This window comes from Pseudoalteromonas sp. 2CM36K (assembly GCF_023161865.1).
Classification (GTDB): Bacteria; Pseudomonadota; Gammaproteobacteria; order Enterobacterales; family Alteromonadaceae; genus Pseudoalteromonas; species Pseudoalteromonas tetraodonis.
This window is the reverse complement of the sequence record NZ_JALNTK010000006.1, coordinates 1-57671: the sequence shown is the minus strand read 5'-3', so window position 1 is coordinate 57671 and position 57671 is coordinate 1. Positions and strand designations below refer to the sequence as shown.

The following is a 57671-nucleotide window of genomic DNA, read 5'->3' as shown; positions in this document are numbered from 1 at the left end:
CTGATTCTTTACCATCGATTTGGCGGTGATCGTACGATAACGCTAAGTACATCATAGGTAAGATTTCAACTTTACCGTTCACAGCCATTGGACGATCTTGGATTTTGTGCATACCCAAAATTGAAGACTGCGGTAAGTTAATAATTGGAGTAGATAGTAACGAACCGAATACACCACCGTTAGTAATAGTGAAGTTACCGCCGGTCATATCGTCAAGCGTTAGCTTACCATCACGACCTTTAAGCGCTAGCTCACGAATCCCCTTTTCGATTTCTGCAACAGATAGCTTGTCACAGTCTTTAAGTACAGGTGTTACTAAGCCACGAGGTGTAGAAACAGCAATGCTGATGTCAAAATAGTTGTGGTAAACAATATCATCGCCATCAATTGATGCATTTACATCTGGGAAACGCTTTAACGCTTCAGTCACTGCTTTCACGTAGAAAGACATGAAACCTAAACGGATACCGTGGCGCTTTTCAAATACTTCTTGGTACTGCTTACGAAGATCCATGATTGGCTTCATGTTAACTTCGTTAAATGTAGTTAACATTGCAGTAGAGTTTTTCGCTTCAAGAAGGCGATTCGCAATGGTTTTACGTAAACGTGTCATAGGCACACGTTTTTGCGTGCGGTCACCCATAGGTGCTGCTGGCGCTGCTTCAGCTTTTGCTGCTGGCGCAGGTGATTTTAAGAATTGATCAACATCTTCTTTAGTCACACGACCATTTTTGCCTGAACCTTTGATTTTTGATGCATCAAGGCCTTTCTCAGCAATTAAACGACGAACAGATGGCGTTAACACATCTGAACTGTCGCTTGAGCTTTCTTCTTTGGCAGCTTTAGCATCTGCTTTAACGTCAGATTTAGCGGGTGCAGCGCCAGCTTTTACTTTACCAATTACTTGCTCACCAAGAACAGTGTCGCCTTCGTCATGAATGATTTCACCCATAACACCGTCTTCTTGGGCAACCACTTCAAGTACAACTTTGTCTGTTTCGATATCTACCAAGTTTTGATCGCGTGTTACCGCGTCACCTGGTTGAACATGCCAAGTAGCAATTGTTGCGTCTGCAACTGATTCTGGAAGTACAGGTACTTTAATATCCACTTCTTTACCTTCTGATGCTGGTGCTGATTGCGCCGCCGGCGCGTCTTCTGATTTTTCTGATGCTGAGCTATCTTCTTTTGGCTCTTTATTAGGTGATGCTTCTTGCGCATCACCAATTAAACCGATCACTTGGTCACCAAGTACCGTAGCACCTTCTTCTTGAGAAATTTCAGTGATCACACCGTCATTTTGTGCAACCACTTCTAAAACCACTTTGTCTGTTTCAATATCTACTAAGTTTTGGTCACGGCTTACTTTGTCGCCAACACTTACATGCCATGTAGCAACGGAAGCATCTGCAACCGACTCAGGAAGAACAGGAACTTTAATTTCTGTGCTCATTGCTTATCCTTTCTTTTCTATAGTAAGCGCGTCGGCAACGAGCGCTTGTTGTTCTTTAGTATGTACTGACATATATCCACATGCAGGAGATGCTGACGCCTTACGACCTGCATATTTCAATTTTGCACCTTGAGGAATTGCATCAACAAAGTGATGTTGTGAGCAGTACCAAGCGCCTTGGTTTTGCGGCTCTTCCTGACACCACACAAAATCAGTAACGTGCTGGTAACGTTCAATAATTGCTTTCATTTCGTCATGTGGGAACGGATAAAGCTGTTCAACACGAACAATTGCAATATTGTCTTGCTCAAGTTTACGACGCTCTTGTAATAGTTCGTAATAAACTTTGCCGCTACAAAATACAACACGTTCTACTTTCTTAGCATCAATCTCATCAATTTCATCAATGATATTGTGGAACACACCTTGAGATAACTCTTCAAGTGTCGATGTTGCTAATGGATGACGTAATAACGATTTCGGTGTCATTACAATCAGTGGACGACGCAGTGGTCTAACTGATTGACGACGTAACATTGCGTACACTTGCGCCGGTGTTGATGGCACACATACTTGCATGTTGTGATCAGCACAAAGCTGTAAAAAGCGTTCTAGACGAGCCGAGCTGTGCTCTGGACCCTGACCTTCATAGCCATGAGGTAACAAACAGGTTAAGCCACATAAGCGACCCCACTTTTGCTCACCTGAACTTAAGAACTGGTCAAATACCACCTGTGCACCATTAGCGAAATCACCAAATTGTGCTTCCCACAATACTAATGAAGTCGGCTCTGCAGTTGCATAACCATATTCAAATGCTAATACCGCTTCTTCAGACAGTACCGAATCAAAAACTTCAAACGTACCTTGGTCTTCATTAAGGTTCTGTAATGGTAAATACGTTGCACCATCTTTTTGACTATGAACAACCGCATGACGGTGGAAGAAGGTACCACGGCCTGAATCTTGTCCAGTTAGACGAATATCAGTGCCTTCAGCTGCAATAGTTGCATACGCTAAAGTTTCTGCCATACCCCAATCAAGTGGTTTTTCGCCAGCAGCCATTGCTTTACGATCATCGTATATTTTTTTAACACGAGATTGTGCTTTGTACTCTTCTGGGTAACTTGCAACTATGTTACCAAGCTCTTTCAGTTTTTCAACTGGCACGCTAGCATCGTAATCAACACTCCATTCATGGCCTACATACTTAGCCCAATCTGAAGAGTGTGATGTTTCTGGCTGTATTTCTTCAACAACACAGTTGCCATCGTCTAAACCGTTACGGTAATCATCTGCAAGCGCTTTCACTTCATCTTCTGTGAAAGAACCTTCAGAAATCAGCTGATCCGCGTATATTAAGCGAGGTACTGGGTGTTTTTTAATTTTTTGGTACATAATTGGCTGTGTAGCGTTAGGCTCATCAGCTTCGTTATGACCATGGCGACGGTAACAAACAAGGTCAATCACAACGTCACGTTTAAACTGATTTCTAAAATCAAGCGCGAGTTGCGTTACAAAAGCAACCGCTTCAGGATCGTCAGAGTTTACGTGGAAAATTGGTGATTGAACCATTTTCGCGATATCAGTACAGTAATCAGTTGAGCGTACGTCGTCTTTTTTGCTTGTTGTAAAACCAACTTGGTTATTAACAACAATACGGATACTACCGCCACAACTAAATGCATTAGTTTGCGATAAGTTAAACGTTTCTTGAACAACACCCTGACCTGCAATTGCTGAGTCGCCGTGGATAGTGATTGGAAGTGCTTTGCTACCTGTTTTGTCATTAAGACGATCAAGACGTGCACGCACAGAGCCCATAACCACAGGGTTTACGATTTCTAAATGCGACGGGTTAAACGCAAGTGCCATGTGCACGTTGCCACCTTTAGTCGCAAAATCTGATGAATAACCCATGTGGTATTTAACATCACCTGAGCCTAACGTTTCTTTGTGCTTGCCAGCAAACTCATCAAAAAGTTCTGATGGATTTTTGCCTAGCACATTAACAAGAACATTTAAGCGACCGCGGTGAGCCATACCAATAACGGCTTCTTTTTGGCCACTTTCACCGGCACGGTGAATAAGCTCTTTTAACATAGGCACTAACGCATCGCCACCTTCAAGTGAGAAACGCTTAGCACCCGGGAACTTAGCCCCTAAATATTTTTCAAGACCATCAGCCGCTGTTAATCCCTTGAGGATTCGTAGCTTTTCATTTTTATCAAATTTTGGCCTAGACTGAACAGACTCTAAACGCTGTTGTAACCAACGCTTTTCTTCTGTTGATGTGATGTGCATATACTCGGCGCCAATAGAACCACAATAAGTGGTTTTTAGTGCCTGGTATAACTCACCTAAAGGCATAGTATCGCGGCCAACGGCAAACGATCCTACGTTAAATTCGCGGTCAAAGTCAGCATCCGATAAGTCGTGGTACTCTAGCTCTAAATCTCGTACACGTTCTCGTTGCCAAATACCTAGTGGATCTAGGTTTGCATTTTGGTGTCCACGAAAACGGAAAGCATTAATAAGTTGCAGTACTTTAACCTGTTTAAGGTCGCCACCACTGCCCTCTGCTACCACTACTTCTCTATGCTTGTTTTTAGCAAGCGCCGCAAATTGTGAACGAACTTCTGAATGTTTTACTTCAACATCCACACCATCTACTTTTGGTAACTGTTCGAACACTTCTCGCCATTCTTCTGGCACCGAAGTCGCATCGTCTAAATACGCTTCATAAAGCTCTTCAACATAAGCAACGTTACCGCCGTTTAAATGTGAAGATTCTAGCCATGCCTTCATCACACCTTCGTGCATTTATAAGCCCTTTTTTTTAGCGCAGAAATTAATAGTTATATAACAAGATGGCTAATAAATTATTAGCCATCTTTCGTCTACTAGAAATTAAACCGAGCGGTTTAATAACATAGATTTTATTTGTCCAATTGCTTTGGTCGGATTAAGACCCTTAGGACAAACGCTAACACAGTTCATGATACTGTGGCAACGGAACACACTGAATGCATCGTCTAAGTCAGCTAAACGCTCTTCTGTTGCTGTGTCTCGGCTATCAGCTAAGAAACGGTAAGCATGAAGAAGGCCTGCTGGACCTATAAACTTATCTGGATTCCACCAGAAAGAAGGACACGATGTAGAACAACATGCACATAAAATACACTCGTAAAGCCCATCTAATTTATCACGTTCTTCGATAGATTGAAGACGTTCACCTGCAGCAGGCTCATCATTAATTAGATACGGTTTTACTTTTTCGTATTGAGTGTAGAACTGACTCATGTCAATAACAAGGTCACGAACAACAGGAAGTCCAGGTAATGGACGCACTACGATTTTACCTTTGCCATTTTTTTGCAGCGTAGATAAAGGAGTAATACATGCTAAACCGTTCTTACCATTCATGTTTACGCCGTCTGAACCACACACGCCTTCACGGCATGAACGACGAAACGATAGTGTAGGATCTTGCTCTTTTAATAGTAAAAGTGCATCCAATACCATCATGTCTTGGCCTTCCTCAGTTTGCAAAGTATAATCTTGCATACGAGGTGCATTATCAACATCCGGATTGTAACGATAAACTGAAAATTGTACTTGTGCCATCGTCTCGCTCCTAGTAGGTACGTGCTTTAGGTGGGAAAGCTTCACGTGTTTTAGGCTCGTAGTTTACTTTACGCTTGCTCATTTCATCCGTTACCGGATTAAATATTGAGTGACATAACCAGTTTTCGTCATCACGATCTGGGAAGTCAAAGCGAGAGTGTGCGCCACGGCTTTCAGTACGGAAGTTTGCAGCTACTGCAGTTGAGTAAGCTGTTTCCATTAAGTTGTCTAGTTCTAAACATTCAATACGCATGGTGTTAAAATCTGATGATTTGTCATCAAGACGCGCGTGCTGTAAACGTTCACGGATTTCTTTAAGTTCAGTAAGACCTGTAGCCATTGAATCACCTTCACGGAATACCGAGAAGTTAAGCTGCATACATTGTTGTAGGTCTTTCTTGATTTGAACTGGGTCTTCGCCTTGACCAGTTGTTGAGTTTTCCCAACGGTTAAAGCGCGCAAGAGACGCTTCTAGGTCAGACTCTGAAGCCGCTTTAGAAATTTCAACATCATTTAGATATTTACCTAAGAAGTTACCTGCTGCACGGCCAAATACAACTAAATCGAGTAATGAGTTACCACCTAAGCGGTTAGCACCATGTACAGATACACAGGCAATCTCACCAACAGCAAATAAACCTTGTACAACTTTTTCGTTGCCTGCAGCATCGATATTAAGTACTTGACCATTTACGTTTGTTGGCACACCACCCATCATGTAGTGACATGTTGGGATAACTGGAATCGGTTCTTTTGCAGGATCAACGTGAGCAAATGTTTTAGCAAGATCACATACACCTGGAAGACGTAAGTTAAGCGTTTCTTCGCCTAAGTGGTCAAGTTTCAACTTAAGGTGAGGACCCCAAGGACCATCACAACCACGACCTTCACGAATTTCTGTCATCATTGAACGAGCAACAACGTCACGAGACGCTAAATCTTTAGCATTTGGTGCGTAACGTTCCATGAAGCGTTCGCCATCTTTATTTAAAAGATAACCACCTTCACCACGACAACCTTCAGTTACTAGCGTACCAGCACCTGCAATACCTGTCGGATGGAATTGCCACATTTCCATGTCTTGCATAGAAATACCAGCACGAGTCGCCATACCAACACCGTCACCAGTGTTAATGTGAGCATTAGTTGTTGATGCGAAGATACGACCTGCACCACCAGTAGCTAACACAACTGCTTTTGATTTGAAGAAAGTGATTTCACCTGTTTCAATTTCAATCGCTGTACAACCTACTACATCGCCATTATCGTTTTTAACTAAATCAAGTGCATACCATTCAGAAAATACATTTGTTTTATTTTTAACGTTTTGTTGATAAAGAAGGTGTAATAATGCGTGACCAGTACGGTCAGCAGCTGCTGCGGTACGTGCAGCTTGTTCACCACCAAAGTTTTTCGATTGACCACCGAAAGGACGTTGGTAAACACGGCCATTTTCAAAACGAGAAAATGGTAAGCCCATGTTTTCTAATTCAGTAATAGCTTCTGGGCCTGTATTACACATGTATTCGATAGCGTCTTGGTCACCGATAAAATCGGAACCTTTAACGGTATCATACATATGCCATTCCCAGTTATCTTCATGCGAATTACCTAGCGCTACTGTAATACCACCTTGAGCAGATACAGTGTGTGAGCGTGTCGGAAAAACTTTAGAGATTAGTGCACATGTTTTGCCAGATTCAGTAATAGCAAGAGCAGCGCGCATACCTGCACCACCAGCACCAATTACTACGGCGTCAAATTCACGAACAGAATATTTCACTTAAACACCCCATAAAACGATTAAACCTACAGCTACGTAAGCGACAGCCATTAGGTTTAGTACAAAGCCTAAGAAAGCACGCAATTTAGCATCCTTTACATAGTCGGTTAGAACCTGCCAAAGGCCGATACGGGTGTGAACCATAATGCAAACTAGGGTGATTAATGTCGCCCCTTTCATTGCTAGGTTAGAGAATAGGCCTGTCCAGGCGTCATATGTGACTTCTGGCATTGCTAAAAAATAGCCAATAATAAAAATTGCATATGCACTGATTATTAATGCCGTTGTGCGTAGAGATACAAAATCTTGTACGCCATCACGTTTAAGAGTTGCTTGATTTAAGACCATATCCACACCCCTGCCAATACAGCAAACACAACGCCAAGTGCCATCGCAATTTTAGCGCTAGTGTTGCCTGATTCAAGTTCTTCCCAATGCCCCATATCCATAATGATGTGACGGATACCACCGATAAGGTGATAACCCAATACAGAAAGGGTGCCCCAAGCTATAAATTTGGCAATGAATCCGTTAAACAGACCCTTGACGAATTCAAAACCTTCAGCTGAAGAAAGAGACTCTGACCAAGCCCAAATGACAAACGTTAAAGCAAAAAATAATGCAACACCGGTGACGCGGTGAAAAATTGAAGCTTTAGCCGTTGCCGGCATAGATATAGTTGTTAGATCTAGATTTACAGGTCTTTGCTTTTTCACAGTTACTTGCCCATCTTGCCCGCAGTGGGGCTCATCTACTTGTTTTTCTAAAACCCACCAAATGTTTCTGGTGGAACTATCAAAATAAACGTATTAATACTAATAAAGTTCACTTTTTATGAAAAATATTATGTAAAAAAAAGTTTACCCAAATACAAATCGGTTAAAAACCTCCGTTAGTATATATAGCCGGAGACTCTTTTACAATTCTTGTTTACTTTGAGTCGTTTGCGAATTAGCCAATGGTATAATATTCAATCTATACCGAATATTTATTATACATATGTGCATAATACTTATAAAAATTGACTTTATACCCCTCTTTCACGTTAAAATGTAAAGATGTGCTTAGAATAGATTTTAGAATATAAAAATCAGAATAGTTATCTTAATAGGAGATACATAGATGGCAGATAAGAAAGCCACAGTCCATATTGATGGGCTAGATCCAATCGAACTTCCAATTTATCAAGGTACTGCTGGCCAAGATGTAATTGATGTACGTACACTCGGCTCACATGGTCACTTTACTTATGACCCAGGTTTCATGTCGACTGGTTCTTGTGAATCTACCATCACTTACATCGATGGTGGTAAAGGTGTTTTATTACACCGTGGTTACCCGATCGAGCAGTTAGCAGAGAGCTCTAACTACGTTGAGTTATGTTACTTACTATTAAACGGTGAGTTACCAACTAAAGAGCAATACGATGATTTCGCTACAAAAATCACTCGTAGCACAATGCTAGATGAAAAAATCGCAAATTTCTTCCAAGGTTTCCGTTTTGATGCACACCCAATGGCAATGCTATGTGGTGTGGTTGGTGCATTATCTTCTTTTTACCATGAAGATCTTGATATCACTGATGCAGTTCAACGTAAGACAAGCGCTATTAAATTAGTTGCTAAATTACCAACAATTGCGGCAATGGCATACAAAACAAACATCGGTCAACCGTTTGTATATCCACGCAATGATTTAAGCTATGCAGAAAACTTCTTACACATGATGTTCTCTGTACCTGCTGAAGAATACAAAGTGAACCCAGTAACAGCTAAAGCAATGGATAAAATCTTTATGCTTCATGCTGACCACGAACAGAATGCTTCAACGTCAACTGTTCGTTTAGCTGGTTCTTCTGGTGCTAACCCTTATGCATGTATTGCTGCGGGTATTGCATCACTTTGGGGCCCTGCTCACGGCGGCGCTAACGAAGCATGTTTAAACATGTTAGAAGAAATTGGTTCAGTTGATCGCATCGACGAATATGTAGCAAAAGCAAAAGATAAAGCGGACCCTTTCCGTCTTATGGGCTTTGGTCACCGTGTTTACAAAAACTTCGACCCACGCGCAACAGTAATGCGTCAAACATGTCATGAAGTTTTAGCAGAGCTTAATATTCAAGATCCATTGCTTGATATTGCAATGAAACTTGAGCAAATTGCACTTGAAGACCCGTACTTTGTTGAGAAGAAACTTTACCCTAACGTAGATTTCTACTCAGGTATTATCTTAAAAGCGATTGGTATTCCTACAAGTATGTTCACTGTAATTTTTGCAATGGCACGTACTGTAGGTTGGATCTCACACTGGGACGAGATGCTTTCTCAACCTGGCCACAAGATCAGCCGTCCACGTCAGCTTTACACAGGTGAAACACACCGTGATTATAAAGCAACTGACAAGCGCTAAGCATTAAGTTAGTTTAAAAGGCCGCCTCTGCGGCCTTTTTTATTACCTGCTACTTGAGAATTATCTTAAACAGATTACAATTCCTGCCCGAATTGATTAACTTTATGAGCCTATGTCTGTGTCCTCGTTTGATCCTAAAAAAATCCGTAATGATTTCCCTACTCTAAATCAGACAATCAATGGCAATCCTTTGGTTTATTTAGACTCGGCTGCAACAACACAAAAGCCACAATGTGTGATTGACGCCACCACACAGTTTTACACTTCACAGAATGCAAATGTTCACCGTGGTCGTCATACGCTGAGTGAGCAAGCTACAGCGGCTTATGAGCAAGTACGTCAACGCGTTGCTGATTACTTTCAGGTAAGCGGTAATGAAATTGTCTGGACAAAAGGCGCTACTGAGGCGATTAACTTAATTGCACATGGCCTAAGAAATACACTAACAACTGACGACACCATTTTAATTAGCCCAATCGAACACCACGCGAATATTGTGCCATGGCAAGAACTCGCGGCATACACTGGTGCAACGTTAAAAGTGCTGCCACTCAATGACGATGCCACCTTTGATATTAGCCAGTGCTGTGACGTGATTAAACTCACAAAGCCTGCGCTGCTAGCTATTACACAAGCCTCTAATGCGCTGGGCAATATTACCGATTTAACTCCGCTGATAACCGCTGCGAAGGCAGTAGATGCGTTAACTTTAGTCGACGGCGCACAAGGCGCCCTTCATTTAAGACCTAATTTAATCAAGCTTAATTGTGATTTCTACGTGTTTTCAGCTCACAAAATGCTGGGGCCAACTGGATTAGGCGGTTTATATGGCCGCTACAGCGCACTTAATGCATTATCGCCTTACCAAACAGGCGGTGAAATGATTGAAAAAGTGACCCTAACGCAAAGCACTTATCGTGACGCTCCCGCTAAATTTGAAGCAGGAACCCCAAATATAGCCGGTGTTTTAGGCTTTGGTGCGGCACTTGAGTATTTAATGGTGCTCAATCAGCAAGAATTAAAAGAGTATGAACAGCAGGTGTTTATTTATGCAGCAAACGCACTGATGGAAATAGATGGTATTTGCATCTATAGCGACCTAAAATCGAACATTGGTACATTATGCTTTAATTATAAAAATGAACATCCGTATGATCTGGCAACTTTACTTGACGGTTATGGTATTGCAGTACGAAGTGGTCATCATTGTGCGCAGCCATTAATGACTCATTTGCAACTAAATGGCTCACTAAGAGCAAGTTTTGCATTTTATAATACGACCAAAGATGTAGACCATTTTATTACTGCGCTCAAAGAATGCATCGCTTTATTAGACTAAATTGGATAAATAATGACACTCACATACCAACTGGTAAGTAAAAAAATTGAACACAGTACAAGCTGGCAACAGAAGTATCGTGAAATTATGTTACTTGGCAAAACACTACCGCCGTTAGCCGATATACTAAAAACAGATGATGCGCTAGTCCAAGGCTGTGAAAGTAAAGTATGGATGTTTGTTGAGTTTGATTTGACAGAAAATGCATTGGTTGTGATTGGTGATTCTGATACGCGAATAGTAAAAGGATTATTAGCGTTAATTTTAGCGCTGTATAACGGTTTGACACCTGAAGAGGTGTTAAACATTAATGCCTATGAAGAATTTGAAAAGCTTGGCTTAATTAGCCACTTAAGCGCTTCTCGCGGCAATGGGATAAACGCCATGGTGGAAAAAATACAAACTTTAGCTAAACAAAAAGCGCGTTAAGCGCTTTTTTTAACAATATGATGTGTAATCTGTAATTAAATGTTCAAGCGTGTTCGCTTATCTAAATATTTTCTTACTGCTTTAGCGGCAACAAAAAAACCAAAACTACCGGTGATCATCGTCACCGAACCAAAGCCATTATTACAATCCATATTCATACTGCCATCTGCATTTTGTTTCGCATGGCACACACTGCCATCACTGCCAGGATAAACAAGCTGCTCCGTTGAATACACACAGTCAATATTAAATTTACGTTTTGGATTAGAGCTGAAATTATACTGCTTACGCAAAATATAGCGCACCTTTGCAAGCAATGGATCTTGAGTCGTTTTTGCCACATCTCCAAATGTAATTTGACTTGGATCAGTTTGCCCACCTGCACCGCCCGTGGTAATTATAGGCATTTTATTACGCTTACAGTGCGCGATTAACGCCGCTTTTTCTTTTACCGCATCAATGCAGTCAACAACATAATCAAAACCTTGAATATGCTCTTGAATATTATCTAGTGTTATAAAATCGTCAATCACATTAACCACACACTCAGGGTTGATAAGCTCGCAGCGTGCCTTCATGGCATCCACTTTTGCTTCCCCAATAGTGCCTGTTAACGCATGAATTTGACGATTAACATTGGTTGCGCATATATCATCTAAATCTATTAGAGTAATTTTGCCCACGCCGGTGCGCGCTAATGCTTCTGCAGTCCAGCTGCCTACGCCACCTATACCAACAACACAGAAATGTGCCTGTTGTAACCATTCAAATTGCTGTTGACCATATAGTCGTTTAATACCACCAAAGCGGATATCAGTTACTTGTTCACTCATTTACCAATCCAATTTCCAAGGCGTTTGCCAAGAATCAAAATCTTGATGTTTTATTAATTGCGCATATTCCACTCCACACTCTGGCAACAGAGTGTGTTGTATTTGTTCCCCAGCCCACTCAAAGTCCAGCGCAAATGCATGCAAATAGGTGCGATCAGCGGCACTCCCAGAATAACTAGCATCGCCTAATATAGCGGCACCTATACTCTTTAATGCCACCCTAAGCTGGTGAGTTTTTCCTGAATATGGTTTCAATAAGTAAGCTCTAAAACCGCTTTTAAAGCTAAACGAATAAAAACGCGTAATAGCGGGGTTACTCTGTGAGTTTAATAATTTATACGTGCCACGGCGAGATTTTGCCATGTCACCTTTAACCCAGCCTTGCTTTTTTTTAGGCTTGGTATCACTAACCGCTAGATAAAATTTATTAATCGCATGCTGAGTAAATAATTGCGTAAATTCTGCTGCTGCCGCTTTGCTTCGCGTGAGTATAATCAAGCCCGAAGTTACCTTATCTAAACGGTGTACCGCAAATAGTTTTTCATTTAACTGCTGTTCAGCACTTACCACAAAACCGGGGCCTTCTTCAGAATGAAAATTAAGCCCTTGCGGTTTATTTATGATGTAAAAATCATCATGCGTATATTGCACTTTTAATATAGGCGTTTGTGGTTTATTCACGCGCTTTTACTTTGAATATGGGCAACCACTTTAGCTAAATCCTCTGGTGTATCTACTCCTGCATGAGGGGTCACTAAAGCTTGTTCTATTTTAATTGCATAACCATGGTATAGCACACGTAACTGCTCTAACGACTCAAGAAGTTCTAATGGCGAAACACTTAATTCAATATATTGCTTTATAAACCCTGCGCGATACGCGTAAATACCCACATGGCGTTGAAAAGGCGCTAAATTAAGTGGTTGCTGCTCAGCCATCATGGCGCTTCTATCAAATGGGATACTCGCTCTTGAAAAGTACAAAGCATTTTTATTGATATCACTGACCACTTTAACCGCATTAGGATTAAACACTTCATCACGCTCTTCAATAGCAACGCTTAAGGTTGCCATTGGTGCCGTTGATTGCGCTAATAATGTTGCCACTTGTGATACGTTATCAGGCGACAGCAAAGGTTCATCACCTTGTACATTTACCACGATAGTATCATCGGCTAAATTAAGTAAATCCACTACTTCGGCTAAGCGCTCTGTGCCTGATTGGTGATCCTCACGCGTCATCAAAACATTACTAGTAAAACGTTTAGCAGCATCAAATACTCTTTGATGGTCGGTAGCAATAACCACCTTGCTGGCTCCTGACAAACAGGCTTTTTCATACACATGCTGTATCATTGGTTTGCCACAAATATCAGCGAGTGGTTTACCTGGCAAACGAGTAGAAGCGTAACGCGCAGGGATAACAACTACGAATTCCACTTTTCTACCTCTTCAAGAGTCAATTCACGGGCTTCATTTTCAAGTAGTACCGGAATATCATCACGTACCGGGTAAGCTAGTTTTGCTGCTGTGCTGATCAGCTCTTGGTTTTCTTTATCAAAGCGCAACTTACCTTTACACACAGGGCAAGCAATAATTTCGAGTAATTTTGTATCAAAGGCCATGGTGGATCCCTTTTTCTTTTAATAATAAATTTAATGTGTTTATTACTGCTGCAGTTGGTTGAGCGTCAACCGGCAAGTAATACCAATTTGGCTTGGCAAAGTCACGACACTTAACCGCATCTTTTTCTGTCATTAATACACAGTCCTCACCAAATTGAGCAAAGTCATTGGCGGTATAAGCATAATGGTCGCGAAAATGATGTGTTGATAACAACGCTATACCTTGTGCTTTTAATGATGCTTCAAAGCGCTGAGGGTTACCGATTGCACTTACAGCATGCGCTGTTTCTATAGCCGTTGTTATCTCAGTATTATCAGCAACACGTTTAATAATTGATGGCTGCAAGCGATAGCTAAATTCATGTTCAGAACCATTTTCAATGACTAAATCAACACTGTTTAAACGAGAAACCGTTTCGCGAAGTGGTCCTGCTGGCATTAAAAAACCATTACCAAATTTTCTTTCGCTATCAACAATACAACATTCAATACTGCGTGCCATTTTGTAGTGTTGCATGCCATCATCAGAAATAATTACATCAAGCTGAAACTGATGATTGAGCATTTCTATATTCTTCTGTCTATTTGGCCCCACAACTAACGGACATTGTAAACGGTTAAATAAAAGTACCGGCTCATCCCCTGCTTCTAAAGTCGTCGTATTGGCAGTTACTAATAATGGGTAATGGGCTGCTTGCCCACCATAGCCGCGACTAATTAAACCAACAGATAAGCCTTGAGTGGTTAAGTAATCATGTAGCCACAATACAAATGGAGTCTTACCATTGCCGCCAACACTTATATTGCCAACAACAATTACTGGAGTATTACTAACAAATGGCTTAAAAACACCCACTTCGTAGCAGTATTTGCGCACTAGAGCAACACAGCCAAAAATAGCGGACAGTGGTAATAACAATAAGGTAATTAAGCTAAAAGGTTTGTACCAGCTTTGCTCTATTTTATTCACCCCTGCTCACCAAACTGCATTTTACAAAGAGCTGAGTAGGTACCATCGTTAGTCAGTAATTCAGTATGCGTACCACTTTCTATCACTTTACCGTTATCAATCACATAGATACGGTCACTATTTTCAATAGTCGATAGCCTATGAGCGATAACAATGGAGGTTTTATCTTTCATTAATATATCAAGAGCATGTTGGATAAGCTTTTCAGACTCAGTATCCAAGGCCGAGGTCGCTTCATCTAAAATTAAAATAGGCGCGTCTTTTAAAATAGCACGGGCAATCGCAATACGTTGACGTTGCCCGCCTGAAAGCATTACCCCATTCTCGCCAACCATAGTGTTAAGTTGCTCAGGTAAGTCTTTTACAAACTCCCACACATGGGCTTGTTTTGCAACGTCATGAAGCTCTTCGATAGAGATTTCGCGTTGTAAACCATAACAAATATTATTGGCAATCGTGTCATTAAAAAGCACCACTTGTTGCGACACTAACGCAAATTGACGGCGAAGATCAGTAAGCTTATATTCATTAAGAGCAATGCCATCGAGTAAAATTTCGCTTGGCGCTTCTAAGTCATAATATCGGGGTAACAAGTTAGAAATAGTCGATTTACCCGAGCCAGAGCGGCCAACAAGGGCAATACTCTCACCGGCTTTTATGTTCAGTGATAAATCGTTAAGCACGGCTTCATCCTTGGTTGGGTATTTAAAGGTCACATTTTTCACCTCAATATGCCCTTTTACCTTATCAACCGAAAAGGTGCCCGTGTCTTTTTCAATTTCTTCATCTAACACTAAAAAAACACTCTGAGCAGCTGAAATACCTCGCTGTAGATCACTGTTTACATTGGCAAGTTGCTTTAATGGGCGCAGTAGCATCATCATCGAGGAGATGAGTACGACAAAATCCCCAGAGCTAATGCTGTCTATCATAGAGGGCATCGACACAACCCATAAAATAACAGCCATAGCACTAGCAGCCAAAATTTGAATAATAGAGACACTCAGCGCTTTAGTCGCATCCATCTTGATACGTTGTTGGCGGTTATGATTATTAATTTTAGAAAATTGATCAATTTCTTGTGTTTGCCCACCAAAGCCATGGATCACTTTGTGACCACTGAGCATTTGCTCTGAACTACGGGTAACTTGTCCCATCGCTGACTGAATATTTTTCGAGATATGACGAAAGCGTTTAGACACCACAGCTACTATGATAGCCACAAGCGGGATAATAACTAAAAAGATTAACGACAACTGCCAACTGGTATAAAACATCACAGCGAGTAAAAACACCACAAAAGCGCCTTCACGCACAACAATAAGCAGTGCTTTGGTGATTGCTTGTTGAACTTGCTCGGTGTCAAAGGTAATTTTAGAAATCAAATCGCCGGTTGAGTTTTTATCGTGAAAGGACACCGGTAAATGTAAAATGTGTTCAAACAATTCTTGGCGCAGCGCCCTCACGACTTGTGAGCCTACATAGCTTAAACAGTAAGATGACATAAAGTTAAATACGCCTCGCCCGATAACCAGCGCAATAACCACAAATGGCGCATAAGTAAGTACCTGGCTGTTACGCTCGTTTAAACCTTCATCGATAAACGGCTTCATCAGTTGAATGAATAATGCATCCATACCTGAATAACCTATCATTCCTATAATCGCGACGATGGCAATCGACTTATAAGCGCCAACGTAAGAAACAAGCCGTTTATATATTTGTGTAGTACTTTGTTCCATAACACTCTCTAAAACCAGTAACAGCCCCTATTGTATCCTTAGCAACAGCAAAACAAAACGTCAATCTTTGATAAACCAATAACTTTCCGCCCCTCTTGCGGTACTCAGCTCTAAGTGTTTAGCATAAAAATCAACCCGAATTTGTCCTACATCACCGGTGCTATATTGTTTGGCGTTTATTTTATTGTAACGCTTAACTACCGCTTTACTTGGAAATTGCCACTGGCCTTGATACGCACTTGAATGAATCACAAGTGTTGGGTTTACGGCCTCGATAAACTCGACACTGGAAGAGCTATCACTGCCGTGATGAGGACTTAACAAAACGGTACTTTGTAAATCATGCCCTTGTTTAATTAATTTAGACTCCCTCGCCTTTGATATATCACCAGTGAGAAGCACACTATGGTTTGCGCTTGAGACTTTAACAACACAGGAATTATCATTACGGTTATTAAACTCATCTTTTGAAAAGGTTTGAATACTCAAGCCTTGAAAGTCTATTTTTGTCGCTATGCAGTCTTTATATACACCACTTGGATGAAAATAATCAAAGCTCCATGCATAACCGGCTTTTTTAAAGTGCGCAACGCCTCCTGCATGGTCGTTATCTTGATGGCTTACAATCGAGTTAGTTACTGTTAGGTTATGAGCATTAATATAGGGTAGTAAAACACTAGTGACACGACTAAAGCGATTAAAATAACTCGGGCCAAAATCATAAATAAACGCATGTTTATCTTTTTCTATCAGTACCATTAAACCGTGGCCTACATCAAATACGTTTAACTGCCAAAGGCTGGTTTGCGTGAAGTAATAGTTAAAAAGCAAAGTCAAAATCGGAATGCAGGCTAGTAAGCGAAGCTCAATAAAATAAAGTAAGGGTACAACACTATAAAGCAGCACCACGGTGGTTATACTTACCTGTCCTACATTAAGCCAACGTATCTGCTGAGGTATTGCCTGCAACATTTGATACAAGTTGGTCAGTGGAAAATCATATAACACAATAAATGCATGCCAATCGGTTAATAACCCCACCAACACGCTTAAAAATAAAGCAGGCATTAATACAAAAGATAAAATGGGAATAGCCACAAGATTTAAAACTAAACCCACTAAACTCACGCCATTGAAAAAGTATAATGACAGGGGTAATAAGCCAATAAATAATCCCAGTTGAATAATAAATAATGTTCGCATATTGGCCAGTAGTGAGTGACCCCGAAGTGGAAACTGCTTTAAAACCATAAAAATAATACATACCGCTAAAAACGAAAAGTAAAGACCTGGATTTAGTACACTAAATGGATTAACCGCTAAAATAATAACCAACGAATATAAAATACTGCGCCATCTCAATGATTGCTTTGCCAAGTAATAAAGCAACAAATAACAACCCAGCATAATTAAAGCGCGAGTTGCGGAGATGATAAAATCACTCAAGTAAACATATATGAATGCCACTACAAAGCCGACAGCGCTATAAACAATAGAAACATTTATGCCTTGATTTAGTTCAGGTTTAACCAACTTAAGACAAAAACGTGTAACAAAATAACAAAAACCAAACACTAAAGAGATATGCAACCCAGAAATGGCTAATAAGTGACTTAACCCAAGACTCTGCATTAACCGCTTTTGCTCGAATGTCATCAATGACTTATCGCCGGTTAAAAGTGTATAATATAGCCATTTAAGCTCAGCATTATTTACCAGCTTTTTTACATAGGCTCTATAAGCTGACACGGTATTATTTTTTTGAGAGCTTTTAATATTAAGCTGCTTATTGAGCACTGTACCTTTAAAGGCTATCTTTTGTGTAAAAGCATAAAGCTGATTATCAAAAACAGTAAAATTTTTAATAGTTCTATAATTATTCAGTCTCACTTGGGCATTAAAAGTATCACCAGATTTAATTGGTTGTGCAAAATTGATACTTAATAAGGCATAAGGTGCCCTAAAGTGACTATATTCACTATCTTCTAAATGGGTTATTTTAGCTTTTATATATTGGGGAGGCGTAGCAGAGATAACCTCTTCGACCACCACACCGACAGAATAAGCATATTTTTTGTGCTGTTCAGGTAACTCAAATGAATAAAACAAGATAAAATGTGCGGCTACACAGCAAATACCGCAAATTAAGCCTAACAATACAGTTAAAAACGGCTTAAAATACGTGCTCACAATAAGGATTGAAATTGTGATAACTGTAAACTCAAGGGTTTGATAATAAAATACGGTAATAACGACACCGATAACAAACCCAAGACTCATCCACACAGACGTAAATGGTTGCTTTAAATGGCTAAAAAAACGATCCAACGGTTTTTACCTGATCCAAATAAAATTAGACATCACAAATCACTAAGGATATTTGGTCGTCTTTTACATGATGCTAACCTTTGGCATTTAAATCGACGCTCAGCACGCGGTGCCTTTGCCGTTGGACTTTTTTTTGCATTCATCCCTGTTCCTTTTCAAATGGTGCTAGCAGCTGCCGCAGCCATAATCTTAAGAGTTAATTTGCCTATTTCTGTTGCTTTGGTGTGGATCACCAACCCACTTACAATGCCACCTATTTTTTACGGCTCATACTTGGTTGGTACATTAGTACTAAATCAACCTGAGCAGCATTTTGCGTTTGAGGCTAGTTGGGCGTGGTTTATAGAAAGCCTTACTACCATTGGCCCTGCTTTTTTAGTGGGTTCGTTTGTGTGCGCATCTATTGCCAGTGTTATTGGCTATTTTGGTATTGATTTAATTTGGCGTCGCTCAGTAAGAAAAGCTTGGATATCTAGAAATAACTAGCGACTACTTCATCAAGTACTTCTGTTAATATTACTATAGACAAAAAAAAACCAACTTAACAAGTTGGTTTTTTTATAAACGAATAACAGTACTTAGAAACGAAAAACGCGTCTTAATCCAACTAAAGGTAGCAGTAATAAACCAAACCATGAGAAGCTGGCTGAGCTACGTTCATAAAACTCTGCATCTGGGGCTTTACAATTTTCAACTTCACCATTAGCAATCGGTGAAAGTTTTACTGCAACAGCAACACTTTCATATTGAATGTTACCATTTATGTCGGTTATGACCTCACCTAGTGAGTCTAATTTTTCAACCGTTTTAGTTGCCACACCAAATACTTCATTATTTTCGTTGATTGATTTCGCCTCTACCATTTTATAACTAAAGCTAGTTTCACCATCACTGTCAAAACATGGTAGTAGATTATTTAGATTAGTGATTTTGTCATCACCAATTTTATAAATAAACGCTTCTGAACGCCTTGTACTCGCTGTATCACCAACATCACCTTCGCCTACAATATAACCTTGATTATTAATATCATTTGCATATGAGCTTGAGCTAATAAAATAATCTTCAGGAAACACCGTCGTGTTTGTATTTATATCGTGGTAAAAGAGTTTGTTTCTTAAAGAGCCTTCAATGCGTTTAGTAGCATAACCTGCAATAATGTCATTATCATTGATTGCAAATGCTTTACCTCCTTCCCAATCATCTTGCTGGTTTATAAAGTCAACTACCTCACCGTCTTTAAAATAAGTTGGCATACTGTAGATTCTATTATCGTTGTCAATATCTCGGGTATCTGAAGACCCTACAGCAATACCATTACTATTCACAGCTAATGCAATACTATTAAATGGAGTTCTGTCTTCATCTTCTTCCGGAGTAAGCGCTAAACCTAGCAACTCTGTTGAAGTCACATTATAAGTGCTGTCTAGAGTCCATTTAACCGCTGTTTTATTAAACACACCTCGCGTATTTCGAGAATTAATTAACTCGATACAAGCCATAACTGGCTCATCAAGGCCATCACAATTGTCTGTAATTGTGGTTTGTCTCTCAGCAGGAATACTGACCGATACATTACCAACAACAATGTAACCAGTGTCAGTGGCAACAATATCAGATGCTTTACTAGTCCCACCGTGTTCAGTAAATTCTGGTAAAAGCGGCACTTCAACACCACCAGCAGAGATTAAAATTCCGCGCTCTATAAACTCACGAGTAAACCACGTTTCTTCATCAGTTTCGCCATCTGGTGTAAAGCTCACTTTATCAAATGCTGCACTTCCCCAACCAACCGTAGTACCGTCTTGCGCTACACCTGTATAAAAGTTACTTACTGATCGAGTTAGCCCATCATAATCAAGTGAAGATTCATCGAAAAGAGACTGCTCAGTTATTAAACCGTTATTATAGCTTGTAGCAATAAGCGAACTGATTTTTTGATATTCAAAATCTTCAGACCGAGAAGATAGAAAGCCAACCATAAAAGTATGTGCGTCAGCATTAGTGTAAACAGCATCATTATTTTCTATATCATCGAGGGTAAAGGTTATTTCTTTATCAATGTTTTCAAACCTTTTAACTTCGGTGTCGTATGCACTCTTTATTATATTATCTGTAAAGTCGATATAACTAATATCAATAGGTAGGTTAAACAATCCGTTAGCTTGACCTATAATATGGCCGTTTTCACTCACATCAGTAACATAAGTATGTTTGGCAGCTTCAAAGTCACCTAATTCGGTTAACTGGTACGTTGCACTTAATGCTGATGTACTCAGTGTGGCTAAAACACTGGCCGCGAGTAATTTATATTTCATTTTATTCCTTACTACTGATTCTTTAATTCTTCAAGTTCTTCCCAACGCTCAAAAGCGGCTTCAAGGTCAGACTCAAGTTGGGCTAAATGGTTCAATTCCTTGGCTGTTATATCACTGTCTTGCTTGAAAAAATCTTCATGACTTACTCGTTCTTGTTGTTTTTCAAGTTCAGCTTCAAGTTGCTCCATTTTATTAGGTAGTTGCTCTAGTTCAAGTTTTAATTTGTAAGAGAGTTTATTTGCTTTGTTATTGCTTTTAACTGGCGTTGGCTCTGTTTTTTCAACTTTTTTGACTGGATGCTTTTGCAACTCTTTGTGCTGCTCCGCCAAATAGTTGGTATACGCTTCATAATCACTGTAGCCACCAACTATATCAGTAACTTTGCCGTTACCTTCAAATGCCCAAACACTCGAACAGGTATTATCAATAAACTCTCGGTCGTGACTTACTATAAGCACAGTACCTTGATATTGGTTAATAATATCTTCAAGTAGCTCTAATGTTTCTATATCTAAGTCATTGGTAGGCTCATCGAGCACTAATATATTTGAAGGTTTCAAAAATAACTTGGCTAATAACAACCTGTTTTTCTCACCACCTGAAAGTGCTTTTACCGGTGTACGAGCACGTGCTGGCGGAAATAAAAAGTCTTGTAAATAGCCTAACACGTGACGTGAGCGTCCGCCCATCATCACTTCTTGCTTACCTTCAGCAACGTTATCTTGAACGGTCGCTTCTTCATCAAGCTTCTCACGGTACTGATCGAAATATGCAAACTCTAAGTTAACACCTTGCTTTATTTCACCACTGTCTGCTTTTAAATCACCAAACAACAATTTTAATAGCGTTGTTTTACCAATACCATTAGGCCCCACCAAACCAATACGATCGCCACGCATCACTAAGGTAGAGAAATCATCAGCTATCACTTTGTCTTTAAATGCATGGTTTAGGTGTTTAGCTTCAAATACTAGTTTACCTGAACGATCCGCTGTTTCGATATTGAAATCAGTTTTACCTACTTGTTCCACACGTTGTTTACGTTCATTACGTAATTGTTTGAGCTCACGAACACGGCCTTCATTACGGGTTCGACGAGCTTTAACACCTTGGCGGATCCATGCTTCTTCTTCCGCTAAGCGTTTATCAAACAATGCATTTTGTGTTTCTTCTACTTTTAAATCATGCGCTTTTTGTTCTAAGTAAGTGGCATAATCACCAGGATAAGAAATTAGTTTACCGCGATCTAAATCTAAAATACGTGTAGCAACAGCTCGAATAAATGCACGGTCATGCGATATAAATACAATACCGCCTTTAAATTCTTTTAGGAATTGCTCTAACCACATTACACTTGTCATATCCAAGTGGTTAGTAGGCTCATCGAGCAGTAATAAATCAGGCTCACTCACTAAAGCACGCGCTAATGCAACTTTACGTAACCAACCACCAGAAAGCGACTCAAGTTTCGCATCAGGAGTTAGCTCTAATTGAGTAAGTACAAGTTGAATTCGGCTATCAAAACGCCAGCCATCTGCCGCCTCTAATTTATTAGATAAACGCTCTAATTTATTTAATAGTTGATCAGTGCAATCTGTTTGCAATTGTGTGCTTACATGATGAAAGTCAATAAGTAAGTTAGCAATTTCGGGCATACCTTGGGCAACATAATCAAATACAGTGCCACTTGCCCCTTTAGGTGGATCTTGCTCTAAACGCGATATTTTTAAACTACCAACTTGGTTTATTTCGCCATCATCAAGTATTACTTGACCGTCGAGTACTTTTAAAAGCGTTGATTTACCTGCACCATTGCGACCTACAATACAAACACGTTCGCCACTTTCGATTACTGCATCTGCATTATCAAGTAATGGGTGTGTACCGTAAGCTAATTGTGCTTTTGAAATTCTAATTAAATCCATAGTTAATCTTTACTCTTATTCTGCTTGCGCTAAAAACTGCTGCGCCTGAGGTGCAGTAAAAGGCCAAAATAATTGTTGGCCTTGTTGATTTTTTAAAACCGGAATGCTTATTTGATACTCTAAAATTAATGCGTCATCGCTCATAATATCAATAAGTTGTAATTCATCGGTTGATGAAAGTAACGGTTTTAACAGCTGCTCTGCTTGCTCGCACAAGTGGCAGCCGTCGGTGTGATATAAAATCCACTTAGCCATGTTTAATTAACCAGCTATTATGAATTTTTTTATTTCGTTTAAAGTCAGGAGATAAGGTTTTTTCAGAAATATTTTCTGCTTTTAACCCTAACCCCATCAAGCCAACTTCATCCATTACAAAACCGCGTTTATTATTAGAGAATATTAGCGTACCCGATGGGCTCAATATTTTTTTAACCCAAGTTAACAGCTTAATGTGGTCGTTTTGCACATCAAACGCGTCTTTCATTCGTTTAGAATTTGAAAAAGTAGGCGGATCTAAAAAGATCAGGTCATACTGCCCTTGTGCATACTCTAGCCATTTTAAACAATCTGCTTGCTCAAAACGATAACGTGTATTGCTAATATCGTTAAGCGCAAAGTTATCTTGACCCCACTTTAAGTAGGTTTTAGATAAATCAACGGTAGTAATCGCTTTTGCGCCACCAATGGCTGCATGAACTGAGGCGGTTCCTGTGTATGCAAACAGGTTCAAAAAGCGCTTATCTTTTGCGTTTTCTTGAATGTAACGACGTGCAAGGCGATGATCTAAAAATAGCCCCGTGTCTAAGTAGTCAAATAAATTAACTTTAAACTTAGCACCAAACTCTTCTACTACCATGGTTCTATTTTGCTTAGCCATGGGTGTATATTGCTCTTCACCTTTTTGCTTTTTACGTACTTTTACAGCAATGTTTTCAGGTGCAATATCAAGTTGTTGTGCTGTCAAGCTAATAACATCTTGTAAACGCTTCTCAGAGGTTTTTTCATCAATCTCTTTCGGTGCTGCGTATTCAAAAATAACCGCTGAATCACCATAAATATCAACCGCAACGTTGTATTCAGGAATATCTGCATCGTAAACACGATACGCATGGACTTGATTTTGCTTAAGCCAATTTTTTAAACCTTGCTTGTTCTTTTTCAGGCGATTAGCAAATGCCATCGAGCCTTCGAAGTTTAAAGCGGGTTTGTCATCAGAGGTAAGGCTGACTTGCTTGTCATCAAGCTGATACAGGTTTAATTCAACATCAAGGGGGCCATTTTTAAATTTATAGCGTTTTTGCTTCACTAATTTAAGTAATTTAAACAGGCTTTCATCCATGCCCAGTAGAGCGAGTTTCCAATGATTAAAGTGCTTTTTAAAACCAACACCTAAGCTACGATGCAAGTTTACAAGTTCAGCCATAGAACCAATACGCTCACCATAAGGTAAGTTAGAAATAACAACACCCGGCAATTTTGCAACGCTCGTCAGTTTTGTCGCATCGCTTTGCTTAAATTTAATCACCGTATCAAGCTCTGCACGCTGCGCATTAGCAATCGCTTTATCAAGTACTTGTGCATCGTAATCATGGCCAATTAACCATAATTTAGGATCAGTAATATTCGCTAATAGTTGCTCTTTAAGTTCTTTGAATTTTGCCACTCTAAAGCTAGGTAAACGCTCAAACGCGAATCCTTCACGGAATAATCCAGGCGCCTCATTACGTGCCATTCCAGCCGCTTCTATTAAAATAGTGCCGGCACCACAACATGGATCGAATAGTGGTTGATTGACATTTTCGAGCCAGCCACTACGTTTTATTATTGCCGCAGCTAAATGCTCTTTTATGGGTGCTTTGCCTTGACCTTGACGGTAACCACGCTCTGATAAACGCGGCCCTGAGTAATCAATATAAAGTGAAACACCATGGCGATTTAAACGTGCAACCACTCGCACATTGGCATCTTGCTTATCTACATTTGGTCGCTGTTCAAATAAATCGTTAAAGTAATCAACAATAGCATCTTTAATTACTAAACCAGAAAACTGGGTATTTTTAAGTGAATCGTTTGTGCCATTAAAATCAACAGCAAAAGTTTGTGTTGGGCCAAACCATTCTTGCCAAGGTTGTAAGCGTGCAAATTTGTACAAGCTGTCTTTGTCATTTACGCCTTCTTTTTCTTCAATAAGCATAAGTACACGCGTAGCAAAGCGTGTAGATAAACACACTTTTTGCGCTAGCAATGAGTCAGCCTCAAAGCGAACAGAACCCACAGTTTGCTTTGACACCGTAGCGCCAAGTTCTGTAAGTTCATCAACCAATAAATTTTCGATTCCGATAGAAGTAAGTGCGATAAATTGCAAAGTAAAAACCCTTAATAGCTAATTGCGCGGGATTATAACATAGGTTTGCGTACAAATACGCCTTAAACAAGCCTCAAAGACTAAATTAGGCTAAGCTGTTTGGCTATCGTACTGTGAGGTAATTAAGGGGTGAACTCGGTTGTTTAAAACGCGGATAACTTCAAACTGGGCAAGTGATAGATTGTCATCTAGTGCAAAGGTTTCACTTAAATTAATGCACACAGAAGCATCTGGACAATGCTCTATAATTAAAAACTCGCCAGTTTGTGATTCTGAGCTTAAATTAATAACCGCTTCAGTACTAGGTGTACTACCAGTATACGGTTTAAAAAACCAACTTTTTGCCAACACTGGTTTTAATTGAAATTTAACTGCCGTTGCATTGAGCGCTATTTGGCATAACTGGGCAGGATTCCATAAATTAAACTGCGCAAGGTAATAATAAACTTGCTCATAAAAGGCTGCATCTTCAAGGCTGAAGTATGGGTTTTCAAAAGCACAATCGGTGAGCTGTCTAAGCTTATAAGGTGTACAAAGTTGCATATCGTCATTTAAATCAAGCAGTAAGCGGTTTTTTTCAGCACACGCTATCCACTGCCATTGCTTTGACGCTTGTAACATTTGCTCCTCCCTACTTAATACTTAAAAAATAAAATAAGACAATAAGCTTAGAGTATAGCTGCTTTTGACCATTTTTAAAACGTCTTTTTAGAACATTTATCGAACGATCAAAAGCTTACATAACTGATCCTTATAAGTCGTTAATGATCGACTTGACCAATTGCGGTCCTTTGTATATAAAACCGGTATAAACTTGAACTAAATCTGCACCCGCATTAAATTTTTCTTTTGCTGATTTAGCATCATCAATACCACCCACACCAATAATAGGTAACTGATTGTTTGTTAAACGCTTGAGTTCAGAAACAACATGGGTGGAACGCTCCCTAACTGGCGCTCCTGATAAACCGCCTGCCTCATCAGCATACTGCTGACCTTGCACTAAGCTACGCTCTAAGGTGGTATTTGTGGCTATAACACCATCAATTTTATTATTTAACAGTGACTCGCTCACTTGTTCAATTTGAATTGGATCTAGGTCTGGCGCAATTTTCACCAACATAGGCACATGCTTATTATGCTTGGCAATTAAATCAAGCTGTTCGTTTTTCAAGCTTTGTAATAAGTCATCTAATGCTGCGCCATATTGCAGGTCTCGTAAGCCAGGGGTATTGGGTGATGAAATGTTTACAGTGATGTATGATGCATGCTCAAACACTTTACGCATACAGTGAATGTAATCATCTTTACCCTGCTCATTTGGTGTATCTTTATTTTTACCAATATTAATACCTAAAATGCCATCATACTTTGCTGCTTTTACGTTATTTACTAGATTATCAACGCCTTTATTATTAAAGCCCATGCGATTAATAATTGCATTCGACTGTGGCAATCTAAACATACGAGGCTTATCGTTACCTGCTTGTGGACGCGGTGTTACTGTGCCTACTTCGACAAAACCAAACCCCATTTGGGCGAATGCATCAATACACTCGGCATTTTTATCAAGACCAGCGGCAAGCCCTACGGGATTTTTAAATTCGAGGCCTAAAAAGTTCACAGGCTTATTTGCCACGCTTTGTGACCACGCGGCACTTAACGGTGTATTAGCAAAGCGACGTAAGTTATTAAGAGCAAAATCATGGGCCCACTCCGCATCACGGGTAAACATAAAACGGCGAGCTAAATCGTAAAACATGAATATAATCCTCTTAAAGTTGTAGACAAAAAAATACCTCAGACAAGGCTGAGGTATTATATAACAAAAAACTGTTTAACGATTAATTTTAATCAGTTGCAGTTTATTACTTTGCAGAGGTATCACAGTTGTGGCTTAGTAACATAAGCTCTCTAAGTGCAACTGAGAATTTTGCAAAGTCATGACTTTGCGATGTTTTAAATTCCGTTAGCATTTGTTTCCAGCGCTGTAACAACAGATCTTGGCTATCCATCCACTGTTCAATTTGACCATCAACATCACTACTATCACCTTCAAAGCTGTTTAACACTACTTCAGATAATGTACGTTGTTGCCAATCTAACTCTTCACGATATGAAGCACGCGCAAGTGCTTGCCAATGGTTTGAAACAGGTTGATTAGTAATTTGGTCTAAGAACCAATGTAGCCCCATTTGCGCACCAAGTTTGAAGTAAGTGTGCGATACCATATCGATTTTACGGTTAGAGTTTTGCGCAATTTGTGTCAAGTCCATTACAGAGAACAAGCTTGATAACGATACAATACGCTGAGCAATCTCAACCGGAACACCGCTTTGCGTTAGCTCTTCACGTGCACTTTCTATACGATCGCTTTCTGCTTTAACAATGTATTTAGTTAAGTTTTCACTTAAATCGGCAAACGTAGGTGCAAATGCTTCAATTGATTGCTCAATTGTTTGTGCTTTCGTACGGTGACGTAAGAACCAACGAGTTGCACGACGAACAGTACGACGTAACTGGTACAACATTTCTGTTTGTACGCTAGACGGTATCTTGTTATCTAAATCACTAATCGATAACCAAGTTTCACGCATTTGGAATATTTCACTTGCGATTGAATAACATAATGCAATCTCAGCTTCGTTTGCACCTGTTTCTTCATTCATACGCACCATAAAGTTTAAGCCCATATCGTTAACAATATTATTTGCTAACTTAGTGGCAATGATCTCTTTGCGTAGTGGGTGATTATTCATAGCATCGTTAAACTTCTCACGTAATGGACGTGGGAATGATTTAACCAATAACTGACGATAGTACGGGTTTTCGGTAATTTCGTCGGTTACTAATGACTCTTTAAGAACCATTTTCGCATAAGAGACCAACACTGAAAGCTCAGGACGTGTTAAATCTCTGCCTGCGGCAGCACGCTCTGCTAACTCCTCATCCGTCGGAATAAACTCAATCGCACGGTCTAACTTGCCCTCTTTTTCAAGCGCATGAATAAAACGAATTTTTTCTTTAAGCGTTGAGGTCCCTTTCGATTGGGTAATCGATAAAGTGTGTGTTTGACGATAACAGTCTTTAAGCACTAACTCAGATACTTCGTCGGTCATTGAGTAAAGTAACTCATCACGTTGCTTACGTGTTAAATCACCTTCGGCAACTAAACCATTAAGTAAGATTTTAATGTTTACTTCGTTATCTGAACACGCAACACCGCCTACGTTATCGATAAAATCAGTATTTACACGGCCACCTTTAGCAGCAAATTCAATACGACCTAACTGGGTTGCTCCTAAGTTACCGCCTTCGCCAAAGACTTTAGCGCCAAGGTCTTTACCATTAATGCGCAGTGCATCGTTTGCACGGTCCCCTACATCCGCATCTGTTTCTTTAGAGTGCTTAATGTATGTACCAATACCGCCATTCCACAATAAATCAAACTCCATCATAAGTGAGGCTTTGATCAATTCATTAGGCGTCATGCTCGCTTTTTTAGTGCCCAACATTTTTTTCATTTCTGGGCTTAGCGTAATCGACTTGGCTGCACGAGAGAACACACCACCGCCGCTTGAAATTAACTCTTTGTTGTAATCTTCCCATGATGAACGTGGCAAATTAAATAAACGCTCGCGCTCTGGGTAAGAAGTAGCTGCATCGGGGTTTGGATCCACAAAAATATGTAAGTGGTTAAACGCCACTTGCAAGCGAATGTGCTTTGATAACAGCATACCGTTACCAAATACGTCACCGGCCATGTCACCAATGGCAACGGCAGTAAAGTCTGTGGTTTGACAGTTAATATCCATTTCACGGAAATGACGCTTAACAGACTCCCATGCACCACGAGCCGTAATACCCATCTTCTTATGGTCATAACCTACTGAACCACCTGATGCAAACGCATCACCTAGCCAGAAGTTATATTCGTTTGCGATGCCGTTGGCAATATCAGAGAAAGTCGCAGTTCCCTTGTCTGCTGCAACCACTAGGTATGCATCGTCTTCATCATGACGAGTAACATCAACAGCAGGTACAACTTCGCCGCGCTCAATATTATCTGTGATGTCTAATAAACCACGAATGAAGATTTTATAACATTCTTGGCCTTCTTTGATAAACGCTTCGCGCTCACTAGGTAGTTGTTTACATACAAAGCCACCTTTTGAGCCAACCGGTACAATTACGGTATTTTTAACCTGCTGCGCTTTTACCAAGCCCAAAACTTCAGTACGGAAGTCTTCACGACGGTCTGACCAACGAAGGCCGCCACGCGCAACTTTACCAAAGCGTAAATGCACACCTTCAACACGCGGCGAGTAAACGAAAATCTCAAACGCAGGAACAGGCAGTGGTACTTCTGGAATTAAACTTGGCTGAATTTTAAGTGAGATGTAAGACTTAAACTTACCTTCAGCATCTTTTTGGAAGTAGTTTGTACGCAGCGTAGCAACAATCATATCAACGTATAAACGGATAATACGGTCATCATCAAGATTCGCTACGTTTTCTAACTCTGCATAAATTTCTAAGCCTAGCTTTTCAAGCGTTTTAGCACTTGCAGGACTTTTAACTGAGAATTTTTTAGCAAATAAATTAACGATTTTAGCCGCGATGTGTGGGTAATTAGCAAAGGTGCTTTCGATGTACGTTTGCGAGAAAGTAACCCCAATTTGGCGCATGTATTTAGCGTACGCACGTAAAATGGATGCTTCGCGACCGGTTAACCCACCCATTAACACTAAACGGTTAAAACCATCGTTTTCTAAACGATTTGCCCACACACTGGTTAGTGCGGCACGAAAACGTGCGGAAATTTTATCAAAATCGGCCATCCCTTTGCTATCAATCAGCATTGAGAAGTCCATGATCCAATTAATGCCACCATCACTGGTTTTAACTGAGTAAGGTGTTTCACCTACAACACGTAAACCAAAGTTTTCCAGCATTGGCATCACATCTGATAAATGAATTGGCTCATCTTTGTGGAATAAGCTTAAACGAACAATATTGCTGCTCGCCTCTTCTTGTGGACGATAAAACAACATCTCAAGTTTGTTGTCATCGTTTAGCATTTCTAGCTTTTCAATATCAACAACAGCGGCACTTGGTAATACTTCTTCTTTGTATGAACGTGCAAAAGCGTTGCAGTATTTACGGTTTAATTCGTTGCCACGGGCTTCACCAGCAGATTCCAGCAAGGCTGATTGGAGTTTATCTTCCCAGGTACGAGCGGCTTCAATTAGATTATTTTCTATGTCTTTCACGTTATATTCAATATTGTTATCGGTCACACGAACGGTGTAATGAGTACGCGCCAGTGTTGACTCTGAGAAATAGGTAGTAAATTCGACTTTAACGTCAGAATTAAATGCATTCGCTAAAATAGCCTGCGTTTCGCGGCGCAGCGCCGTGTTATAACGTTCACGTGGTACATACACCATACAAGATAGGAAGCGACCGTATGCATCTTTGCGAACAAATAAACGACACATATCGCGTTCTTGAATTTGTAACACGCCCATAGCAACTTCAAGTAGCTCATGTTCGCGAGCTTGCACTAATTCGTCACGTGGATAGGTTTCTAAGATATTTAATACCGCTTTGTATGCATGTGTACCCTTAGCAAAATCACACATATCCATAATGCGATTAATCTTGCTTTTAAGAACTGGGACATCAGCAGCGCTGTTGTTATAAAAGTTAGATGAGAATAAACCTATAAAACGGTCTTCACCAATCACATTACCTTTGTCATCAAAACGCTTAACACCCACATAATCAATATAGGCTGGGCGATGAACTCGAGATAATGAATTGGTTTTCGTTAATATTAATAAGTTGCTACTACGTGCTTCTTGACGAGCCACTTCAGGTAACTCAGAAAGCAAACGTGTATGCTCAGCATCCGAGTTTTTCATTAACCCTAAGCTGGTATCCATTTTACCTTTTAACTGATAATCACCTTGAACTGGCGACAGCTCATATTGGCGGTAACCCATTAATGTAAAGTTGTCTTTTACCAGCCAATCTAAAAACTCAACGGTTTCATTTATTTCGTTATCATTTTTATCTTTGTGGCTTTTAGGCAAGCTTTTGCTAACTGCGATTAGTTTTTCGCGAATAGGCTGCCAATCTTCAACTGCAACCGATACATCAACTAATACAGATTCAAGTTCTTTTTTGAAAGACTCAATAACAGTAGCATCTGTTTGACGGTCAATTTCTATGAAGAATACTGTTTTTGTTGATGTTGATTCTTGCTCTGCTTTTAAGCTTGATAACCCTGATATTTTATCGTTTTTATCACGTTGAATTTTCAGTGGGCTATGTAGAAGTAAGTGAGAGGCAATGTTTTCTCGTGTCATGGCCATACGCACAGAGTCAACTAAAAATGGCATATCTTTAGCAATGATCTCTACAATGGTATGCGATGACTGCCAGCCATCTTTTGCCACTTCAGGGTTGAAAACGCGAATAACTGCGTCATCTGATGTATTTTTTTCTAGCGAATTCCAAAGGCTAAGTGCAGCACCATATAAGTCACTGTCGTTGCGATTTGCCAAATCCTCTTTAGACATATTGCTGTACAAGGCTTTGGCGAATTTCTCAACGAGTAACACATTATCAGCGCGAACTTTTTTCTGGATAAGCTTACAGACGTTATCTAAAATAACCGAGGCTTGGCCTTCATTTCGTGTCATTGTATGTTCCTTAATCTATCACTGCTAGTTTAGCAGAGTATTTGTACAGCCATTTATTAGCGTGGAGTCAGTTAAATTCTAACCCTTTTGAAACTAATAAACAGCCTTTTCGATGAAAACATTTTAAGCATTTCAGCTATTTGGTCATCTATTCACAAAATATAGATATAAATGGCCATTACTGGCCATTTTGGAGCAAATTTATTCACCTTATTTTTTCTGGTCAGTCCAGAGCAAGCTGCCAATTGCAGGTAAAAGTAACACTGCGCCCAGCATATTTACTAAAAACATGAAGGTAAGCAGAATTCCCATATCAACTTGGAACTTCAAATCAGAAAAAATCCACGTACTTACACCAATCGCTAATGTAATACCGGTAAATAACACCGCACTACCACGTTCAACTAATGCATTACGATAAGCAATACTCAATGGTACGTTTTGTTTTAACTGCCCCATCATCGATGACAAAATATAAATACCGTAATCAACACCAATACCTACACCCAGAGCAATCACTGGTAACGTTGAAACAGTCAGACCAATCTCAAGCTGCACCATCAGTGCTTGTGCCAATGTTGATACTATGTACAAGGGTAATACCACCGCAATGGTAGCTTTTACACTCTTAAAACTAAGTAAGCATAAAATAATAACCGCACCGTAAACATAGAGCATCATGGGTATTTGCGCTGCTGAAACAGACTCATTCGTTGCAGCCATAACACCAACTGGCCCAGATGCCAATTTAAAGGCAAGTTTATCTGTACCCTCTTCATCGGCAAATTGTTTAACTTTTGCAATCACGTTATCAATTGTTTGTGCTTTGTGATCGTCTAAAAATATAATCACCGGCATTACCGAACAATCACCGTTTAATAACCCTGTACTGGTTTCTACACGTGACGTTGATTGCACTAAGCTGGCAGAATTGCGCGGCAAACTTTGCCACTTTAAATTGCCCTCGTTGTAACCGGCATTAACTGATTGTGCCACTGAACTTAAGCTCACCGCTGACTGCACGCCCGCTAAGTTTTCAACTTTATATTGAAAACGCGATATACGTTCCATTACATCATGCTCTGTACAGGCCGCAGGGTATGCTTCCACAATCACTTTCAAAATGTCAGACGAAATGGTGTATTTGTCCGATATTAAAAAGGTATCTTGGTTGTAACGTGCATCTTGGTGCAACGATGGCGCACCTGCGTGTAAATCACCAATACGCATTTTATCCGCTTGCCAATACCCTAATGCAAATAAAACCAAGGTTAAACCTATGATCACTTTTGCTGTTTTAGGGTCAGTTGCTTTAACTAATAAATCGCGCATTGCATCGAGTATATTAGGTTTGTTGGCATCACCCGATTGAATATGGATGCTGTTTTCAAAACGCATATACGATGCCCATACAGGCAATAAAATAAGGTTAGTAAATATAATAACGGCCACCCCTAAACTTGCTGTAATAGCTAGTTCACGAATGATGCCGATATCTATAGTTAAAAGTGTTAAAAAGCCAACCGTATCTGATAACAACGCAATCCCACCTGGCACCAGCAAAGCTCTAAAGCTAGATTGACAACACACGGCGGTGGTTTTGCCCTCAGTGACTTTTTTACCAATGGCGTTGATCATCTGCACACCGTGGCTTACACCAATTGCAAAGACTAAAAAAGGAACTAAAATTGACATAGGATCAAGGCCAAAGCCTAAACTAGACAATAAGCCTAACTGCCAAATAACGGCAATAATAGAACACACAATTGGTAAAATAGTGAGTTTCAAGCTGCCACAAAACAGCCATACCATGACGAATGTAAACGCAATCGCGATGGCAAAAAATAAAACAACCCCTTTTGCGCCTTCAGCGATATCGCCAGCCATTTTTGCAAAACCGATAATATGAATACTGATATTATAAGTACTTAGAGGTTCACGAATCTCGGTTTCTAATTTTTTTGCAAACGCGAGGGTGTCTAATTTTTCTTGTGTTTGCGGATCAGTCTCTAACAGTTGGGCGGTGACCATGGCACACGAATAATCGCTTGCTATCATACGACCCACTACTTTTGCCTTTTCAATGTTTTCTTTTACAACGCCTAACCCTTGCTTGTCTGCTTTAAAGTTAGCTGGAATGATAGGGCCCCCAGCAAAGCCGTCTTCAACAACTTCAACAAAACGGGCACTGGGTGAAAAGATAGAATTTACTAAAGGACGATTTACCCCAGGAATAAAATAAAGCTGATCGTGCACTGCTTTTAATTGAGTAAAAAATTCAGGATTGAAGATATCTCCGCTTTCGTCACATACGGAAATTAAAATACTATTTGCACCACCAAACTGTTTCTCATGTTTAGTGTATACCTTCATGTATTCATGATTGAGCGGGATATTTTTATTAAATGACGCATCAAGTTGAATCTGTGTTGCTTTAAAAACCAACAAACAGGTAATTAGCACAAAACTTATGAGTACTACTGTGCGGTGCCTAAAAATCGCTTTTTCTAAGAAATCTAAAATTGCTTGCATTAAGGGGTCAACTCCTTCACTTTAATGCCATTTTCTGTCGCCATAATAAGTCTATCTTTAACAATTACACCATCAAGTATTGCTTTACCATCAGCCAATTGCTCGTATGACAGCTCATCATCTTTTAGATGAAAAATAACACCGCTATTAGCCAGTAATAGCCATTGTTTATTGTTGTAGTTGATAATGCTATTAATAGTGGCGGTTTTGTCATTTTCTAAATGCTGCCATTGTCCACTGTCGGTATTATTTACGAAAATATTACCGCGTAGCCCCGCGACGATTTGTTGCGATGAATCAGAAGCAAAACCAAAAAACGAGCCAGGGTAAATTTCATCTATCCGTTGCCAAGTTTGGCCATCGTCATCACTTTTTGCCATTAAGCCCATCTCTCCCACTAGCATTAAACCCGTGCTAGTCGGTTCTATGCGGTTAAAATGTGGCAAAATAGACGAAGTTTCTATTTCATACCCTTCGGGATCGGTTTCTTTTAAATCGTTTAAGTACGCTCTATCTTCACTAAATAACAGTGAATCTAAAAACCGTTTTTGCCAATGTTCGCCGCCATCACTGGTTTGATAAAACATACCGTAGGCGCCCACGGCATAACCATGTAAATCGTCTTTAAAATAAATATCTAAACAGGGTTTATCAAGTGAGGGCTTTGCTTGTTGTAACTGCCAGTTTTCACCACCGTCGGTGGTATTTATAATTGTGGCGTCATGTCCACATGCCCAGCCGTAAGAATCATTAGTAAATTCAACCGCCGTTAGTAATACTTGTGTAGGCACTGATTGTGCTTGTTGCCAATTGTTACCATCAACACTTTTAATAACCGTACCGTGTTTACCCACAGCAATGAGCCCTGCTGAGGTTTGTGTGATATCGGTAAGGAGTGTTTTATCTGCATTAATCGCGCTAATCGCACTTAAAGGTGCGTCTTGTGCAAAACTCGCACCGCTTAGGATCAGGCTGGCATAAACCAAATACTTCATAAATTAAATTCGCCTTGAACTGAGGATTTGTTTGTCTGTTATAAAGAGGAAAACCTGTGCGTTAATAGACAAACGCGATGTGAAAGAAAAAAGGCACCTAGGAAACTAGGTGCCTGCTTTTATACTATCTGCCAGCGCGACGTAAAGCGCTCGATGTGAACTCATTATCATTAAATGACTGAGAAAAATCATACATCTTTTCTTGGTTATCTAAACCAATGGCTAAGTAGCGACGTGAGTTAAGGTCGTGGTAAACCTCAAGCGTACTCCACTGAGTCGGTACTTCGTAGTAGTTAAGGCCATAAGCCATTGCTACACGATACAGTTGGTCGCGATTATCGTATATATCGGTAACATGTACTTGCCAGCTGTCTTCATCAATGTAGAACACACGTTTTTTATAAATATGGCGCGTGTCATCTTTTAAGTTCGCTTCAACAACCCACACACGATGCTTTTCATAACGTGTATGCTCTGGATTGATGTGGCCAGGCTTTAAAATATCATCATAGGTTAGCTTATCGCTGTGAAGCTTGTAGCTATTGTATGGGATGTAAAGCTCTTGCTTGCCTTTTAGCGTCCAGTTATAACGATTTGGTGAGCCGTTAAACATGTCAAAATCATCGGTAGTACGTAAGCTATCTGCTGCTGTCCCCGGAGCATCATACGCTACATTAGGTGCACGACGAACACGACGCTGACCTGAATTATACGTCCACGCTTGACGTGGTGTTAATATTTGATCCATGGTTTCATGTACTAACAACGCCGTACCTGCCAAACGTGCTGGCTCTGTCACTTGCTGTTTAAACTTAAACAAAATATTAGAGTCTTGTAGTTCAGCCGGCGTTGCACTTGGATCAGAATATTTAACTAAGAGTTGCTCATCAAAGCCAACATAGTTGTACGACCCCGATGCTGTTGGCGCTGCTTGACCACCGAAGCGCTCAATTGATTGACCACGATAGCGAAGTAAATGGTTCCAAATTGCTTCTAAACCTGTTTTAGGAATTGGAAATGGAATACCAATTGCTGTGTTCTTAATCCCGTTACCGCCTTCAACTAATTCAGCTGTAGTAGCAAATTTCTTTGTCGCATCGTATACAAACTGTGGGTATGATGCTGAACGACGTGTTTTGTAAATAGGCATTTTAAACGTATCTGGGTACGCTTCAAATAATGCTATTTGCCCTGGGCTTAAATTTTCTTTGTACTTATCAATATTGCTTTTATCTATAGTAAACAATACTTCATCAGTTGCGTAAGGGTCTAAGTGGTGCATACCTGGCTCATAGCCTGCTGGTGCAGCAGTAATACCGCCGTTCCACGCTGGGATTGAACCATCTGCATTAGCTGCTTTTTCTGCCCCAATTGGGCTTAGGTCTTTACCTAGACGCGCAGCTTCTTCTGGACTAATTTTAGCCAGTGCTGTGTGACTTGCAAACAAACTACAAAACGCTGTAGCAATGAGGGTAGGTTTTTTAATCATAATAATGTTACCCCTAGATAGAATATTTTAAGTTAAAAGAAACGTAATCTCGGTCAGAGAAAGTGTTGGTGTCGCCACCACCCCAAAATGAGTTGTAACTTACATCTAAAGACCATGCATTTTGGTAATTAAAGCTCATAGTAGCACCTAGTGACTTACGATCTTCAATAAATAAGAACATTGGATCAGGCGTATTACCATTAACATCATGCGAGAACACAAAACGAGGTGAGAAGTTAATACCATTGTAAATATTAAAGTAATCACCTTTGGCAATTAAGCGATAACCCCAAGACGACGCCGTAGCAAACGATTTTTGCTCAGGACCATTTGATAAAGCCATATGCAATGCAGAATAATCTGAACTACCTGGGCCTTGCATAATACCGCTTCGACCAGTACCAGAAACATTTAAACGTATTTCATCGTATTCAGGCATATTGTTGATTCGAACACCACCAATTTCACCGACAACTGCCCAGCTATCAGCACCTAATGACGGGCCAAATAAATGCGTGGCCGTAAACTGTAGCTGTGAAGTATTACGTTCAATGTAACCTTTAGCTAGCTCGCCTGGACCTACAACACTTGCAGCATCACCTTTACTCATTTGCGAAATACCCGCAAATTCAGGGCGTAAGCCGGCAATCGCTAATTGCTCAGGCATAGCTGCATAAAGTAATTCTACGTCATCGATTTGTAGTGGTTCGTCTTCACGGAAAGTGAATTCACCTGCAAACGCAGTTTCACCCAGCGAGGTATTAAAACTCAAACCATATAGTTTAATATCTTCAGGGTATTCGTTTGTCGCTTTAGCAAATGCTGTTAGGTCAGAGACGTTATCAGAGGTAATTTCAGTGGTGGCAATCATGGCTAAATCTTGTTGCAATGATGCTTGCGTGAAATTAGATACGCGGCCCGAAATAAGTGGACGGCGGCTGTGATAATTTACATGATAAAGTGCCACTTCTGTATCGTTCCACTCTGGCAAAAACATACCTAAGCGCAGACCATATTGACCGCCATCATCTGGCTCTGTTTTTCCATCATAGCCTTTACCTTTAAGGGCAACCTTAGTTGGGTACGCTAAGTACATATTGGCCAGTAATTGTTGTCCAGCTGCACTTGAAGGGTCAATACCTTGGCTCGCAGCCACTTGGCCATAAGTTGCCATCAGGTTATTCAAGTTATCTGTTAAAAACGCTAAGTCAATATCAGGGTTTGAAGTAAAACCAAGCTGTACATTTTGTTGATAACCGTTTTCAGCCGCAAAATCATTGGTAGAAAAATAAGTCCCTGCTGCAGGTAAACGTGTTTCATGCCATTGGTATTGATAAAAGCCCTCTAAGGTCATGTTTTCTGTAAGCCCTAATGAGGCCCACAACATACCAACCGGAATAAACGCTTCTTTTAGTTCAGCACCTGGTGCTTTTAATCGGTCAATATCAACCGGGTTTACGTTAATACCATGAGAGATTAATGTACTTTCCCCCCAGTTAACCACTTGTTGACCAACTCGAATAGAAAGCGGGTTTTTGCCTTCATTTAAATCAAAGTTTGCCCACACATACGCATCAAGTAGACGAATGTCAGCACAGCTTTGCTCTTTAGTATCATCATCATCACACGGATCTACACCCTGACCTGATGTTGGATTAACGTAGGCACGATCGCCGTCCATTAATTCAAAATCATAAAAATACATAAAACGCGTAAATAAGCCGTAGTTATCTTTACTTATTGATAGGTCATGCGTGCCTTTTAATAGCTTTGAAAAAGTTTCGCTGCTATTAAAGTTTAAATCGCCTGCATCCCCATTATTTGAATAAGAGCCCGGTTGAGCCCAGACATCTTGAGATGAATAAATTGTATTGATTGCTGGGTTATAGCCAGTCCAATCGAAAGATGGGTTATTACTTTTACCAATGAGGTTAAAGTCACGGTCTTCTACGCGAATACTTTGCCCATAAGAAAAAGTAGAGTCGAAAGCGATATCAAAACCGCCTACCTCAAATGTTGCAGCCTGTGTCTGTGCTGCTGATAAACCGATAGCCGCAGCTGTTAAGCCGAGTACTATTTTATTTTTAACAAAAAGCGATCTTCTTATCATTTTGGTTCCCCCCTGTCGCGGGTATTTTTTGTGTGATCAAGTTATTGTTTTTAGTGTAATCGTAACGATAGAAGCGAATTAAACAAATTACAAATGGTCGCCTTCAATCAGTTATAAGTTTTTTATTTGTTTAACGTTTACGTATTGGTAAGACGTCATACCAGATAATTTATACACGTAAATTAACAATAGAACAAATCGAAATTAACAAAAAGGCAATATTTATGTATATCTATATCACAAAAAACAACAGCTAGGCTACTCGTTCGAGACGGATGAACTTGTTTTCATTACTTAAAATAAGTCTAAACCGACCACGAATACCTAAACTAGACATGAAGGGCCGAAGATAATGCGCAGCAAAACGAATTGTTTTGCCGCTATCAGCTGTTACTTGAATAGAGCTATACCGGCCATGGTAATAATCCATGCACTCGTTATAGCCCAAATTTATATAAAAATAATGTTCTATCATCATTTATTGTAAGGCTTTTTCAACCTTTTCAAATAAATCATCGCTTAACCCTTCTAAATTCGAAAGGCGCTCTAATTGCGCTTTCATTGCACTGGCACGGGTTTCATCATAGCGGCGCCATGACATAAACGGTGTTAACATACGTGATGCATTTTGCGGGTTAATCGCATTAAGCTTAATTAATAAATCGCCAAGTAATGTATAACCTTGACCATCTAAGCGATGAAATTGTGCGGTATTAAAGTGCGAAAAACTCCCCACTAATGCACGAACTCGATTCGGATTTGAAAAATCAAAACATGGATGTGTATACAAGGCCTTAATTTTCTCAATGGCATCATCAGCGCTGTTCATTGCTTGTAGAGCAAACCATTTATCCATTACTAGCACATCATGGCGCCATTGGCTGTCAAAGTGCGCGAGTAATTTATTTGATAATGGGTGCGCAGCTTTAACCACACTGCTCAGTGCGCCAAGCACATTAGTCATATTTGTTGATGCCGCTGCCTGCTCAATTAAGCTTGCCGCCTCAGTACTGTCTGTTTTAGCTAAATAGTGCAAGCAAAGTTGTTTTAAAGCGCGAATAGCCACCGCTTGGGCACTCACACTACCATCATCGGTGATAGCCTGATAACAACTTAAAAACTCAGTATATAGTTGTTTGGCAATTTGTTGTTCGAATAGCTCAATATTGGCAATAATGTCATCAACCGGAATAACGTCAAACTCCGCAGCTAAAGTATCAAAACTAGGCAGTTTTAACAGCTCAGCAATCAGCGCTAAATCACCCTCTCGTTGCGATATTAGCACCCTAAGTGCATCAATAACGGCATCGCTTAGTGGTGCAATACTAGCTGAAATAACGTTTGCCTTGAGTGCATTAATAAATAATTGTTGTTGTGCATCCCAGCGTGAAAAGTCACTGCGTGCAAAACGCATGATATGTAATAAATCAGCTTCAGTGATCTGTTGATTCAAAATACACGGTGCTGAAAAATCTTCTAGCAACACAGCGGTTGGACTGTGTTCAATATTATCAAAATGAAATGTTTGTTTAGCTTGAGTAACATTTAATACGCTATCAACCTTTTTACCTTGGTATTGCAATGCAATACTTTGGCCTTGCTGATCTAAAAGTTCAATTGCAAAAGGAATATGTAACATCGCATTATCAGGCTGATTCAGTGGCGCAAGTTGCTCTATAGTGAGCGTGAAGATTTGCGCACTTTCATCATACGCTTTGGTGACGTTTAAACGGGGTGTACCACACTGATTATACCAACGCTTAAATTGTGATAAATCAATTGATGATGCATCACTCATTGCCGCAACAAAATCATCGCAGGTAACCGCTTGGCCATCATGACGCTGAAAATACAGTGTCATGCCTTTTTGGAAGTTTTCCTCACCCAACAATGTATGCATCATACGAATAACTTCAGCCCCTTTATCATACACAGTAACGGTGTAAAAATTATTCATTTCGATGACTTTTTCTGGGCGTATTGGGTGTGCCATTGGGCCGGCATCTTCGCTAAATTGATGAGTGCGCATCACTTTTACCGCGTCAATTCTATTTAGCGCACGAGAGCCCAAATCACTGCTAAACTCTTGATCTCTAAATACCGTTAAACCTTCTTTTAAAGACAGCTGAAACCAATCACGACAAGTTACACGATTTCCGGTCCAGTTATGAAAGTACTCGTGGCCAACAATAGACTCAATGGTGTGGTAATCTTTATCAGTTGCCGTTTCTTGATTTGCCAGTACACATTTGCTGTTGAAAATGTTTAACCCTTTATTTTCCATTGCTCCCATATTGAAAAAATCAACGGCTACAATCATATAAATATCAAGGTCATACTCTAAATTAAAACGTGACTCATCCCAAGCCATCGCTTTTTTAAGCGACGTCATAGCATGCTCTGTTTTTGGTAAATTTCCTTTATCGACAAATAACGCTAAGGTGACGTTTTTACCACTGCGAGTTGTATATTTATCGTGTAAAACATCAAAGTCCCCTGCCACTAAAGCAAACAAATAACTTGGCTTTTTGAACGGATCTTGCCATTTTACAAAATGACGCCCATCTTGCGTTTCGCCACTGTCTACTTGGTTACCATTTGAGAGTAAATGCGGGAATGCCGTATCGGCAATAATAGTGACATCAAAAGTTGAAAGTACATCAGGACGATCCATGTAGTAAGTTATTTTTCTAAACCCTTGCGCTTCACATTGAGTACAATAAGCGCCTCCCGATAAGTACAACCCCTCAAGTGATGTGTTTGTTTGCGGTGAAGTTTGCGTCACTATGCTTAGCTGACATTCATCAGGCAGATTATTAATGATTAATTGCTGATTTATAATTTTATAATCTGTGAGCTCTGCACCGTCAATCGATAAAGAGATCAGGGTTAAGTCAATACCATCTAATACCAGAGGCGCATTTGAATCACCCACGCGTTTAAGCGTTAATAAAGCATTTACTTGAGTCGTTAATGGCTGTAAGTCGAAAGTCAGCTCAGTATGCTCGATTGAAAAATCGGGGGCTTTATAGTCTTTTAAATATTCTGCTTGAGGTTTTTGTAGTTCAGTCATGATCACTCCAAAAAAATAGCCCCTTTTAGTGATAAAAGGAGCTACTTAAATTAAGCCGTTTGCTTAGGCTTGATACGCAGTATCTTAATACCTAAGTAAGCATAAATAACGGCTAAGAAAGGATTTATAAGGTTGAAAAATGCATAAAGTGCATAATCAAACGGATTGATTAATAGGACACTTTGCATATACGCACCACAGGTATTCCATGGTATGAGCGGGCTGGTAATTGTGCCACCATCTTCTAGTGTGCGTGACAAATTAACCGGCTTTAACCCGCGCTTTTTATATTCTTCTTTAAACATACGCCCGGGTACAACAATAGCAATATACTGATCTGCTGCGATAATATTGGTACCAATACAAGTAGCAATAGTTGAGGCAATTAATGAACCGGTACTTTTTGCGATTTTAAGAATACTTTTAACAAATATATCAAGTAGACCCGTTTTTTCCATAATCGCACCAAACATAAGTGCCGTCATGATCAACCATGTGGTTGTTAGCATGCCTGACATGCCACCGCCACTGAGCAACGAGTTCATTTTTTCATCACCGGTACTAATAGTAAAACCGTCAAAAAAGGTGGTCCAAACCAGTTTAAAGTAACCAACAAACTCGCCTTGAGTCATATCTATTTGGTTAGCAATTAAATCAGATTGAAATAACAATGCCCATACAGCCCCTATTACAGCGCCAATAGAAATAGCCGGAAACGCTGGCATTTTTCTTATTGCTAAGACTAGTAACACAATTAAAGGCACCAACATTTCTAAACCAATATTAAAGTTTTGTTGAAGAATTGATGTTATTTCATCAATTTGACCCGACTCGCCTGCCGCAGTGGCATTGAAGCCCATAAATACAAAAATGATTAATGCAATCACAAAGCTTGGAACAGTTGTCCATAACATATGGTGAATGTGTTCAAATAAATCAGCGCCAGCAACAGCCGGTGCTAAATTAGTTGTTTCTGACAATGGGCTAAGCTTGTCGCCAAAGTAAGCGCCTGATATAACTGCACCGGCGGTAACTGTCGGCTCTAGGCCAAGTCCAGAAGCAACGCCAAGTAATGCGACACCTATGGTCGCTGCCGTGGTCCACGAACTACCAATACTCATTGCTACAATGCCACAAATTAAACAACTCGCGGCGTAAAACCAGCTAGGGTTGATAATTTGTAAGCCGTAATAAATTAAGGTCGGAACCGTTCCTGATAATAACCATGTTCCGATAAGTGCCCCCACCATGAGTAAAATTAAAATAGCGCTAAGAGACAAGGTAATTCCCTCAATCATAGCATCTTCTAATTTTTTCCATGTGTAGCCATTTTTTAAACCAATCAGTGCTGCAGCAAAAGTTGCAAACAGTAATGCAATTTGATTCGGGCCTGATGATGAATCATCGCCAAATAAGTACACGGCGGCACCTAACAAACAAATTAATACAGCAATTGGAATGAGTGCATCAAAAAGTGTGGCACTTTTAAGTGGTTTTTCTTCAATGGGCTTCAAAATATAGACTCCTACACACATTCGATGCATGTTGATTATTTTTATTAGCACGTACGCGCATTTATTGAGCAGTGTTGATCTAGCTCAACTTTTGGTAATCCGCGATTATAACAATTTAGCAAATTATCGATAGTAAAAAAGGCGCCTAAGCGCCTTTTTTTAACGAGCAAAGCCTTAATTAGCGCTTAGCCATACGACCGTATCTAATATAATCTTGCGTTATTAGTGCCGCTTCTTCAAGGAATGGGTCGAGCTTTTCAATCACCTCTGGTACATCGTCAAGGTTTTCTACTGGCTCTTTACCTAAACGTTTTAAACGCTCGTTAGTACGAGCTAATGCACGCGCCTCATTTTCTTCTTTTTCTTTAATACGTTTTTTCTCAACTAAAGAAATCGTTTTACGATCTTTTTCTTCGTTGTAACGGGTAATATCTTCAAATACATAATTAAATTCAGGCTCTGTTTTAATTCGCTGATCATGTTGTTTTTCAAGATGACTGATGACCGGATCTAAACGCCCTATTTGTTTATACTGTGCTTTTACTATGCTATCCCATGGCAATGCATTGTCTTGTTTGCTTTCGCCCCACTCAGCTGGGTCAATGGCAGATGGGAACGTAATATCTGGGATCACACCTTTATGCTGCGTACTGCCGCCGTTGATACGGTAAAACTTAGCAATGGTGTATTGCACACTGCCTAGCGGGTTATCGTATAAATCATAAGCGCGTGCGAGGCCTTTATGCTGCTGCACAGTACCTTTACCAAAGGTTTGTTCACCTATGATAACTGCGCGGCCATAGTCTTGCATTGCCGCTGCAAATATTTCAGATGCAGACGCGCTGTATCTATCAACAAGTACCGTCAGTGGGCCATCGTAATAGGTAATGCCATCACGGTCTTTTTGCTCTTCAATGCGATTATTTAATGTATGAATTTGTACCACTGGGCCTTGATCAAAAAACAAGCCTGACAATTGCGTCGCTTCATAGAGCGAACCACCGCCATTTTGACGTAGGTCTATAATAATACCGTCAACTTTTTGCTCTTTTAATTTAGCAAGTTCTACTTTTACATCTTTAGAAAGGTTGTTGTAAAAACCAGGGATTTCAATTACTCCAATCTTACTGGTTAGATCCGAATAGCTGGCTTCAAATACTTCTGATTTTGCTGCTCGGTCTTCCAGACGAATTTTATCACGGGTAATCTCAACTACCTTTGGCGTACCGTGAGCATCAGCACCCTTTAAATATTGTAAACGTACTTTAGTGCCTTTAGGCCCTTTTATAAGATCAACCACGTCATCTAAACGCCAACCAATAACATCAACAAACTCTTCGCCCTCTTGAGCAACACCAATAATGCGATCATCGGCTTTAATCTGCTCAGATTTGTCTGCAGGGCCTCCTGGAACTAGACTACGAATAACCGTGTAGTCTTCATCAGGCGTTAATACTGCGCCAATCCCCTCAAGCTCTAAGTCCATGTCCATTTTAAATTGTTCAGCACGTCGAGGTGACAAGTATGAAGTATGCGCTTCAATACTGCGTGCTAGCGAGTTCATTACAATTTGAAATGCGTCTTCAGATTTTGACTGAACAAGGCGTTTTTCTGCGTTTTTATAGCGCTTAGTCAACACCTCTTTAATGCCTGGCCAATCTTTGCCAGTCATTTTTAAACGCAGTGCATCATATTTTACCCGTTCGCGCCAAATTTCATCAAGCTCAGCTTGGGTAATTGCCCACGGTGAATCTTCGCGGTCATAAAAATATTCATCTTCTTCGTCAAACGTCATTTCGTTTTCAAGTAGTGACAGTGAAAATTCATAACGTTCAAAACGGCGTTTAAGGCTTAAGTTGAAAATATCAAACGTAAACCCTAACTGGCCGCTAAGAAGCGCGTTATCAAAACGGTTACGATATCGTTCAAATGAGTCTATATCGCTTTTTAAAAACACGCTTTTATTAAAATCAAGGGATTCGATGTAACGATCAAATACTTTACTCGAAAGCTCATCGTTAAATCGAACGGGTGTGTAATGTGAACGAGTAAATAGATTAGCCACTCGTTTGCTGGCTGTACCGTGCTGACTTTCTTGTTTTAACAAGGGTAAGTCTTCTAATGTTACCGGCTCTACTGCAGCAAATAACGAACCTGAAAACAGCGCAGCAACTAACGGAATGAGCGTAAACTTTTTACTCATACACAACTCCTTAATTTTTTCGCAACTTAAATAATGTATAAGCTGTCGGCTTTGGTTTTTACTTGCATACCTGTCACTAGTTCAACATGAACATCGTCTTTGTTTACTTCAGTGATTACTGCATTAACAAGTGCTTGGCCAAGTTTAACTTTAACCTTGTTATTAACCTTGACCTCGCCTGCAGGTAAAGGTTCAACTTTTCCTGAACGCTTAGGCGCAGCGGCTTTAGCAGGTTTTGCTGCAGCTGATGGATTTTTAGCTGAATGCGCTGGCTTCTTCTTAAAAGATTTTGCATCTGAGTCTTGACGTGGGCGTTGCTGCTTTTTGCGCTTTGCCATTTTAGCACGGCTTTCTTCCAACGCTTTTTGTGCGTGGTCGATATGCTCTTGCTCAACTTTCTCGCCTTGATTTCCGTCAAGATCAATACGGAACTCAGATTTAGTAACCGCTTCAAGATAACGCCAGTTAGATGTGTATTTTCTAAGTGCTTGGCGTACTTGTGTTTTACTAACTTTTTCAGACCCTTCAATACGCTCAGCGATATCTTTAAAGATACCTACTTTAAGCGGCTGAATGCCTTCTTTTTGTTTAAAACATTGTGGAAATTCTTGATATAAGAACTCCAATACTTCATTAATATCTTTTAGCTTGTTTGTGGTTTCCATTTTAGAACCTATTTAATCACATCTTTTCATCAAGGGCAGAATCAACATAGTGGATGCTCCAATCAACTAACTCTTCAAAGTCAGTTTCAATCACAGCCATATCACCACGTAAATGTTCCCAAATACCATTTATAATTTCATCAATTGAATCACAGTCTAAATCATCAGGTAGACGATCCCAGGCCATGTGAATCAAAGCATTGAGCGTTTCCGCTACATGTTCTTCTTCACCTTCCCAATCACCTACATCTTGAACGGCGAATAGGTAATCTTGAACATTTAGCAAATCTTTCATTACAGGCTAGCCTCTAAGCATTTTACAAGTGCTTCAAGTCCTGCTTGATCATCAGTATCAAATCGGCCAATACTTGGGCTATCTATATCAAGTACCGCAAATACACAGCCATTTTTCATGATAGGTACAACTATTTCAGAATTTGACGCCGAATCACAGGCTATATGACCGTCAAACGCATGCACATCTGAAATTAATTGGGTTTGCTTGGTTGCCGCAGCAGTGCCACATACCCCTTTTCCTACCGGAATACGAATACAAGCTGGATTGCCTTGAAATGGACCAAGTACCAATTCAGTTGGTGAATCCATAAAATAAAAGCCCGCCCAATTCACATCTTCTAAAGAGGTAAATAACAGCGCGCTAATATTTGCCATATTGGCAATTATGTTTGATTCACCGCCTATCAGCGATTCAGTTTGCTTAACTAATGACTGGTAAAAATCGTGCTTTTGCATACCAAACTACTTCTTATTAAACATACAGTAGCTAAAGGTACTCTTTGTCACTAAAAATTGAAACCTTTTGCGGGTAAAAAAAAGGAAATTACATAGTTTTACGACACACTTGATTAAATATTCTGCAATTAGCTTTGTACCGATTTACGCAAGCCACATAAAAACAGTCCTGCAGCAAATCCCGACATCACACTATTGATTAAAAATATCTCACCAGTAGTCGCACTAAGCAGATAGCTAAAAATAGCGCCACCCAGTAAGCCAAGTGTTAATACCCCAGAATAATTCACCTTAGAATACTTAAACATAAGTAAGTAGCCTGGCACCACAAACGCAGCCATTGTTAACCCTACAATGTGGGCATTAGCAATGGCCGTCATCAACAGCCCTAAAAAGATAGACACCGCGTCACCACGCATAGTCAATGCGTAATATATTCCTAGCATACTGCCGATTAAAACAGGAGATAATAATGAAAGTGCGACGCTTTTAGCAAGTTGATGTTTCATAGTAAGAACCTTAAATACACAAGCATAAATCTTACTTCTTAGCATGCCCTAAGCGCTGTAGCTTATAAATAGAGACTATGGTCGTATTTTTTAACTAAATATACTTGGTTTTGAGGTTAGGTATAGCGAAAATTAGACACAAAAAAGCCCGCTAATAAGCGGGCTTTAATATAATGGTGGAGAGATAGGGATTTGAACCCTAGAGGGGCTATAAACCCCTGCCGGTTTTCAAGACCGGTGCATTCGACCACTCTGCCATCTCTCCGAAAGTGCATAAACTACAAGTAAGAGAGTATTCATAGTGTTTTAATAAGGTGGTGGAGAGATAGGGATTTGAACCCTAGAGGGGCTATAAACCCCTGCCGGTTTTCAAGACCGGTGCATTCGACCACTCTGCCATCTCTCCGCACGGCCTGAATAATAGGGAAACCCATGGGCTTTGTGAAGCTTTTTTTTCAATTATTTGTTCGAGTGATTAAAAAACAACTAATTTGTTTAAACATAAAGCAAAAGAGCAATTCCTATACGCCGAGTGAACTTTTATTTAAATTTAATTGTCTATTGATCTACAAAGGTTTGCCCAAACATATAAGAGTTGATAATCTAATTTTAGTTAAATTACAGGAACTAATTAGTTTCACTTACAGGAGCTCTACAATGGCATTTAATCAATCGTACAATACTGCAAAGCCGGTAATGTCGACCATTGAAACAAACAAAGTGCTTAAAAACACTTATTTTCTACTTGCAATGACACTTGCATTTAGTGCCGTCACCGCTGGCATTTCAATGGCACTGCAATTACCTTATTTCATGGGACTAGTGTTCACTCTGGTTTCGTTTGGCCTTCTTTTTGTTGTAAACAAAAAAGCCGACACAGCATCTGGTGTATTTTGGGTGTTTGCGTTTACAGGATTAATGGGCGCTGGTTTAGGCCCACTCCTTAATCACTATGCGCAATTACCTAATGGCCCTATGCTAATTATGCAAGCGCTAGGTTCTACAGCGTTAATCTTCTTTGGTTTATCTGCTTATGCACTTAACACTAAAAAAGATTTCTCGTTTATGGGTGGTTTTTTAACTGTGGGCTTAATTGTGGTTATCGTGGCAAGTATTGTAAATATTTTCCTAGGTAGCTCTTTAATGTTTATGGTACTAAACGCAGCCGTGGTATTAATCATGTCTGGCCTAATTTTGTTCGATACGAGCAGAATCATTAATGGCGGCGAAACGAATTATATCCGCGCAACGGTTTCTTTATACCTGAGCGTTTATAACTTATTTACGTCTTTACTTGCGTTACTTGGCGCAAATAATGACTAATTAAATAGTTCTGTTAAAATAGCCCCTTTATTGGGGCTTTTTTATTGGAATAGTTTTGGCACGCTTTGTACTTTCTTTACATACTCCACCATCGGATCACGATACCACACAGCGTATTGTTAAATTTGCTCACGCCTGTTTAGCACAAGGGCATAGTATTGATGCAATATTTTTATACCAAGATGCTATCTATCATGCTTCTACGCATTTTGAACTTGCCTCAGATGAGCTCAATTTATCCTCACTTTGGCAACAGCTAGCCGACAAAAATATTAATTTAATGCTGTGCGTTACGGCAGCTGAAAAGCGTGGCTTAGATATGCAAAATACTGGTGTATTCGCTGTAGCGGGCCTAGCTGAATTTGCTATGTTAGCCAGTGAAGCAGATAAATGGATACAATTTTAATGATTAATGTACTCGTTATTAGTCAATCAAGCCCATTTGATGACATGCATATTCGCGATGCACTCGATATGACGCTTATTTTTGCCGCAGTTGATCAAAATATAAGTTGGTTGTTTAGCGGTCCTGCGGTGCTAGCTCTTAAAAAAAATCAAAGCCCGAATAGTTTGGGGCTTAAAGATTTTTTTAAAAATATTAAAACCCTAGAAATATATGATGTTGACAATATCTACGTGTGTGAGAAGTCACTCATTGACTACGGTTTAAGTAAAAATGAGCTACTTATTGAAGTAAAAACCGTTAACTTTAATGCCCAAAAACAGTTAATTCAAAATCAGCAGCACGTGGTAACGCTATGAGCACTTTACATATATTTTCAAAACCACTGAATTACTACAGTGCAAACAGTCTCGATAATCTGATTATGCTAACAGACTCGGTTTTATTAGTGGGTGATGCCTGTTTTGCTAAAGGGCAATACAGACAATTTGCCGATTCGCTTTATATTTTAAAGGACGATGCAGCGGCGCGTGGTATCTCTTTAAATTTGAATGATAAAGCGATTAGCTATGATGAGTTCGTTACCCTAAGTTTATCATCTAAACAATCAATTACTTGGTGATTTATGTTGGAATTTAATAATCAAACAATAGACACAGATAAGCAAGGTTACCTGCTAGATCATACTGATTGGTCTAAAGAATTGGCCGATGTTATTGCACAACATGAAAGCATTATATTAACCGAACAGCATTGGGAAGTTGTTAACTTTGTGCGCGCATTTTATCTTGAATACAACACCAGCCCGGCAATTAGAATGTTAGTCAAAGCGATGGCTAAAGCGCTCGGTGAGGATAAAGGTAATAGCATGTACTTGTATAAACTTTTTCCAAAGGGACCGGCCAAACAAGCCACTAAAATTGCGGGCTTACCTAAACCTGCACGGTGTATTTAATGAAACAAAAAGCTAAAAACACGTCATCTGCAACAAGTAAACGCAATACAGGTCGTACATATTCGCGCAGTGCTGTAAAAAAGAGCCCGATAAAAAGAGCAATTAAGCCACAGATAGCCCAAAGCGATAAAAAAGTTATTTTATTTAACAAACCTTATGATGTCCTTTGCCAATTTACAGACGAGCAAAATAGACAAACACTGGCTAATTTTATTCCTATTAAAGATGTTTATGCTGCGGGTCGCTTAGACAGAGACAGTGAAGGCTTGTTATTATTGACCAATTGCGGGAAATTACAAAATACCTTAACCGCTCCTGGTAAAAAAACCAACAAAACGTACTGGGTACAAGTTGAGGGGGTGCCTACAGAAGCATCTATTGATGCGCTCAGTCAAGGGGTCGAACTCAAAGATGGATTAACCTTACCTGCACAGGTAAAATTAATCGATGAACCAGCGCTTTGGCCACGCACTCCCCCAGTGAGAGAACGTAAATCAATTCCAACATCTTGGTTGAGTATCACTATAAACGAGGGGAAAAACCGTCAAGTTCGACGAATGACCGCACACATTGGCCACCCAACGTTACGGTTAATTCGCTATAGTATTGGTAAATACACACTCGATGGAATTGAAACAGGTCAATATAAAATCAGTGGACCACTAACCAACAGTAATACTTTACGTTAACCTTTGCTTATCTGGTATTAAAAGCAAAGGTTAAACATGCTGTGTTATTCATGCCTTCCTAAGGCAATACAATTTCTGCCCTGCTTTTTTGCATAATACAGCGCACTATCCGTTGCTTTAAAGAAATCGACATGGTTAGTTTTTTCGCCATGTTTTACCGTATGAACTCCCATACTCACAGAGAGAAAGCCAGTAAAACTATCTTCATGAGCTATCGCTAAATCTTCAATAGATTTTTGTATTTGTTCTGCAATAAAGAGCGCACCTTGATCATCTGTTTGAGGGAGTAAAACAACAAACTCTTCTCCGCCATAGCGCGCTACAAAGTCCTCAGGACGACTGACTGTTTCTGCCAGCTTTTGCGCTACGCTATGTAAACACTTATCTCCGGCAACATGACCATACCTATCATTAAATTTTTTGAAATTATCTATATCAATAATGATCATAGAAAGTTGAGTATTTACTTTTATCAGTTTTTTAAATTCAGCATGTAATTTTTCGTCAAAACGGCGTCTGTTGGCAATTTTAGTCAATGAGTCTAAAAAGGCCATATCGCTGAGTATCTCTTAGGTTTTCAAACGCTCCGTCGCATCGTTAAATACAGCAATAAATTCACTTTCTACACTAATACCTGACACTTGCATTATCACTTTCGAACCATCTTTACATACAATTTGATAGTCATTAGCGGGAATATCGTCATTATTTTTATTTGCCTGCGCTAAAGATTCACCCCACATCGTTTGAACAGACTCTCTATAACTAGGCTCAGGATACGCGACCTTCCACCACTGTTTTAAATTAGGAATATCATCAATTGTATAACCAAATACATCTACAAAGCGTTGATTAAGCTTTAAAATATCGCCGGTTACCATACAAACATTACACACGGGCAAAGGCAAAATAGTAAATAATTTTGCATAATGGCTCAGCTCATGTTTTCGCATTGGATGTTCAGTTGCACTACTAACAAAACGCTGCTGTTCAACGTGTTTCATTTCAAGAGAAGCATTCATAGTGGCAACAAAATGCCATTCTAACCACCACTTTTTTAGCTGCTTTAAAATGACTTGTTGAAAGGGATTAATAAAGTCTAAAGAATGTTCAATGAGTCTAAATAGCGCTGAAATAGGGTTGGGTTCTTCAAAGCGGTAAGGACGAGGAACCCTAATGGTTTGATAAAACAGTTGGTAAGCTGATTCTTTAACGTTATGTGGTAATTGTTCTGCTACTAAGCAATCATCGCGCTGTACCTTTTTTTGATAACTCAACAACGTAAGATTTTACCTTTTGTGCTTGAGAAGCATAATTCATATATTCATTCCATTGACTATATTATAAATACGCTCTCTGATATTCAATAAGTAGTACTAACACCTTAAATAAACAACATTTACTCATCATTTTTAACTTAAATGAGTGTTTATAATTTAAAGGCCTGACATCTTGGACCTGTTGTTCTTTGCAAATTAAAATGTGTTCAAACAAAGGGGCTATAATAGCACCGCAAAAGCACCGCAAAATGTGTAATCAAATCGGCTAAGTAAAAATCGACTAACAAAGAGTAAATCATCCCTAACCAACATAAAAAAAAGCAACAAAATCTATTCAATAGCCCTTCCTCTCTTTAAGCACTTACAAAATACATGCTATAATCGCGGCCTTTCCAAGTTAACAGTAATCTGTATAAGCGAAATTATTCATGAGCGAAAATAGTCACATTAAAGTCATCGTTGGTATGTCCGGCGGTGTTGATTCTTCTGTATCTGCATATTTATTAAAACAACAAGGCTACCAAGTAGAAGGCTTGTTTATGAAGAATTGGGAAGAAGATGACAATGATGAATATTGCGCTGCCGCTGAAGATTTAAAAGATGCCCAAGCTGTCTGTGACAAATTAGGTATTGAACTTCATACCGTTAACTTTGCAGCAGAATACTGGGACAACGTATTCGAATACTTTTTAGCTGAGTACAAAGCTGGTCGCACACCTAACCCAGACATCATGTGTAACAAAGAAATTAAATTTAAAGCCTTTTTAGAATTTGCGGCTCAAGCACTTGGTGCTGACTATATAGCAACGGGCCACTACGTACGTCGTGAGCTCAGAGATGATAAATATGTTATGTGCCGTGGCCTAGATGATAATAAAGATCAAAGCTACTTTTTGTACACATTGAGTCATGAACACATCGCGCAAACGCTGTTCCCTGTGGGAGATATTGCCAAGCCAGAAGTGCGCCGTATTGCTGAAGAGCAAGATTTAATTACCCATAATAAAAAAGACAGCACCGGCATTTGTTTTATTGGCGAGCGTAAATTTAAAGATTTCTTACAAAAATTCTTACCTGCTCAACCTGGTGTTATTGAAGACACAGATGGTAACAACGTTGGTGAACATGAAGGCTTGATGTACCACACCTTAGGTCAGCGCAAAGGCTTGTTAATTGGTGGTATGAAAGAGGGCTCAGGCGAACCTTGGTATGTTGTAGACAAAGATGTTGAACGCAATGTATTGATTGTGGGCCAAGGTAAAAATCACCCTCGCCTTTACAGTAATGGCCTAAATGCCAACCAATTACACTGGGTAGATCGTGTTGGTCCTCAAGGAACTACTCGTTGCACCGTAAAAACACGCTACCGCCAAGAAGACCTAAGCTGTACCTTGTTAGTCGGTGAAGATGGTATGGCACGCGTATTATTTGATGAGCCACAAAAAGCGGTAACCCCAGGACAATCTGCGGTATTTTACGCTAATGAAGTATGTTTAGGTGGCGGTATTATTGACTCGGTGATCAAATAATGAATCAACACCAAGTCATGGCGCTTGCAGCCATGTGTCAAGTGGCCAAGCAAGTTCAGAAGGTTGCTCAATATGGTCGCGCTGATGAACAAGATTTATCGATTTTATTATCGAGTATTGTGCAAACCTCGCCAGCTTCCCCTGAAGATGTGTATCAAGGTGAGCATAACTTACGTGATGGCTATAAAACATTGATGGCACAACTGAGTGCCGGTGCTCAAAAAGATGTAGAAATAGTCAAATATGTGGGTGGTTTAATGCAGTTAGAGCGTGCGCTTAGTGCTAACAGTAAAAGCCTCAATGAATTAGGTAAACGTATTGATGATATTCATCGTCGTTTAGACCATTTTGCTATTACCGATGACAGTGTTGTTGCCGGTTTAGCAGATATATACTCGTCGGTGCTAAGCCCCCTTGGGCACCGAATTCAGGTTTATGGTAAACCCGAGTTATTAAAACAGCAGCTCACGCAAAATAAAATCCGCGCATTACTTTTAGCCGGAATTCGCAGTGCAGTATTATGGCGACAAATGGGCGGCAAACGTCGTCATTTCTTTTTTGCAAAAAGAAAAATTCTCGCCATAGCTAAAACAAAAATTTAATTATCGTTCAAACTAAAATTTAGGAGTTATTATGGAGCTTTCAGCGTTAACGGCTATCTCTCCGGTTGATGGTCGCTACGGCAGCAAAACCACTGAACTACGCAGTATTTTTAGCGAATTTGGATTAATCAAATACCGCGTAACCGTTGAAGTGCGTTGGTTGCAAGCGTTAGCTGCAGCAAGCGAGATTAAAGAAGTCCCCGCTTTTAGCGACGAAGCGAATGCGCTGTTGAATGCCATTGTAGATAACTTCTGTGAAGCTGATGCTCAGCGAGTTAAAGACATCGAACGCACGACAAACCATGATGTTAAGGCCGTAGAGTATTTACTAAAAGAAAAAGTAGCTGATAATGCTGAGCTACACGCAATTAATGAATTTATTCACTTTGCCTGTACCTCTGAAGATATTAATAACCTATCTCATGGTTTAATGTTAAGTGAAGCGCGTAACAACGTCGTTTTACCTTACTGTGATGAGTTATTAAGCGCTATTAAAGAAAAAGCAATTGAGTACAAAGCCATTCCTATGATGACTCGTACACATGGACAGCCTGCAACGCCTTCAACTATGGGTAAAGAGTTTGCAAATGTTTACATGCGTTTAAAGCGTCAACGTGACCAAATTGCACAAGTAGAAATGCTAGGTAAAGTAAACGGTGCTGTGGGTAACTACAATGCACACCTTAGTGCATACCCTGACTACGATTGGCATACCCACGCCGATAAGTTTGTAACTAGCCTAGGTTTAACTCTCAACCCGTTTACTACGCAAATTGAACCGCATGATTACATTGCAGAACTTTTTGATGCAATTGCACGCTTTAATACTATTTTGCTCGATTTTGACCGCGACATGTGGGGCTACATTGCACTTAATCACTTTAAGCAAAAAACTATTGCCGGTGAAATTGGCTCATCTACTATGCCACACAAAGTTAACCCAATTGATTTTGAAAACTCAGAAGGTAACTTAGGCTTAGCCAATGCTATCTTTGGTCATTTAGCACAAAAACTACCTGTGTCTCGCTGGCAACGTGATTTAACTGACTCAACCGTATTACGTAACTTAGGTGTAGGTATGGGTTATGCGGTAATTGCATACCAATCAACCCTTAAAGGTGTAAGCAAACTTGAAGTGAACGAGCAACGTTTAGCAGATGAGCTTGACCAAAACTGGGAGCTTCTCGCTGAGCCAATTCAAACCGTTATGCGTAAATACGGCATTGAAAAACCATATGAAAAGCTAAAAGATTTAACCCGTGGTAAACGTGTAAATCAAGAAATTATGGCTGATTTCATCGATGGTTTAGACCTACCAGAAGCTGCAAAAATTGAAATGAAAAAACTAACGCCGGCTAACTACATTGGTCGCGCTGTTGAGTTTATTGATGATTTAGTTTAATCACTCAAATCTACTAATACAAAGCGAAAGGTACCTGCCTTTCGCTTTTTTCATTTAGGTCTTAACGTTATAGGCATTCTATGTATCAATTAAAAATAAATGAATTATCAGAGCAAGCGTTTTTAAGTCAATATTGGCAAAAAAAACCACTGTTGATCAAAGCTGGTTTTAAAGATTTTCAAGACCCACTTGATGCGAATGAACTCGCAGGCCTTGCTATGGAAGACAGCATAGAATCGCGCATTATTACTAACCACAACCAACAATGGCAATCGCATCAGGGGCCATTTGACGATTTTGAAATACTCACTGATCAGCATTCGACGCTACTCGTGCAAGCAGTGGATCATTGGCACCCAGAGGCTGCTCAGTTACTTGAACCTTTTCGCTTTATACCAAATTGGCGCATAGATGATTTGATGATCAGCTACTCAACCCCAGGTGGCGGTGTTGGCCCACATCTAGACCAATACGATGTATTTATTATTCAAGGTGAAGGTAAACGCCATTGGCGGGTAGGATTACCCGACCCAACACTAAAACAATTTGCCCAAAATAAAACATTACTGCAAGTTGAAGCTTTTAGTGCTGTGATTGATTGTATTTTAGAGCCCGGTGATATTTTATATATACCACCCGGTTGTCCCCATGAAGGCTATGCGGTTGAAAATGCACTCAACTATTCAGTCGGTTTTAGAGCACCTAATCAGCAAGATTTACTTTCAAGTTTTGCTGATCATATTATCGACACAGAAAGCGGCCAAAAAAGGTATACCGACCATACCCTCGCCCTGCGTGATTCCAAAGGTGAGCTAACCCAAAGCGAAGTCGATAAAGTAAAAACGTTAATGCAAGCATTGCTTGAAGACGAGAGTTTATTTAAACACTGGTTAGGTAACACCCTTAGCCAACCTAAGCATGATATGGACTTAGCCCCTGAAGAAGACCCATTTAGTGTCGCACAAATACAACAACTGCTTGAAAACCAAGTAACATTTGAGCGTTTAGGGGGCACACGTGCTATTTATCAATGTATGGATGCAGAGTTACTTCTAAGTATCAATGGCGAAAACTACGCTTTACCCTTATCTGATTTAGAAGCGGTAAAACAGCTTACTGATTTTATTGAATTTGATAGTAGCGTGCTTAATGCAACCACACCTAGCCTAGATTTTATCGAAACTTTTACTACACTGGTTAATGAGGGTATTTGGTTTAGCTAGGAGGAGGTCATGGTTTATACCGTTGACAAAGTTGATTGGCAAAGTGAAAAAAGCCATCTGCAATATATAAGGGAGCGAGTGTTTGTATATGAATTACATATTCCTAAAAGTATTGAATTTGACAACTTAGATGCACTCGCTCAACATATTCTGGTCACCGATAATATGCACTCACCTGTTGCCACAGGTCGATTATGTAATGATGGTTTAATTGGAAGAATCGCCGTATTGCCACAGCATCGCAACCGCAATGTTTATAAGTCACTGCTTAATTTCATTGTTAAATTAGCAGCGGAGCAAGGTATTGAAGCAATCAGTATTAATTGTATTTTAAACGAAGTAGAACGATTCAAAAATAATGGGTTTACTGTGCAAGGCCACGTCTTTATGGAAGCAGGTATCCCAAGGCAACGTATGCAGTGCCCTATTGCATGCTTTGAAACTCGACCATTTACTTTAGTGCATTAACAATAAAGCGAGCCATTTGGCTTAATGCCAGTCAGTTAAGAACTGACTGGCATTTTCTTTTATAGGGGTACTTATTCGGCTTCTTTCTTATCACCCTTG

The 57671-nt window shown here is 39.9% G+C and carries 47 protein-coding genes, 2 tRNA genes and 1 pseudogene (1 of these 50 running past the window's edge); 15 read left to right on the top strand and 35 right to left on the bottom strand.

Annotated features, from left to right (window positions below; all coding sequences use genetic code 11):
- The 6 genes from odhB to sdhC form a co-directional block, all read right to left on the bottom strand.
- Window positions 1-1453, bottom strand: the 5' portion of a protein-coding gene (odhB, locus tag MTN97_RS05165) for a 2-oxoglutarate dehydrogenase complex dihydrolipoyllysine-residue succinyltransferase (protein ID WP_036982603.1). It extends 65 nt beyond the left edge of the window; the window shows 1453 of its 1518 coding nt (coding positions 1-1453); it begins with the start codon at window positions 1451-1453; the stop codon falls past the left edge of the window.
- Window positions 1454-1456: 3 nt separating this feature from the next.
- The gene (gene sucA / locus MTN97_RS05160; RefSeq protein WP_036982600.1) at window positions 1457-4276 is read right to left on the bottom strand and encodes a 2-oxoglutarate dehydrogenase E1 component; all 2820 of its coding nucleotides are present in this window, start codon (window positions 4274-4276) and stop codon (window positions 1457-1459) included.
- A gap of 87 nt (window positions 4277-4363) precedes the next feature.
- Complete coding sequence (locus MTN97_RS05155; RefSeq protein ID WP_008112091.1) at window positions 4364-5080, bottom strand: succinate dehydrogenase iron-sulfur subunit; 717 nt, start codon at window positions 5078-5080, stop codon at window positions 4364-4366.
- A gap of 10 nt (window positions 5081-5090) precedes the next feature.
- Window positions 5091-6863, bottom strand: a complete 1773-nt coding sequence (gene sdhA, locus MTN97_RS05150; RefSeq protein ID WP_248473830.1) for a succinate dehydrogenase flavoprotein subunit — start codon at window positions 6861-6863, stop codon at window positions 5091-5093.
- Window positions 6864-7211 (bottom strand): succinate dehydrogenase, hydrophobic membrane anchor protein, encoded by a 348-nt coding sequence (sdhD, locus tag MTN97_RS05145; RefSeq protein WP_010390124.1) that lies wholly within the window; start codon window positions 7209-7211, stop codon window positions 6864-6866. It lies immediately after the preceding gene.
- On the bottom strand, window positions 7202-7579 hold the full coding sequence (sdhC, locus tag MTN97_RS05140) for a succinate dehydrogenase, cytochrome b556 subunit (RefSeq protein ID WP_010390126.1): 378 nt from the start codon (window positions 7577-7579) through the stop codon (window positions 7202-7204). Before sdhC ends, sdhD begins: the two co-directional genes overlap by 10 nt.
- Before the next feature lie 406 nt (window positions 7580-7985).
- Between sdhC and MTN97_RS05135 the strand changes: the two genes are divergently transcribed.
- The 3 genes from MTN97_RS05135 to MTN97_RS05125 all read left to right on the top strand — a co-directional run bounded on the left by MTN97_RS05135 (window position 7986) and on the right by MTN97_RS05125 (window position 11040).
- On the top strand, window positions 7986-9272 hold the full coding sequence (locus tag MTN97_RS05135; protein ID WP_013465014.1) for a citrate synthase: 1287 nt from the start codon (window positions 7986-7988) through the stop codon (window positions 9270-9272).
- A 112-nt stretch (window positions 9273-9384) separates the two neighbouring features.
- Window positions 9385-10611 carry a SufS family cysteine desulfurase gene (locus MTN97_RS05130; RefSeq protein ID WP_193049174.1) on the top strand — a complete coding sequence of 409 codons (1227 nt, stop codon included), beginning with the start codon at window positions 9385-9387 and terminating at the stop codon, window positions 10609-10611.
- 12 nt (window positions 10612-10623) lie between these two features.
- On the top strand, window positions 10624-11040 hold the full coding sequence (locus MTN97_RS05125) for a SufE family protein (RefSeq protein WP_193049175.1): 417 nt from the start codon (window positions 10624-10626) through the stop codon (window positions 11038-11040).
- A gap of 35 nt (window positions 11041-11075) precedes the next feature.
- Here MTN97_RS05125 and tcdA read toward each other — a convergent pair whose 3' ends face one another.
- The 7 genes from tcdA to MTN97_RS05090 are packed head-to-tail and all read right to left on the bottom strand — an operon-like array spanning window position 11076 to window position 18537.
- On the bottom strand, window positions 11076-11873 hold the full coding sequence (gene tcdA, locus MTN97_RS05120) for a tRNA cyclic N6-threonylcarbamoyladenosine(37) synthase TcdA (RefSeq protein WP_193049176.1): 798 nt from the start codon (window positions 11871-11873) through the stop codon (window positions 11076-11078).
- A complete protein-coding gene (locus tag MTN97_RS05115) occupies window positions 11874-12554 on the bottom strand; it encodes a TIGR01621 family pseudouridine synthase (protein ID WP_248473829.1) in 681 nt (226 codons plus the stop codon). It abuts the gene before it with no gap.
- The gene (gene kdsB, locus MTN97_RS05110) at window positions 12551-13312 is read right to left on the bottom strand and encodes a 3-deoxy-manno-octulosonate cytidylyltransferase (protein ID WP_109874597.1); all 762 of its coding nucleotides are present in this window, start codon (window positions 13310-13312) and stop codon (window positions 12551-12553) included. The genes MTN97_RS05115 and kdsB overlap by 4 nt, the downstream gene beginning before the upstream one ends.
- Window positions 13300-13497: a Trm112 family protein gene (locus tag MTN97_RS05105; RefSeq protein WP_010390133.1), complete on the bottom strand. Its 198-nt coding sequence runs from the start codon at window positions 13495-13497 to the stop codon at window positions 13300-13302. The genes kdsB and MTN97_RS05105 overlap by 13 nt, the downstream gene beginning before the upstream one ends.
- Window positions 13487-14467, bottom strand: coding sequence for a tetraacyldisaccharide 4'-kinase (gene lpxK, locus MTN97_RS05100; protein ID WP_248473828.1), 981 nt, complete (start codon window positions 14465-14467; stop codon window positions 13487-13489). Before lpxK ends, MTN97_RS05105 begins: the two co-directional genes overlap by 11 nt.
- On the bottom strand, window positions 14464-16209 hold the full coding sequence (gene msbA, locus MTN97_RS05095; RefSeq protein WP_041709516.1) for a lipid A export permease/ATP-binding protein MsbA: 1746 nt from the start codon (window positions 16207-16209) through the stop codon (window positions 14464-14466). Before msbA ends, lpxK begins: the two co-directional genes overlap by 4 nt.
- 60 nt (window positions 16210-16269) lie before the next feature.
- Window positions 16270-18537: a DNA internalization-related competence protein ComEC/Rec2 gene (locus MTN97_RS05090; RefSeq protein WP_193049180.1), complete on the bottom strand. Its 2268-nt coding sequence runs from the start codon at window positions 18535-18537 to the stop codon at window positions 16270-16272.
- Between MTN97_RS05090 and MTN97_RS05085 the strand changes: the two genes are divergently transcribed.
- On the top strand, window positions 18517-19023 hold the full coding sequence (locus MTN97_RS05085; RefSeq protein WP_248473827.1) for a DUF2062 domain-containing protein: 507 nt from the start codon (window positions 18517-18519) through the stop codon (window positions 19021-19023). The two genes, MTN97_RS05090 and MTN97_RS05085, sit on opposite strands and share 21 nt — an antisense overlap.
- 92 nt (window positions 19024-19115) lie before the next feature.
- Here the strand turns inward: MTN97_RS05085 and MTN97_RS05080 are convergent, their stop codons facing one another.
- The 21 genes from MTN97_RS05080 to MTN97_RS04980 form a co-directional block, all read right to left on the bottom strand.
- Window positions 19116-20855 (bottom strand): DUF3466 family protein, encoded by a 1740-nt coding sequence (locus tag MTN97_RS05080; protein ID WP_054201006.1) that lies wholly within the window; start codon window positions 20853-20855, stop codon window positions 19116-19118.
- Between the two features lie 11 nt (window positions 20856-20866).
- Entirely contained in the window at window positions 20867-22780 is a 1914-nt protein-coding gene (locus MTN97_RS05075; protein WP_193049182.1) for an ABC transporter ATP-binding protein, read from the bottom strand.
- 15 nt (window positions 22781-22795) lie between these two features.
- Entirely contained in the window at window positions 22796-23035 is a 240-nt protein-coding gene (locus MTN97_RS05070) for a glutaredoxin family protein (RefSeq protein WP_008112065.1), read from the bottom strand.
- On the bottom strand, window positions 23028-25145 hold the full coding sequence (gene rlmKL, locus MTN97_RS05065) for a bifunctional 23S rRNA (guanine(2069)-N(7))-methyltransferase RlmK/23S rRNA (guanine(2445)-N(2))-methyltransferase RlmL (RefSeq protein WP_010390144.1): 2118 nt from the start codon (window positions 25143-25145) through the stop codon (window positions 23028-23030). The genes MTN97_RS05070 and rlmKL overlap by 8 nt, the downstream gene beginning before the upstream one ends.
- Before the next feature lie 90 nt (window positions 25146-25235).
- The gene (locus tag MTN97_RS05060) at window positions 25236-25766 is read right to left on the bottom strand and encodes a cell division protein ZapC (RefSeq protein WP_054201007.1); all 531 of its coding nucleotides are present in this window, start codon (window positions 25764-25766) and stop codon (window positions 25236-25238) included.
- A 130-nt stretch (window positions 25767-25896) separates the two neighbouring features.
- Window positions 25897-26907 carry a quinone-dependent dihydroorotate dehydrogenase gene (gene pyrD, locus MTN97_RS05055; RefSeq protein WP_248473826.1) on the bottom strand — a complete coding sequence of 337 codons (1011 nt, stop codon included), beginning with the start codon at window positions 26905-26907 and terminating at the stop codon, window positions 25897-25899.
- A 106-nt stretch (window positions 26908-27013) separates the two neighbouring features.
- Window positions 27014-31855, bottom strand: a complete 4842-nt coding sequence (locus tag MTN97_RS05050; protein WP_214552895.1) for an NAD-glutamate dehydrogenase — start codon at window positions 31853-31855, stop codon at window positions 27014-27016.
- Window positions 31856-32065: 210 nt separating this feature from the next.
- Complete coding sequence (locus MTN97_RS05045; protein ID WP_248473825.1) at window positions 32066-34387, bottom strand: efflux RND transporter permease subunit; 2322 nt, start codon at window positions 34385-34387, stop codon at window positions 32066-32068.
- Window positions 34387-35382, bottom strand: coding sequence for a WD40/YVTN/BNR-like repeat-containing protein (locus tag MTN97_RS05040; RefSeq protein ID WP_248473824.1), 996 nt, complete (start codon window positions 35380-35382; stop codon window positions 34387-34389). The genes MTN97_RS05045 and MTN97_RS05040 overlap by 1 nt, the downstream gene beginning before the upstream one ends.
- A gap of 124 nt (window positions 35383-35506) precedes the next feature.
- Complete coding sequence (locus tag MTN97_RS05035; RefSeq protein ID WP_008112052.1) at window positions 35507-36871, bottom strand: DUF1329 domain-containing protein; 1365 nt, start codon at window positions 36869-36871, stop codon at window positions 35507-35509.
- A gap of 13 nt (window positions 36872-36884) precedes the next feature.
- Entirely contained in the window at window positions 36885-38981 is a 2097-nt protein-coding gene (locus tag MTN97_RS05030; protein ID WP_248473823.1) for a DUF1302 domain-containing protein, read from the bottom strand.
- Between the two features lie 253 nt (window positions 38982-39234).
- On the bottom strand, window positions 39235-39456 hold the full coding sequence (locus tag MTN97_RS05025; RefSeq protein ID WP_081762920.1) for a DUF2835 family protein: 222 nt from the start codon (window positions 39454-39456) through the stop codon (window positions 39235-39237).
- Window positions 39457-39459: 3 nt separating this feature from the next.
- Window positions 39460-42054, bottom strand: coding sequence for an aminopeptidase N (gene pepN / locus MTN97_RS05020; RefSeq protein WP_248473822.1), 2595 nt, complete (start codon window positions 42052-42054; stop codon window positions 39460-39462).
- A gap of 50 nt (window positions 42055-42104) precedes the next feature.
- Entirely contained in the window at window positions 42105-43589 is a 1485-nt protein-coding gene (nhaC, locus tag MTN97_RS05015; RefSeq protein ID WP_409418104.1) for a Na+/H+ antiporter NhaC, read from the bottom strand.
- A gap of 157 nt (window positions 43590-43746) precedes the next feature.
- Entirely contained in the window at window positions 43747-45771 is a 2025-nt protein-coding gene (gene prc, locus MTN97_RS05010; RefSeq protein WP_248473820.1) for a carboxy terminal-processing peptidase, read from the bottom strand.
- A gap of 26 nt (window positions 45772-45797) precedes the next feature.
- Window positions 45798-46436 (bottom strand): RNA chaperone ProQ, encoded by a 639-nt coding sequence (proQ, locus tag MTN97_RS05005; protein WP_008112041.1) that lies wholly within the window; start codon window positions 46434-46436, stop codon window positions 45798-45800.
- A gap of 16 nt (window positions 46437-46452) precedes the next feature.
- Complete coding sequence (locus tag MTN97_RS05000; RefSeq protein ID WP_248473819.1) at window positions 46453-46731, bottom strand: hypothetical protein; 279 nt, start codon at window positions 46729-46731, stop codon at window positions 46453-46455.
- The gene (locus MTN97_RS04995) at window positions 46731-47189 is read right to left on the bottom strand and encodes a GAF domain-containing protein (protein ID WP_248473818.1); all 459 of its coding nucleotides are present in this window, start codon (window positions 47187-47189) and stop codon (window positions 46731-46733) included. Before MTN97_RS04995 ends, MTN97_RS05000 begins: the two co-directional genes overlap by 1 nt.
- A gap of 128 nt (window positions 47190-47317) precedes the next feature.
- A complete protein-coding gene (locus MTN97_RS04990; RefSeq protein WP_036982550.1) occupies window positions 47318-47698 on the bottom strand; it encodes a hypothetical protein in 381 nt (126 codons plus the stop codon).
- A 174-nt stretch (window positions 47699-47872) separates the two neighbouring features.
- A tRNA-Ser gene (locus MTN97_RS04985) sits at window positions 47873-47963 on the bottom strand.
- A gap of 50 nt (window positions 47964-48013) precedes the next feature.
- Window positions 48014-48104: transfer RNA gene (locus tag MTN97_RS04980), tRNA-Ser, on the bottom strand.
- A 251-nt stretch (window positions 48105-48355) separates the two neighbouring features.
- On the opposite strand from MTN97_RS04980, the gene MTN97_RS04975 reads away from it, so the two are divergent.
- Genes MTN97_RS04975 through MTN97_RS04950 form a run of 6 tightly spaced genes read left to right on the top strand, consistent with a single transcriptional unit; the run spans window position 48356 to window position 51068 of the window.
- Window positions 48356-49021 carry a Bax inhibitor-1/YccA family protein gene (locus MTN97_RS04975; protein WP_008112034.1) on the top strand — a complete coding sequence of 222 codons (666 nt, stop codon included), beginning with the start codon at window positions 48356-48358 and terminating at the stop codon, window positions 49019-49021.
- A gap of 55 nt (window positions 49022-49076) precedes the next feature.
- Window positions 49077-49427 (top strand): sulfurtransferase complex subunit TusD, encoded by a 351-nt coding sequence (gene tusD / locus MTN97_RS04970; protein ID WP_248473817.1) that lies wholly within the window; start codon window positions 49077-49079, stop codon window positions 49425-49427.
- Window positions 49427-49783: a sulfurtransferase complex subunit TusC gene (gene tusC / locus MTN97_RS04965; protein ID WP_008112028.1), complete on the top strand. Its 357-nt coding sequence runs from the start codon at window positions 49427-49429 to the stop codon at window positions 49781-49783. The genes tusD and tusC overlap by 1 nt, the downstream gene beginning before the upstream one ends.
- Window positions 49780-50046 (top strand): DsrH/TusB family sulfur metabolism protein, encoded by a 267-nt coding sequence (locus MTN97_RS04960; RefSeq protein WP_028835169.1) that lies wholly within the window; start codon window positions 49780-49782, stop codon window positions 50044-50046. The genes tusC and MTN97_RS04960 overlap by 4 nt, the downstream gene beginning before the upstream one ends.
- 3 nt (window positions 50047-50049) lie before the next feature.
- Window positions 50050-50379, top strand: coding sequence for a TusE/DsrC/DsvC family sulfur relay protein (locus MTN97_RS04955; RefSeq protein ID WP_008112024.1), 330 nt, complete (start codon window positions 50050-50052; stop codon window positions 50377-50379).
- Window positions 50379-51068, top strand: a complete 690-nt coding sequence (locus MTN97_RS04950; protein ID WP_248473816.1) for an rRNA large subunit pseudouridine synthase E — start codon at window positions 50379-50381, stop codon at window positions 51066-51068. The genes MTN97_RS04955 and MTN97_RS04950 overlap by 1 nt, the downstream gene beginning before the upstream one ends.
- Window positions 51069-51112: 44 nt before the next feature.
- On the opposite strand, the pseudogene MTN97_RS18100 reads toward MTN97_RS04950, so the two are convergent.
- Window positions 51113-52388 (bottom strand): annotated as a pseudogene (locus tag MTN97_RS18100) (diguanylate cyclase).
- A 388-nt stretch (window positions 52389-52776) separates the two neighbouring features.
- Between MTN97_RS18100 and mnmA the strand changes: the two are divergent.
- From mnmA to MTN97_RS04915, 5 genes are all read left to right on the top strand, one after another.
- Window positions 52777-53877, top strand: coding sequence for a tRNA 2-thiouridine(34) synthase MnmA (gene mnmA, locus MTN97_RS04935; RefSeq protein ID WP_248473813.1), 1101 nt, complete (start codon window positions 52777-52779; stop codon window positions 53875-53877).
- Window positions 53877-54479 carry a high frequency lysogenization protein HflD gene (gene hflD / locus MTN97_RS04930; RefSeq protein WP_008113587.1) on the top strand — a complete coding sequence of 201 codons (603 nt, stop codon included), beginning with the start codon at window positions 53877-53879 and terminating at the stop codon, window positions 54477-54479. The genes mnmA and hflD overlap by 1 nt, the downstream gene beginning before the upstream one ends.
- A gap of 31 nt (window positions 54480-54510) precedes the next feature.
- Window positions 54511-55881, top strand: a complete 1371-nt coding sequence (gene purB, locus MTN97_RS04925) for an adenylosuccinate lyase (protein ID WP_069439525.1) — start codon at window positions 54511-54513, stop codon at window positions 55879-55881.
- Between the two features lie 80 nt (window positions 55882-55961).
- Window positions 55962-57104, top strand: coding sequence for a cupin domain-containing protein (locus tag MTN97_RS04920; protein WP_248473812.1), 1143 nt, complete (start codon window positions 55962-55964; stop codon window positions 57102-57104).
- A 9-nt stretch (window positions 57105-57113) separates the two neighbouring features.
- Entirely contained in the window at window positions 57114-57572 is a 459-nt protein-coding gene (locus tag MTN97_RS04915; protein ID WP_248473811.1) for a GNAT family N-acetyltransferase, read from the top strand.
- Window positions 57573-57671 lie beyond the last annotated feature (99 nt).

What these genes read in the sequence shown, in the direction of transcription:
- sucA (WP_036982600.1), bottom strand. Translation starts at nt 4,276, where the DNA reads ATGCACGAAGGTGTGATGAAGGCATGGCTAGAATCTTCACATTTAAAC.
- MTN97_RS05155 (WP_008112091.1), bottom strand. Translation starts at nt 5,080, where the DNA reads ATGGCACAAGTACAATTTTCAGTTTATCGTTACAATCCGGATGTTGAT.
- sdhD (WP_010390124.1), bottom strand. Translation starts at nt 7,211, where the DNA reads ATGGTCTTAAATCAAGCAACTCTTAAACGTGATGGCGTACAAGATTTT.
- MTN97_RS05135 (WP_013465014.1), top strand. Translation starts at nt 7,986, where the DNA reads ATGGCAGATAAGAAAGCCACAGTCCATATTGATGGGCTAGATCCAATC.
- MTN97_RS05130 (WP_193049174.1), top strand. Translation starts at nt 9,385, where the DNA reads ATGTCTGTGTCCTCGTTTGATCCTAAAAAAATCCGTAATGATTTCCCT.
- MTN97_RS05125 (WP_193049175.1), top strand. Translation starts at nt 10,624, where the DNA reads ATGACACTCACATACCAACTGGTAAGTAAAAAAATTGAACACAGTACA.
- tcdA (WP_193049176.1), bottom strand. Translation starts at nt 11,873, where the DNA reads ATGAGTGAACAAGTAACTGATATCCGCTTTGGTGGTATTAAACGACTA.
- MTN97_RS05105 (WP_010390133.1), bottom strand. Translation starts at nt 13,497, where the DNA reads ATGGCCTTTGATACAAAATTACTCGAAATTATTGCTTGCCCTGTGTGT.
- msbA (WP_041709516.1), bottom strand. Translation starts at nt 16,209, where the DNA reads ATGGAACAAAGTACTACACAAATATATAAACGGCTTGTTTCTTACGTT.
- MTN97_RS05085 (WP_248473827.1), top strand. Translation starts at nt 18,517, where the DNA reads ATGGCTAAAAAAACGATCCAACGGTTTTTACCTGATCCAAATAAAATT.
- MTN97_RS05080 (WP_054201006.1), bottom strand. Translation starts at nt 20,855, where the DNA reads ATGAAATATAAATTACTCGCGGCCAGTGTTTTAGCCACACTGAGTACA.
- MTN97_RS05075 (WP_193049182.1), bottom strand. Translation starts at nt 22,780, where the DNA reads ATGGATTTAATTAGAATTTCAAAAGCACAATTAGCTTACGGTACACAC.
- MTN97_RS05070 (WP_008112065.1), bottom strand. Translation starts at nt 23,035, where the DNA reads ATGGCTAAGTGGATTTTATATCACACCGACGGCTGCCACTTGTGCGAG.
- MTN97_RS05060 (WP_054201007.1), bottom strand. Translation starts at nt 25,766, where the DNA reads ATGTTACAAGCGTCAAAGCAATGGCAGTGGATAGCGTGTGCTGAAAAA.
- pyrD (WP_248473826.1), bottom strand. Translation starts at nt 26,907, where the DNA reads ATGTTTTACGATTTAGCTCGCCGTTTTATGTTTACCCGTGATGCGGAG.
- MTN97_RS05050 (WP_214552895.1), bottom strand. Translation starts at nt 31,855, where the DNA reads ATGACACGAAATGAAGGCCAAGCCTCGGTTATTTTAGATAACGTCTGT.
- MTN97_RS05045 (WP_248473825.1), bottom strand. Translation starts at nt 34,387, where the DNA reads ATGCAAGCAATTTTAGATTTCTTAGAAAAAGCGATTTTTAGGCACCGC.
- MTN97_RS05040 (WP_248473824.1), bottom strand. Translation starts at nt 35,382, where the DNA reads ATGAAGTATTTGGTTTATGCCAGCCTGATCCTAAGCGGTGCGAGTTTT.
- MTN97_RS05035 (WP_008112052.1), bottom strand. Translation starts at nt 36,871, where the DNA reads ATGATTAAAAAACCTACCCTCATTGCTACAGCGTTTTGTAGTTTGTTT.
- MTN97_RS05030 (WP_248473823.1), bottom strand. Translation starts at nt 38,981, where the DNA reads ATGATAAGAAGATCGCTTTTTGTTAAAAATAAAATAGTACTCGGCTTA.
- MTN97_RS05025 (WP_081762920.1), bottom strand. Translation starts at nt 39,456, where the DNA reads ATGATAGAACATTATTTTTATATAAATTTGGGCTATAACGAGTGCATG.
- pepN (WP_248473822.1), bottom strand. Translation starts at nt 42,054, where the DNA reads ATGACTGAACTACAAAAACCTCAAGCAGAATATTTAAAAGACTATAAA.
- nhaC (WP_409418104.1), bottom strand. Translation starts at nt 43,589, where the DNA reads ATGTGTGTAGGAGTCTATATTTTGAAGCCCATTGAAGAAAAACCACTT.
- prc (WP_248473820.1), bottom strand. Translation starts at nt 45,771, where the DNA reads ATGAGTAAAAAGTTTACGCTCATTCCGTTAGTTGCTGCGCTGTTTTCA.
- proQ (WP_008112041.1), bottom strand. Translation starts at nt 46,436, where the DNA reads ATGGAAACCACAAACAAGCTAAAAGATATTAATGAAGTATTGGAGTTC.
- MTN97_RS05000 (WP_248473819.1), bottom strand. Translation starts at nt 46,731, where the DNA reads ATGAAAGATTTGCTAAATGTTCAAGATTACCTATTCGCCGTTCAAGAT.
- MTN97_RS04995 (WP_248473818.1), bottom strand. Translation starts at nt 47,189, where the DNA reads ATGCAAAAGCACGATTTTTACCAGTCATTAGTTAAGCAAACTGAATCG.
- MTN97_RS04990 (WP_036982550.1), bottom strand. Translation starts at nt 47,698, where the DNA reads ATGAAACATCAACTTGCTAAAAGCGTCGCACTTTCATTATTATCTCCT.
- MTN97_RS04975 (WP_008112034.1), top strand. Translation starts at nt 48,356, where the DNA reads ATGGCATTTAATCAATCGTACAATACTGCAAAGCCGGTAATGTCGACC.
- tusC (WP_008112028.1), top strand. Translation starts at nt 49,427, where the DNA reads ATGATTAATGTACTCGTTATTAGTCAATCAAGCCCATTTGATGACATG.
- MTN97_RS04960 (WP_028835169.1), top strand. Translation starts at nt 49,780, where the DNA reads ATGAGCACTTTACATATATTTTCAAAACCACTGAATTACTACAGTGCA.
- MTN97_RS04955 (WP_008112024.1), top strand. Translation starts at nt 50,050, where the DNA reads ATGTTGGAATTTAATAATCAAACAATAGACACAGATAAGCAAGGTTAC.
- MTN97_RS04950 (WP_248473816.1), top strand. Translation starts at nt 50,379, where the DNA reads ATGAAACAAAAAGCTAAAAACACGTCATCTGCAACAAGTAAACGCAAT.
- mnmA (WP_248473813.1), top strand. Translation starts at nt 52,777, where the DNA reads ATGAGCGAAAATAGTCACATTAAAGTCATCGTTGGTATGTCCGGCGGT.
- hflD (WP_008113587.1), top strand. Translation starts at nt 53,877, where the DNA reads ATGAATCAACACCAAGTCATGGCGCTTGCAGCCATGTGTCAAGTGGCC.
- purB (WP_069439525.1), top strand. Translation starts at nt 54,511, where the DNA reads ATGGAGCTTTCAGCGTTAACGGCTATCTCTCCGGTTGATGGTCGCTAC.
- MTN97_RS04920 (WP_248473812.1), top strand. Translation starts at nt 55,962, where the DNA reads ATGTATCAATTAAAAATAAATGAATTATCAGAGCAAGCGTTTTTAAGT.
- MTN97_RS04915 (WP_248473811.1), top strand. Translation starts at nt 57,114, where the DNA reads ATGGTTTATACCGTTGACAAAGTTGATTGGCAAAGTGAAAAAAGCCAT.